The sequence below is a fragment of the Virgibacillus sp. 6R genome (assembly GCF_001895305.1).
Classification (GTDB): domain Bacteria; phylum Bacillota; class Bacilli; order Bacillales; family Amphibacillaceae; genus Virgibacillus; species Virgibacillus pantothenticus.
Genome location: NZ_CP017762.1, coordinates 4,555,317 through 4,612,987, shown reverse-complemented (window position 1 = coordinate 4,612,987; position 57,671 = coordinate 4,555,317). Strand labels below are relative to the sequence as shown.

Sequence of the window (57,671 nt, the reverse complement as noted above, 5' to 3'; positions counted from 1 at the left end):
ATACAAGCCGTTAATTTCCGACTGTTGGATTTGTGTTCGCACATTAAAATCCACGATCTATTCCTCCCTGTTGCTTCATTACATGTTGTTACGATATAATGAAGCTAATTAGTATATTGTTATTAGTCTGATGCGCCAACATCAGGCTTTTTTCTTTTTAAAACAAAACTAATATAATACCCAGCGCTACCAACAAAGCACCTAATAGATTGATAGTGAAATCTTTTGCTGTGTACAATCGTTCATCACCTACCTTTTAAATTGGAGTTACTTCTATTTTTCCAACAGAGCGAAATCCTGCATAAACATAGCCGCTACCATAATTGACCACGAAATGTATATCTGATGAAACTAGATGCGGAAGTACCATGCTTAAAAGGTTATTGAAATTCACTACCTCCATATCTTCAGTAACAGTCACTTTCTTTCTTCCTAAATCGGTTATTTTAACTTGGAACATTGCTTCACTCCCCTTCATAAATTAATTAAAATCAACCAATTACCAACTACGACAAGACCAAATGCAACAGGATAAAACACATCTGGTTCCAGTAGCTTATTCAAAACCAATTCCTCCTGGTTGCTTCCTGCTTTTCTATTTGTCTCAAGATCGTCCTAGCTTCATCAGTCGAACTCTTGCTGTTCTTCATACGCTGTAACTCTTCTAGCGCATGGGCTACATTGCGGTGATGTATAGCTGCTTTTTCAAATTCACCTTGCGCAACACAACGGGCAGCATGCATAAAGTTGTAATCATAAACAGCTAACTGCTTGTCTGCCTTCTCTTGATCCTTTTCTAGAAACATTGACAACTTACTAGGCATTTATCTCCCTCCCTCAAAGTCTCTTGCATAACTAACTTGCCTATAAAGCTTCATTACTTCTGGGTTGTTGAACGTATACGCTGCCGTATAAAGCAATGGAATGTTATACGTCCTTTCCATATCCTCCATCAAAGTAACTAACCGTTTGTTACGGATCCGCTTAGGTGCTTGCATGATGTTGTCAAAGCGTTGGTGAAACGATTGCAGTTTCTCTTGCATCATGTGGGTTTACCTCCTTTTCTTTTTGAAAGCTTGTCCTACGGAGCAATCCCTACTTAGGGATTACTTTTTTTCAACAAGCACATGTTCTTTACCAGTTGTCATAAATGCATAAGCTAATTTACATCGATCAGCCAGCTCCTTATGTTCGCAAGGATTGAATTCTTGTTTTACACCGTTAATAATTCTAAAATGCCTAACAGTGTAATTAATTTTTTTTCTCAATCTTTGCACCTCCCTCGATACATGCTATGCAAGCACAAATGTGGGACTAACCATGTTTTTCATGAACATTCAACTCCTTCCTTATTTTCTTTTTTCGCACATGGCGCGACATCAATATTAAAAAAAATTGAAGTTGCTTCCTCTTTTGTTAAATTCAATACGTAAACGATTCGATTAGCCTCTTTAATTGATAAAGTGTCACCTTTGTTGTTCAGTTTTCTGTAAAGAGTACTTCTATCTATACCAATCTTTTCGGCCAATTCTCTAATGTTCATTTCATTTTCTACAATTTTCCCTTTTAACTTGTTTACATTCACGCTATTCACACCCCCTCCACTTTGTCGCGTGTCGTGCGATTAATTACATCATAAAGGATTACTTTTCTAGTGTCAAGACAAAAATCGCATTTTGTAATAATTTGTCGCTAAAAACATTCATTTTTTGTTGCATATTTGCGACAAACTGTGTTATAATCTATTTGAAAGTGAGGTGATAACATTGAAAATAGGCGATAGAATACGAAAGAGAAGAAAAGAACTTAAACTATCTGTAGATCAACTAGCAGAAATGCTAGGTAAAAATAGAGCTACGGTATATAGATATGAAAGCAGTGAAATTGAAAACATGCCGATTGATATTATTCAACCGTTAGCAAAGGCATTGAAAGTCTCCCCAGCATATTTAATGGGATGGGAAGAATTCGACAAAGATAACAATATTATAAGAGAAGAAAGAGCTGCCTATAATTATAATTATTATCCTCAATCTATATCTGCTGGTTTACCATTGCGTGTAGATGGCATTACAGAAGCAGATGAAATCCAAGTCCCTGACTCAGTTATGGGTAAGTGGGCAGGAGATCGAGAAATATTTATGATGAAGGTGAACGGAGAGTCCATGAATAAAAAAATTCCTGATGGTTCGTTGATTGCTGTTAAACCTATCGAAGCCCATAATTTAAAACAAGGAGATATCGTAGTTTATTCAGATGGTGGTGATTATTCTGTAAAGCACTATTTTAGAGATGGCGACAGAATTATATTTAGACCTGACTCTCATGATCAACGTTTTTATGATTATATTACAAACATTGATAATGAAAATTTGATAATCCACGGTAAAGTAGTTGTTTATATCGTGGAACTTGATTAAATTACTTAGCGCTAATTAATTTAACTAAGGCAGGATAGCTACCTGCCTCTTTTTATAAGAGGTGATAATAATGAAAGTTGCTGCATATCTTCGAGTTAGCACAGATGAACAAGTAGAGTCTGGCCACTCCTTACTAGAACAACGAGAAAGACTTAAAGCTTATGCCAAAGTAATGGGATGGGATAAACCAACATTTTACATAGATGATGGTTACTCTGCAGGTAGCCTAAAACGACCACAATTGCAAAAGTTAATAAAAGATATTGAAAGTAGAAAAGTAAATATTTTAATGACAACTAAACTTGATCGTTTAAGTCGTAACTTGCTTGATCTACTGCAGGTAATAAAGTTTATGGAGACACATGATTGTAATTACGTATCTGCAACTGAAAGTTTCGACACATCTACAGCAGCTGGAAGAATGGTTTTACACTTGTTAGGTGTATTCGCAGAATTTGAACGTGGCCGAACTAGCGAACGTGTTAAAGATAATATGACATCACTTGCCCGGAATACAAACATGGCTTTATCTGGTCCTTGTTTTGGTTTTGATATTATTGATAAACAATACGTATTAAACAAAAAAGAAGCTAAGTATGGATTAAAAATGGTTGAGATGACCGAGGCTGGGCATGGAACAAGATCAATTGCACAATGGTTAAATAGCATGAACGTGAAAACAAAACGAGGAAAGCAATGGGATTCTACGGCTGTTCGTAGATTGTTGAGAACAGAGACTATTTGTGGAACTAGAATTATGAATAAGAGAAAAAAAGTGAATGGGAAAACGGTTATTCGTCCAAAAGAAGAATGGATTATTAAGGAGAATAATCATGAAGGTTTTATCTCCCCTGAGCGGTTTAAAAACCTACAAAACATTTTAGATTCAAGGAAAATAAATAAACAACATGAAAATGAAACCTATTTACTAACAGGGATATTAAAATGCGGTTATTGTGGAGGTACAATGAAAGGTAGTTCAGCTCGCGTATCAAGAGGAGATAAAAAATATGAGTATTATCGTTATATATGTTCCTCTTATGTAAAAGGAAGCGGCTGCAAGCACCATGCCGCACATCGTGAAGATATTGAAAATGCAGTAATTACACAAATAGAAAGTGTAACTAACTCTTCTGACAAAGAATTGCAATTGAAAGTAGTAGCTAGTAATGAAAATGAAGATGTAGTTGAATTAAAACGAGCTTTAGAATCATTGGATAAACAAATGATGCGACAAATTGAAGCTTACGGTAAAGGTTTGATCGAAGAAGAAGATTTAGAGAGGTCTAATAAGTACGTAAAAGAACAACGTCAATTGTTACGTAATCAGTTAGACTCACTGAAGCAAATTAATACACCTCAAGCATTAAAAGAAAAAGCAAAGACACTCTTACCTGACATTAAAAGTTTAGATCGAAAAAAAGCAAAAACTACTATTGCTCAACTCATTGACTCTTTGGTATTGACTGACGGGGAGCTAGATATAGTTTGGCGTATTTAATTTGTGGTCGTAAAGACAATCGGATCTCCTTTTGCCTGAATATAAGTAGCAGTAAATGGTACCCCCGCTGCATTATTGTAAAACAACGCTCTGTCGTGATCTACGAAGTGCTCTCCAATACCTGCTTGCTTTAATTGTTCAGGAGTTGCATCTTTTGTTAATTTATAAACCATCGTTGCAATCATTTCTAGATGTGCAAACTCCTCTGTCCCAATATCATTGAGCAGTCCTACTACTTTATCCGGAATCGTGTAACGTTGATTTAAATAACGAAGTGCCGCAGCGAGTTCACCATCTGCTCCTCCATATTGCTCAATAAGAAATTTCGCTAGCATTGGGTTACATGTGCTCACCTTTACAGGATATTGCAGCTTTTTTTCGTAATACCACATTTGATTTTCCCCCTAACCATTAGATATTGTTTTCTATTTACTACACTTGCCACGGCCAAGGTGTGTCTTTCCAATTCCATGGATAGTCGGAAAAACTTTTCCCAAAATGCATGAGTGGTCCAAACTGTTTTTCAAAATCCATTTTTAACTGCATCGTTTTTTTAGATAGTTCGTTATATTGTTGAATAGCTTCATAATCATTTGGATGGGTGTCTAAATAAAGGTTTAACTCAACCAGAACAAAATCGTTTGCTTGGATTTCCTCGAGTAGTTGATAGTATTCGGGAGGCATTTGCTTATTCACCTTGCTCGCCTCCTTTATGAGGGTTAGGATAGGGACTGTATAACTGAGGCCAAAGTGTACCATGACAGAGTGCTTCTTTTGGAGTGCTAAATTGTTTTAATCCATACGGTTGGAATCCCATATATAATTGGGGTGGCGTAGCATAACTTTTCACTTTAATGGGTTTACATGGGTCATACGGGCTTATATAAGGTTCCCAATATTTATACTGTGTGAACATAATATCCTCCTTCCTTGTCATCCATTAATCATAATATGACGGTAACTTGCGTTTATTCATAAATAAACAAAACTTAATGAACCCGTATTCATCAATCTATACTGCTTTTTTATACCTTTACAACTCATCAAACGCATCGTAACATTTTTCCATATGTCCATTTTTATATACATGTTAAAATGTTTAGATATAAGGGCTAGTGGATTCTACAATAAATGAGCGCCATAAGAATGTTAGTGTTGGGGCAATTGTGAATTGCGTATGACACTTCTAATGTTTCGTTGAAAAGCATTCTAGAAAATGATATTTTGCAAGGAACACAGAATTTTCTTCTTTGAATGAATCAAGTAATATTTGATGTAACTTCACGTGAGGATTAAAAATGTCTGTTCATCATATGTACATATGATTGCAATTGTCGATTTGTATCCTTCGTTACCTCTTTTTTTCCCTCAAAAATCATTTTAATTTAGAAAAACTTGGCTTGTCGCCAAGACTTTAGGTCGAGTAGGAGGGAACCTTTCCTTTGGGATTGTGTTCCGTCCCCTCCCCTCACAGATCCGTGCGGGCGCAATTAACGCACACGGCTCCTCAACCAACATCTTTCACAAAATATAGCTAATATGCTCCCTTAATTCGTAAATGTTAACCTTTATCTTTGGTTTCGGAAGTGGATATTTACGCAAATAACAACCGAAACTTCTCCCATGTGAACGACTTACGCTGACTTCTGCGGTTCATCCACTTGAAAAATTGTTTGATTATTTCATCTTGAAATTTCTCCACTGCTGGCAAATTGTCTGTGATACTATCATAGGGCGCATTTCTAAAGTTGCCTCGTTGCTGGGTGATGGAGCCGGACGTGGCTATTCGGTTATTTCTTTATCCCCAAGCACCTCATTTTATGCTTTCTTATCTTATGCTTATGAAAAAAACGAAGCACTATTTGTGCTCCGTCACCATACAACATTTCTAAGCTCCTTTTCATTCTCATAGTCCACCAATTCTTCGTATGATTGCGCTTTCAAAATAATGCTATTTACATTATCCAAATTAATGATCGTATTTTTGCTTTTGTACCACTTGGAATCATATCGTTTTAAACTAAAGAAAAAATCATTTTTGCTTTCCCGCTCTTCTTCTGTAACAATTTCAGTACCGTCCGTCATAATGAACGTGATTGTATATTTTTCCATCACTTACACCTCCCTTCTTTCTATGATACGATAAAATGAAAGGAATTTCCCGTTTTCGACATCATTGTTTTAAAAATTTAATGTAAAAAAATTGAAGCGGTTTTCATATATATATGCAGAGTTTAATCCCACCGTTTATCCGATACTTACCTTCTTTCCATACTTAACGATGAGGTGAGCGTATAGACGGAAAATTTAGTCATGGTGTATAAATAAAGTATTATGTTAGGCGGGCGGTTAAAAGTATTGATAAAAGCAATTCGAAGCTATCGCAGCAAAGGTAAGGAAATAGATAGACAGTGGCTATGAACTAAAAGTTTACCATATTTCCAGATAGCATCGGTAAAAATTATATTTATTATTGTTCTCTGAATATTACTCAAGTAAAATATTGCAGGAGTTAGGATAGATGTATGAGACAACAACATTAAATGTTCTGTTTTGCCAGTATACTAGCTGTAGCAATTAATATAAGAGCAGGAGTTAACCAAGATATGAAGTATTTTGGTTAGAAAAACTTTGTCGCCAAGTCTAATGGCGAAAGTCTTTTGTTTTTCTTATACTATAAACCAAAAAAATTTTATACTTTCCTATAGTGTAAAAAAGACTTTAAGAAAAGTTGACTTATATATGGATAAATTCAATATTCCAGTTTGGTAAAGGCTTAAAACAAACTTCATTACTCGTATAAAATAGATTACGAGGAGGTCATATACATAACGATATTGTAGTATACACTAGAAAAGATAGAGGAGATAGATGTTTATGCACTTAAAAAAAATCAGAGGTTGGAAAAGAAGAATAAAACAGCTTGAGGAATGGAAAAAAGATAGTAATTTGCTTGATATTAATTCTTTAAGAATGTACGGAGTTGAATATAGAAAAATATTTAACTTTGATGAGCGATATTTTATCCCCAATTGGTTTAAGCGTGAAATCGTATTAAGCTTCATTGATGTTTTTAAGCGTTGGGAAGCTCAGGCAAAAGATGAATTTGAAGAGTTTTATATGTGCTTACATATTAATGAAACTGATATTTTCGACTCTGAAATTATAATTATTATTGCAGAGGCAATAAATTTATATAAGAGTAAGTTTAAAAAAGTTAAAAATTATATACCAATGCCGGATTGGATTATTACGTTCGATAATAAAGAGTGGAGTCCATATTATCTCCATTCAGTCTGGTTGCAGGATGAAATTAATTCACTATCTGACGCAGATAAAAGAAAACTAATGAAACAGTTAGTGAGAGTGAATAAAAATAAAGTTAATTCTCGAGAACTACAAGAGTATATTATTCGAGATTCTATTTTTTGGTGTTTAGATATTGAATATACATAGCTTAAATAAATTTAGCATATGGAAAGAGTGTAACGATTAAGATCACCTTTTTCATTTGTTGATGGTAGTCTTGGCAGTAGCAAAATGAAGCGTTCATAGCTCATAAGCCTCATTTTCATCAACTTGGAAAGTTCACCGACAAATTGCCACCTTTGCTTTAAAATTTTGAAATTATTTTCTAATTTGCATCCTAAATTTTAGACTGGGAAAATTATCGTACCCTTCTGTATACAGCAGCAAATCATTCTTTTATATATTTTACTGCGTATCCAATGATGATACGAATTATTACAGAAAATCCAACCTTCCACTCAGGACAAACAAAACCCCTTAACGCCATTACTACCAAGGGTTTCTGCTTATTAATAAGTTCTCAAATACCGTTCGCTTTCCTAGGGTGGATTTGTGTTTTGATTATGCCCTTTACTTTATTACTTTTCATATGCTTTCAATAAATACGTTCTAATAGGGTTTTATACAGCTAGTCTTTCAGTATTTATCCTACTTTTTCATTCTTATGTGCGTGTTTTGTGACGTATCTGTGCGTGAATATTTTTAGTTTAGAGCTTGCTAAATAGCAGGCTCTTTTTATCGATTGATGTTTAATTTTTTAATGAACTAGCAACATTTTTTAAGTCGGGATAAAATTACTCGTTTACCATATATGCTACTGCAAAAAATAGTAGGCATTAAAACCTTTTCTTGATTTATCCTTTTAGTATCTCTTTTTTTGTGGAATTCTTCATCCGTGAAATCGCCTTGTTCTTTTAATTGGCTCCTCGCTATTTAATGTTGGTAGCATAGCCAAAAGATAGAATCGTAGTCGGTTTGACATGGAGCCTCGGCGGGCATGATTTATGAGCCAAGCAGCTAATATGAAAAGGATATTGGCTCACACATAGAAAATGATATCATGCCCGACACTCCACGTAAAACCTCCTATACTATCATCTGTTTCAATACTAAATAGCGAAGAGACTTTTAATTTCGCTATCTGCTCGAGTAAAGTGTATTTGTTTTCGGTCTGCTTTGTTACTGTAGCCGTTTACCTGGATTGTTAATTTTCTCATAAAGGATATTGAGAAATACAAGGAGACATAAAATATGGAATTTCAGTTAAATATTTAAAGAAATGATAAATTATGATATAATTCTTTGTTGAAAAAGGGGAGGGAAAAGTATGAAATGGTTTATAAAATGCTTGAAAAATTATGCTACATTTAGAGGACGTGCCAGAAGAAAAGAGTTTTGGATGTTTACATTGGTCTACATGTTAATTCTTTTTGCGTCCGTACTTTTGCTGTCACTCGTAAGCCCTGAGTTACTAAGTGATGATCAAACAGCCTATGGCACAAGCAGCACAGATGCTGACCTGGGGATCGGTGGAGGTATATTAACATTTTTACTAACAATATTCTATATATCTATGATTTTACCATCACTCGCTGTTACTGTGCGACGGTTGCATGATACAGGTAAATCAGGCTGGTGGTACTTTATTATATTCATTCCATTTGTTGGTTGGATTATTTTAACTATCTTTTTAATTTTGGATAGTGAACCAAATGAAAATAAGTATGGTCCAAATCCAAAGCTTGAATAACATCCCAAATTAATAATAATAGCCTATTCCTTTAACTAAAAAAGGGGTAGGCAATAACTGCATGAGGTTAATTAACATTAGTTAATCACCTATAATAAGAACACTTGTTCCTAAAATACGGCCTGATCACTCAAACAACTAGTTACAGAGGCTTTATAACTACGCAGTTGGTCAAAGCTGTATTTAAACATGACCAGAAATACTTCGACTATTTGCATGAACCTGATTTTCACTCAGTTTTTACAGACGAAGCCATAGACTTATTGAAAAAGATTTAGCTGCCACTATAAAAAAACTATCCAACCGGTAACCACTTGAATATTAAACGGATCGGTAAAACTACATACAAGCCGCAGCATAATAATAAATTTGGCTGGCACGCCAGTTCAATTGCGAGAAATGACTGCAAAAATATGTACTAGATATTTGTGCGTAAGGCTGTTGAGTTTGAGAACAATAGAGAACGAATTACATAAAGTTTGTGCCGCCTGATGTTGAATAAAACAAAAACAGCTTTTTTAAGAGGCTGATTATGCTTTAAAGTAATTTTCGATAATAAATAACATCATTTCATTCCCTTATTTGAGTATGGAATTATTTTTTATTTTTAAAATCAGTTTTAATGGTTATATATCCCAAAATACTCATAAGGATGTAGTAAACTCCGATTATTGGAATAATCCTAGACAAGCTACCATCAGCTCGAATATATGCAAAAATCACCCAAGTTATAGAAAATACAAACGGAATTCTGATGAAATAAGTTATAAATCCAAAGTGGTTAACTTCTCAAAGTCTCCCTCCTATAATCCAACTTCTATATTTTTTATTTGCTTTAGAATTACATACATCCCACATAGCTGTTGCCACAATTCCTGGAAATGTAGATAATTGCGAGTATAAACATCCACTTGAGAAATAAATTGTTATAATATCCAATTAATTTTGCCACAACATTTATTTAGATTAGAAACAGTTAAGAATATGGAAGTTGTATAACACCATTTGCTTCAAATCAAAGGATATGTTGTAATTTTTCAATTAAAATGTTAGATTGTTAATAATAAAATTAATTAGAGGAAAAATTAAGTTTTTATTGATATATGTTTTCACCACATATCTACGCTGATCAAGTTAGCCAGAAACAGAAAATGATTTTCTTTACGAAAGTTTAAAATCTGGTGAAACTGTGATGGATTTTTATTATGAACCAATTTCTGAGGAGGAATTAATTGACAAAAACGAAACACTATCAAAAGAGGTTTGAAAATGAGTCTAATAAAAATACAAATGTAACATCAACGAGCCGAAAGAATAAATGGTATCTCAAGGGAAAAGCTATGTTGGTCTAAGTTACAGGCCAAAGATACGCTGGGCTTCCATTATATAGAACGGAATTTATAGAGTTATAATTTTAATATATGCTGGGAGAAATTTATGAATAAAATAATGATAGGTTCTATTTTCCTTCTAATGTCTACAATCCTATATTGTACTCGATATATTAGTGCAGCTATTTCAGGAGCAAACGCTAACAGCTGGTCTAAAGATGACTTTATAGAACATTTATCATATGTACCAAATGATTTATTGATACTAAGTGGCATTGCTCTAATATTAGGATTGATTTACTTTATTTGGGGATCAATAGAGAGGAAAAAAAGTAAATAGTTATACATTTTTGCCTACATCACGTATGCTCCTCAACCAAGAGGAGCTTTTTAATTTTACTGATCGTCTTTTTTATACTTCAAGAACTTCACAATAAAACTAAAATTTGCAGGTAGGGAAATAAAAGAAATCCAAGAAAGATTAACTAGGATAAAAGAAAAAGGCATGAGTGACTTCGAAAATCATATGAGTAGTATTTTAGATGAATAATTTTTTATGCATATTTTTCTGGGTAATCTCTGGGCGTTCACCAAGAAACCATTAAATTATGACCCTGATTACAAAACCAAAAACCCTCGACACCAACAGTGCCAAGGGCTTCCGTAATTAATAAGTTCTCAAATATTGTTCTCTTTCCCAAGGGTGGACTTGTGTTTTGAACATCTCCCATTCGATTTCTTTTGCCTCAATAAAATGCTCGAATAGATGCTCACCTAACGAATTAACAATAACGTCGCTTTTCTTTAATTCTTCTAAAGCGCCAGCTAATGTGCTAGGAAGATCATGAACGCCGTTTTCTTCGCGTTCTTCTTTTGACATCACATAAATATTACGGTCGACAGCTGGTGGTGGTGTCATTTCCTTTTCAATCCCATCTAACCCAGCAGCCAGTAAAGTAGCAAGTGCTAAATACGGATTCGCTGAAGGGTCAACACTACGAGCTTCTACACGTGTGCTAATACCGCGGGAATTCGGAATACGCATGAGACAACTTCGGTTGGCGCCAGACCAAGCAATATAGCTTGGTGCTTCATAACCAGGCACTAGACGTTTATAGGAATTAACGGTTGGATTCGTAATTGCTGTAAAGCTACCGGCATGTTTAATAATCCCAGCGATAAATTGGAAAGCAGTTTTACTTAATCCCATATCGCCATCCTTATTGTAAAATGCATTTTCGCCATTTTTAAATAGCGACATGTTGACATGCATTCCAGACCCATTTACTCCAAATAGTGGTTTTGGCATAAACGTAGCATGTAGATTATGCTTGCGGGCAATCGTCTTAACCACAAGTTTAAATGTTTGAATATCATCAGCATGCTTTACGGCATCTGAATATTTAAAATCAATTTCATGTTGTCCAGGAGCGACTTCGTGATGGGAAGCTTCAATTTCAAAGCCCATTTCTTCTAATTCAAGAACGATGTCTCGACGACAATTCTCCCCTAAATCGGTTGGCGCAAGGTCAAAATAGCCACCATGGTCGTTTAGTTCCATAGAGGGTTCACCCTTTTCATCGAGCTTAAAGAGGAAAAATTCAGGTTCTGTACCAATATTAAAGGCATCAAATCCGAGCTCCTCCATTTTCTTTAAATTACGTTTTAAATTATAACGGGGATCTCCCTCAAAAGGCGTACCATCTGTTTTGTAAATATCACAAATGAAGCGAGCAACTTTCCCTTTTTCTGATGTCCATGGAAAAACAACGAATGTATCTAAATCAGGGTATAAATACATATCAGATTCCTCTATGCGAACAAAACCTTCAATGGAGGAGCCATCAAACATCATTTTATTATCTAACGCCTTATCCAATTGGCTAAGTGGGATTTCCACATTTTTGATGGTTCCCAGCATATCTGTAAACTGCAATCGAATAAAGCGGACGTTTTCCTCCTTAATGCGTCTTACTACATCTTCTCTCGTATAAGTTCTTCCCATACTTTGTCCTCCTATATAAATAATTATTTATTTGAATAGGAAAACAAATAGATAGTAATAGTGTGAATTTCAAAAATGGCAGAAAATGAACGCAACCGATTCTTTGTTGGTTTGTTTCAGGTGGTTCTGCTATTCATGTAAACCACCCAAAACTAGACAGGTATAGAATAGTTTGGTTCGTTTTATTCCCACTTTGGGCACGTACTAATATCCATTTGTTTCCCTAAACGAACCAAAATGTAAAGAGTACTTGATTATCAATTGCTGCCAGATAATTTTGATGCTTCTGGTGCTTCAAGCTCACAAGAAATTTAGGTTACATTTTGAACCGAGTTTAACGTGTGAAAAATCTAGAAAGATCACCTTGACGTAAGTTGGTTTTCCTATAAGTACCTGGTTCATTTAATTCCTGTCTTAAAATTCTCCTCAATTCCCTATCAGATATCTGGGATGATTCTGAATCTTTCACTTGTGATTCTTGCTTTGTTTTTCCTTCATTTAATAGCAACTTAATACCTGCGATATTTAGACCTTTATCTAAGTAATCCTTAATCTCGAGCAAACGATCAACGTCATTAAAAGAAAATAATCGTTGGTTGCCACTTGTTCTCTCAGGATGAATTAAACCGTGCTCTTCATAGTACCTTATTTGCCTAGCCGTTAATTCCGTAAGCTTCATTACGATGCCGATAGCAAATAAAGGCATGGAACGCCGATCCTTATCATTCAATTCATGACCCCCTAAATCATAATACTTTTTTATTATATGTCATGTAATCTAACATGTCAATTAGATGTCAGGTTATATGACATAAAAGTTGCTACTAACTCAATTAGTTATATTTTTTCAGATTTTTTAGAATATTAATTGCCAAGAGTAACGCTATATGCTACGCCCTAATTATAAATCTAAACATCACGTATTTTACTATTTATTTTCTGAAAGGGAAGGAAGGAATAAAATGAACAAAACTCCAAAAAAGGGTGCTTATCACTTTTCTGTCACTAGTACTAGCACTATCTTTCGGAGTCCCTGTTTTTGCAGATAGCGGTGGAATAGAATTAAAAGAAGATAGAGTTATTACTGTATTCGCAAGCAAAAAAGTAGGCGGCGGCACATGGGAATATGGTACAAAAACTAGCGGGATTCTAAAATGGAAAAGAAAAAAAGTATGGTCAAATTACTGGCATCCTAATAAAACTCACGGGTCTTCAGCTCAGCTAGGTGCAAAAACTCCAAATCGATCTTGTGTAAAAACAGATAAAACTTCATATGCCAGCCAAAAGAGTAAAAATACGAATCTAACAGGCTATGCGTATTGGAATACAAATTGTAAACTTTAATAAAATCGTGGAGCGTTCTAACGAAAATATAAAGTGCCATGAACGCTCCTTTTGAAACTACTCAATTCCACTCTGATGGGAGCCTTCCAATGAAAAGAATGGTATTTTTAGCACTTTTACTTTGTTTTTTGATAACTACCTATATTTCATATTGGCAAACTTTAAATCAAGAAATTAACTACATTGCGATGATAGAAAGAGAATTCGCTCAACCATTTTTTATGCCGGAACATAAAGCTTTAAAAAACCCGGATGATGTAAGTGAAATACTGGAAAAAGCAGCACTTGATACAAAAGTAAACTTGTTTCGCGGTGCCCAATATTACAGACCAGATGAGCAAATTGAATATATCAAATATATAATGATAACCAGCCCAAAGACGAAATTTTATCATCTCTTACAACCAATTCAAGGTGAAAAGATTTTATCGAATGAAGCCAGTAATTTATATATATCTTCTACTAAAACAAACAACAATAACCAGATCGGTCACATTCGCATATTTAACCCAAATATGCAGCTTACTATTAAATCATTGCAAACATCATTCGATTATCTACCTGTATATGGACGTTACTTTGTTGAAACAAAAGATGATAAGCAGCTAGATTATTTTCTAAATAGTCTTCTTAATGGGTTAAATACATATGTACAAAAACAAACGAAAACCGACAAGATCACATTTGAAATATCCGATTTACAGCCTTCGGAAGCTTTTATAAAACCAATAGAAGAGTTTTTTCCAAAAAAGGATTTATCCAATTTAAATACCAATAAGCAGTTTATGTTTATTTTGACCGCTTTTCTAATGATGTATTACATTCTAAAAATATCGAAGAAAATCGGGGTTATGAAACTACACGGAATATCTAATTTCAAGATTTGGTGGATTTTTATCGGGAAACTTTTAACTACAATGCTGTTAACGCTAACTTTAGTATCCTTAGTTTTTTCCGCTTTTTTAAGCCACCCTGTTTTTTTTATTAAAAACTCCATAACTCAGCTAGCTTTAGCTTATCTGATTCTCTCGGTTTTATCTTCTATATGTTATACATATGTTGCTGGAAGGCAATTAGATAAAATGATCAAAAATAAAAAGCAAACAAAAGTTGTATTCTTTTTAAATATCCTTAGCAAAATTATTATTGCTACATTTATTATTCTACTTAGTCTTGATGTGATCAGCCAGTATACTAAATTACAAGATGAACAGTACATGTTCAAACATTTGGATGAATGGAATAATATAGATGATTATGGTGTGATTGAGGCCTATACTGGATATACAACTGCTTATAGCCCAGAAGAGATGGAAAAGGATTTATCCAGAAGCGATCAGGCTTTTGCCGAATTATATAACATTTTAAACCGTCAAGGGGCTCTATATGTGGATGCTACAGAGTATGAAGAAGAGTTCTTGTGGCAAAATCGCGGTTATGCAGGGATTTTTTCCATGATAGTGAACCTGAATTTTTTAACGTACTCCCCTATTTATAATGCAGACGGAGAGCAGATACAGATAGACGAAACAGATAAAAATTGGATAATTTTGATTCCGGAACAATATAAACACGAAGAAAAAGAAATCCTAGATTATTTTAACGATTCAAGAGATTTTTATCTTGCATTGGATCAAGGGCAAGAGCTAAAGATCATCTGGATACAAAAGGACCAACGTGTATTTAGTATGAATCCGGAAGTGTCTTCCCAAAATAACAACTTAATTATAGATCCAGTGATACACATAAAAACTGAAAAAAATCATCTTTTTACTTATCGGGGTGGTATACTAGGAAAAGGGCTTGGAGATCCATTAAAAGTAAAATTAAAAAATAACGATGCCGTAGCAACATATAAGACGATCGAGTCAGAGTTGGAACGTCTAAAATTGGAGAGTAGTATTGACATACGGACAAATCAGGAATTCATAAATAAAAGACTGGAAAGCCTAGATCAAGATATTAAAAGTATATTATTGGTGATATTAGGAATGCTAGGCATTTATATCTTTTTAACGATACAAAATTTGCTCATATATTTTGATAAATACGCAAAACAATTTATAATTAAACGCTTGTTCGGTGTTCATTTTATAAACACATACAAATCCGCATTTTTGTTGTTATTGATTATATTCTTTTTGTCTGTATGTATTAGCGTATTTATTGACATTTCCCAGTTGTATTCATTTACTAGTCTCATTGTCCCTTACCTAAGGGAGTTTTTAATAATTGTAATGATCTTGCTTATGATGGAAGTAGTAATAACCGCAATCGCCATAATAATAATTGAAAAAAGAAATAGCTTACAAGTGATTCAAAGTGAATAAATAATGCAACCTTTTTCAGTAGCCATTATTAAACAATAATGGTTTTGCGAAACAGCCTATAAGATTCAATAAGCGAAAGATATTTACCAGATAATTTAGTTAATGGAGGGAGGAGAAATGTTGGGGGAAATTTGCAAACTACAAAACATTTGTAAAATCTATGGAAATAAAAATATATTACAAAATTTTTCATTAACTATTGATCAGGGTGACTTTCTGGCTATTACTGGAATAAGCGGCAGCGGTAAAGCAACATTATTGAACATTATCGGTTTATTGGAAAAGCCTGATAGCGGTAAATTCCACTTGTTCGGAACAGAAAACCCATTTCGTCATTCACGGCTAGTTACTGAAATATTACGTCATAAGCTAGCTTATTTGTTTCAAAACTATGCATTAATGGATAATGAAACAATTAGCAAAAACTTAGATGTGGCTTTGGTATATTCTAAAAAAACAAAGAAGGAAAAGGAAAAACTAAAAAAAGAAGTCCTCGCTCAAACTGGATTAGATTTAGAGCTAAATCAGAAAGTATATGAACTTTCAGGAGGAGAACAGCAGCGTTTAGCCATTTCTAGGATGTTATTAAAACCGTTTGAATTAGTTCTAGCAGACGAGCCTACGGGTTCGTTAGATGCTACGAATCGTGATGAAATTCTAAACATCTTAAAACAACTTCATCAGAACGGTAAAACAATTGTTATTGTTACCCATGACTTTACCGTTTCAAGTATATGTAACAGGCTAATTCAATTAGGCTAACTAAAGCTATTCTTATATCATAACTGTTTCGTGTAAAATGTAAGTAGCCACACTAACACATACACGGAGGTGCTGTTATGAGCGACAAACATCTTACCCGCATTTGACAAGCACGTATAGAACGCTATATGATCAAGAAATGTCTATTCGTGCGCTTCTCAAAACGTTAATAGGATTGTTGATATACCAACGTTTACAAGAGCCTTTTGGTCAAATCGATAAAAATATTACAAAGCACTTACTAGGCTTAAAGCATCGGCATCTTGCTGGAGCTTTTTTTCTGGCATTAATTCCAGATAATAATTTTGTGTCTTATGAATATATATCCCCTAATCTCTTTGAAGTAAATGCACCTAATCATGCCTTGAGCAAATCAAATGATGTATGTGTATCTCTTAAACCGTGAAAAGTAGTTTTTTAATGGCGAGTTTCTTCAATAACTCAGCTAACTGTTTTATTTAAAACCCCTGAAGCTAAAAATATTTACGGATACAAATTCGTGAATAATCCAATGAAATTTTATATTACTATTTGGAAACTAGATAGGTCTTTTCGTTCTTTCTGCATTTATCCAAACTATTGTTACTCATGTTTAAGCTAAACATAGCCACTCCAAATTCTATAAATAACAGAGCGGATAAAGTGAATCTTCAATCAGTAGGGCTTTCATTCATCTCCCACGGCTTGTTAGTGCCGTAATGGTATACCTAATAAAAGCCTTACGAAACAGGGCATTTAGGTGCTGTTACCAATTAGATTGTAGCAGTATAAATTATCCAACTCCTGAAGCGTCTTACAGCACCTCTTATACACAGGATAAATCGGTTTGTTCTAATTAAAACTTCATGGATCAAACATTGTAATAGTTTACGGAAAACTCTAACCCGATATCCTCCTTTAATACTCCTCAGGCTCCCAGCATTGGGAGTCTTATGTCTCTCCACATGTTGCTCGGTTCCATTTGAGCACTAGGCTTTCCATTTATAACTTGTTATTTCATCATCTTTGCTGTAACTTTCTCAGTGCTTCCGTAATAGCTATCTTCACATGTGCATACGTTAGACCTCCTTGGACAAAGGCGATATATGGAGGACGTAACGGTCCATCAGCAGATAACTCAATACTTGCGCCTTGAATAAATGTTCCTGCTGCCATAATCACTTCGTCTTCATATCCTGGCATTTCACTCGGATACGGTTTTACATAAGCGTTTACTGGTGAGTTCTCTTGTATTGCTTGGCAAAATGTAATCATTTCTTGCCTGTCCAAAAACGTGACAGATTGAATCAAATCTGTACGGTTTACCTCATAATGTGGCGATGTTGTATATCCAGCCAATTCCATAAGTCTTGAAGTAAATACCGCACCTTTAAGAGCCTCACCGACAATATGAGGAGCAAGGAAAAAGCCTTGAAACATTTCCTGTAAAACATGAAATGTTGCGCCTGTCTCTTTACCAAGTCCAGGCGCAGTTAAGCGATTGGCACATTGCTGGACTAAAGCTTCTGTTCCAACAATATAACCACCTGCTCGGACAATTCCACCGCCAGGATTTTTTATTAAGGAACCAGCGATTAAATCCGCACCTACATGTGGCGGTTCGAGTTCCTCGACAAATTCGCCATAGCAATTATCAACAAATACAATTACATCAGAATAAATGGATTTAACAAAGTTCACCATTTCTTTTATTTCTGCAATTGTAAACGATGGTCTATCGTCATATCCCTTGGAACGCTGAATGCCAATTACTTTAGTATTCTCATTCATCGCTTGCTTTACTGCTTGAAAATTGATCGCTCCATCCTCTAATAATTCTACATGCTGATAACTAATACGAAAATCACGTAAAGAACCTGCTGCTCTTCCTCGAATACCAATTACTTCCTTCAATGTATCGTAAGGCTTCCCGGTAATGTACAATAGTTCATCTCCAGGTCGTAAAATACCAAACAGCGACGTTGTAATCGCATGCGTACCAGAAACAATTTGCGGTCTAACTAATGCATCTTCCCCACCAAACACCGTAGCATAAACATTTTCCAGTACTTCGCGTCCCAAATCGTCATACCCATAACCACTTGTTGACTGAAAATGGCTGTCACTTACGCGGTGATTTTGAAATGCTTGCAATACACGCCTTTGGTTTTTCTCAACCACTGCATTAATCTTTGCATGTTGATGTTTACAATCCTCTTCTGCTTGTTTTGCTAGTTGGTCTATCATGTAGTTACTCCTCTAATAGTCGATTTAATGGGATATCTTTTCGCATATATCCTTTTATCTTGTATACTTGTTTTTCCTCAAGAAATAGCTTTGATTCGATAATGGTATCTTGCTCTAATTGCTGCAATAATTTCCCTTGGTCTGGCAAAAGGGACAAAGAATAAAATTGCCATTCCGCTTTTAACAGATTTTCTACTTTACGTAGTAGCTGCTGTATATCTGCTTCACGATGTGCAGTCATAAACATATATGGGTGATTCATTGGAATAACATCCTGTTCGAATAGATCCTTCTTATTATAGACAGTGAGCATTGGAATTGTATCAGCTTGAAGCTCTTTTAATAAACGTAAAACGGTATCCTGCTGCTGATTTAAATCCGGATGAGAGCCATCAACCATATGGATGAGAAAGTCAGCTTCTGTCACTTCTTCTAAGGTCGACTTAAAAGCAGCAATCAAAGATGTAGGCAAATCTTGCAGAAATCCGACTGTATCCGTAATTAATACTTTCATGCCAGAGGGTAATTGAATCTGCCTTGTCAGTGGATCAAGTGTCGCAAACAGTTGGTCTTCCTCTAATGAATCACTGTTGGTAAGTCGGTTAAACAGCGTTGATTTGCCTGCATTGGTGTAACCAACAATAGCAATTTGCACTACATCATTTGTCTTTCTTCGTTTACGGTATTGTTCCCGCTGTTTAACTACCGTTTGCAAACGCTGTTTTATGTCATGGATTCGTCTGCGGATATGGCGTTGATCTGTTTCCAACTTTGTTTCACCTGGTCCCCTCGTTCCAATTCCCCCTCCTAGTCTGGATAATTCCGTCCCTTGGCCCCGTAGCCTTGGCAGTAAATATTCCAGCTGAGCCAGTTCTACTTGTAATTTCCCCTCTTTCGTTCGAGCCCGCTGAGCGAAAATATCTAAGATCAATTGGCTGCGATCAATCATTCGGACTCCTAATGCTATGCTTAAATTGCGAAGTTGGATAGGTGAAAGCTCATCATTGGCAATTACTAAATCTACATCATTTTCCTGAACGGAAGTTATTATTTCTTCTATTTTTCCAGAACCAAGGTATGTAGCAGGGTTCATTTTTTCTCTGTTTTGAGTAAATATTTGAACGACATCTCCACCAGCAGTATTACTTAATGATTGTAATTCCGCAAGTGAAGATTCAAAATGAACGTTAGTCTGTTTTTGTTGCTTTACTGCTATTATTATTACTTTTTCGTTTGCCACAAACAGAACCTCTTTCTTTTCCTAATTGCGATCTTCCCCACCTATCATATCAAATCACTCAGCAAATGCCCAACAACAAAGTTTTTTCATAATGGAGCTTATTTTTTCGAACAATAATTCTATTTTAGGTAACAGTATCATTTTAAGGGAACTATTCAACATGAATGCCAGTAATCTATCTAATTACTACAAAGAGAGGAGGAAAGCTTCATAAATAAGGTTTTCCACCTATAAGCAGAGAGGGGCATTCACCAATGTGACAGCTCCCCTCTGTATCACATCCATACATAAAATTGTATAAGTATGCTAATTTGGTTTTAATTGCAAGTCTTTAATCGTTAAGTAAATAAGATCGTCTGCTGAAAAATGCTCCTTTTCCAGTAATCTCACTGCATGCATACGGATAGCGGCTTCAATAATATTACGAACATAGCGGGCATTGGAAAAATTTCGGTTGTACGCACGCGTTTTTTTAATTAAATGGGCTTTTAATTCCAGCTCCGCATCTCTAGTAAGCTGGTATTCACGGTCTGTAGCCATCCGTTTCGCAATCGATAGTAATTCGCCCGCTTCATAATCACGAAAATCCAAAATAAACGGAAATCTGGATTCTAACCCAGGGTTCAATGTCAAAAATCGTTCCATTTCGTAAGGATAGCCGGCTAGGATTAATACAAAATCGTGCTGATGATCTTCCATATGCTTTACTAATGTATCAATTGCTTCTTTGCCGAAATCTTTCTCACCGCCACGTGCTAATGAATAGGCTTCATCAATAAATAAAACGCCACCTTGTGCTTTTTGCACAATGGAACGTGTTTTTTGAGCTGTTTGGCCTATATATTCACCTACTAAGTCTGCCCGTTCCGCTTCAATAAAATGCCCTTTGGAGAGAAGATTCATATCATAGTATAGCTTAGCCAGCTTTCTTGCAACTGTTGTCTTACCTGTACCTGGATTCCCCTTAAACAGCATATGCAATACTTGCTGGTGATTCATAAGGCCAAGCTCTTTTCGCTTTTCATTGATTACAACCGTTGCATAAATTTCTTTAATTCGTTCTTTTAGTTGCTTCATACCTACAAACGAAGCAAATGCTTCATCAATATGATTAAATGGATTTTTCTTTTTCGATACTCGTTGGTCTGTATACGCCAAATGGGAGGTGCTTTTCTCCTTTAAAATAATATTTACTTGCCCGTTTCGATTGCTTATTAATTGTGTTTCCATATTATCACCCCTCAGTTACATTAGTATACGCTACAAATAAAAAGGTGTGACATTTGCCCATTTTAGACGAGAACAAAGGCGGGAAGCGCCCGTTTAGCAACGTAGCGAATGGAACGAATCAACTAAAGATTTAGGAATCATGCCACTAAAACAGGGGTATGCCGACGTCGGACGGCAAGCCCGGTTTTAGTCGACCTTCCTCTTTGCCGCGAACCGATGAGGCCTTATCGTAGGGCGCATTTCTAAAGTCGCATAGTTGCTGGGCGCTTGCGCCGGACGTGACTAGTCGGTTATTTCGTTATCCACAAGCACCTCATTTTATAGTTTCCTATACGATGAAAAAACGAGTGCACGCATGCACCCGCTTTTTATGTTTACTCCTTTTCCAGCTCGACGTTTTTGGCTGGTGAAAAGGTAGAAATTGCATGTTTAAAAATTAATTGCTGCTTGCCATCCGTCTCAATTAAAACCGTAAAATTATCAAATCCTCTAATAACCCCTCTTAACTGAAATCCATTTGTTAAAAAAACTGTTACAGAAATACGGTTTTTCCGAAGCTGATTCAAGTATTGGTCTTGAATATTCACAGATTGTGCCATTCTACTTCCTCCTCATTTCTATCTATATTATAATTAGTTCGACCTAGCTCTGAGTAAATCCTGCAAGATCAGCTAAAATATTTCTTAATTTTTCATCAATGGTTCCAGATGAAACATCATACCAAGCTACATCCATTTTATTGCGAAACCAAGTATATTGCCTTTTGGCATACCTTCTTGAATTTTGCTTTAATGTAGCAATCGCTTCATTTAATGATATTTCCCCGGTGAAATAGGGAATAAATTCTTTATATCCAATTGCTTGCATGGATTGTTCATTCGCATAACCACACTTATACAACCGATAAACCTCTTCCACAAGCCCTTTGTCTATCATAATATCTACACGCTGATTAATCCGTTCATAAAGTTCAGCTCGATTCATTTGTAATCCAATGATTTTCAAATGATATGGTGACTGTTTATTTTGCTGTTGCTCGTAGTCTGACATTCGTTTTCCTGTTGTTTCATAGATTTCTAATGCTCGTACTACACGACGATGATTGTTCGGATGGATTTTTTTAGCCTGTAGCGGATCCAATGCTTGTAACCGTTTATACAAAGGTTCTATGCCGTTTGTCTCTATTTCTTTATTAAGTTTTGCAACCACTTCGTCATTGCGCTGATACGTTGAAAAGTTATAGTTGTAAAGGGCAGCCTGTACGTATAGACCACTTCCGCCAACTAATATCGGGAGCTTATGTTTGGCTGAAATCGTTTCTATGTAATGTGCAACATACTGCTTAAAATCTGCAACCGAAAACGATTCATCCGGATGTTTCAAATCAATCATATAATGGGGGACCCCCTGCATTTCATCAGAAGTGACCTTCGCAGTACCAATATCCATACCTTTGTATATCTGCATGGAATCCCCGCTAATAATCTCACCATCATAATGTTTCGCTATCTCAATACTTAACTTTGTTTTGCCTACCGCAGTTGGTCCAACAATAGCAATGACTTTATTTTTCATTCATATTCCCCTAATTTGACTACGTTACTTTTTTAAATATGCTTTTAGCATCCAAATATATTTTTCAAGCTTACCTTGTAAGCCGATAAGCAAATCTTCCGTAGGACTGTCTTCCAGTTTCACGGCTTTTGGTAACCCTTCCTTTTGAATTTCCGTTGTCATTTGTTGTAAGTCATGAAGCAGCTGCTGGATAATTTCCTGTTCTTCATCATCGGCACTTGCTTCTTCCAGTGTTGCTTCTTTCAAATATTTTACCATTGTAGCTAAAGGTTTACCATTAATCATTAAAATACGCTCGGCTATTTCATCGATATCGTCAGCTACCTCCACATACATATTTTCAAACTGCTCATGAAGAGAAAAGAAATTTCTTCCTTGAATAAACCAATGATATCGATGTAACTTCACATATAGCACAAATTGATTGGAAAGCAATTGATTTAGAAAATTAATGAGTTGTTGATTCTCCACTGTACACGCACCTCTTCCATTTTTCCATAGTATGGCAAAATGGAAGCTGTTTTATACATATTACATAACCCGTTTAAACATTTTCTCCAATTCATAGGTTGAAAAATGAACTATAATCGGTCTTCCATGTGGACAAGTAAACGGATCTGTCGTTTGCCTCAAATGTTCCAATAGCTGCGTCATTTCATCGTGATTCAAATAATGATTTGCTTTAATGGATCGTTTACAAGACATTAAAATCGCAGCTTCTTCACGAATTTTTTCTACATCAATTTTCTCATCTTTCATAACCTGTTCGACCATTTCACGGATAATAGCTTCTTCTTGACCAGCAGGGAACCAACTCGGGTGTGAGCGAACAACATACGTTTGCTGACCGAACGCTTCAAAGAATAGTCCTGCAGCTTGTAACGTTTCTTTATATGCTTCAACCCAGATTGCCTCTTCCTTGGAAAATTCAAACGTTAGCGGAATGAATAGCTGCTGTAAATCATTCATCGGCTGACCTAGCTTTCGCTTGAAAAATTCATACTTTACACGCTCTTGTGCAGCGTGCTGGTCAATCATATACAACCCATTTTCATTCTGCGCTAATATATAAGTACCTTGTAATTGCCCAATTGGATACATTATGGGAACGCGTGGGGCAGCTTGTTCTGTTTTCACTTGTTCCGCTGTTTGTTCATTTGTATTTGTTCGCTCATCTGTATCTGTTTGTTCGTGCATTTGCTGCATTTCTGTACGCTGCACGGAGTAAGGTTCTATCTCTTCGTCGCCGGTGGTCTCATAAACATTTTCCTGCTTCAAGAGATCTTTATTCAGGTCTGCCGCAGATTTATTTGCAACACCGGGCTCGCGAACGCCAGCAGGATAGTTCCACTGCTTATTAGACGGTTCTGCGTTTAATGGTGTAAAATCAAAGCTATTTTGATACGACTTCGGTTTAGGTGTAGGCTTTCGTTCTATTTCAGGAATTAAGGTTTCTGCTCGAAACGTATCCTTAATAGTTTGTTCAATCGCTTGAAATAACTCCTTATCTTTGCTGAAGCGCACTTCCAATTTTGTTGGATGCACATTGACATCAACTAAAATTGGATCCATTTGAATAGCAAGAACAACAATAGGAGAACGCCCAATTGGCAACAGAGTATGATACCCTTGGGTAATCGCTTTGTTTAAAGCAATACTTTTTATATATCTTCCGTTAATAATCGTCGACATATAATTTCTAGAAGCTCGGGTTACTTCCGGTTTGGCAATGTAACCAGTTATGGAAAAGTCAAGCGTTTCATGGTTCACCGGCAGCATTTGCTTCGCTACGTTCATTCCATATACTTGGGAAATGACTTGTAATAAATCTCCTGTTCCTGCTGTTTTAAAGATTCCCTTTCCATTATGTGTCACTTCAAACCTTACTTCTGGATGGGATAACGCTAGGCGATTTAACAAATCTGTAATATGCCCTAATTCCGTATGAATGGTTTTCATGTACTTTAAACGTGCAGGCGTATTATAAAACAACTCGCTCACAGTTATTTCGGTCCCTTTTCTCGCTGCTGATTTCTGTTTTTGGATCAGTTTACCACCTTCTAAGCTTAAACTAGTACCTGCATGCTCTCCAGTAGATGTTTGGACAGTTAGTTTGCTAACAGAAGCTATACTGGCAAGCGCCTCGCCACGGAAACCAAGTGTACGAACATGAAATAAATCTGTCTCATTTTTTATTTTACTTGTCGCGTGGCGTAAGAATGCCGTTTCGCAATCTTCTTCTAACATGCCGTCTCCATTGTCTGTCACTTTAATCTCCTGTAATCCCGCTTCTTTTATATCGATTTTAACCCATGTGCTGTTTGCATCGATGCTATTTTCTACCAACTCTTTTACAACCGATGCTGGCCGCTCCACAACTTCTCCAGCTGCAATTTTATTAGCGAGTGCATCCGGCATTTGCATAATACGCATGCAAACAACTCCTTTACTGCAAAATTTCGGTTCAACGTCGTCTGTTTTATTTACGGATTGGAAATACTACCACCATACATCATGATGTCACGCTAAGGATAAAGCAATTCAACTATTTACGAGCCTTTTTCTGTAATTGATACAAAACGTTCATCGCATCCAACGGGGTCAAAGTAAATAAATCTAAGTCTTTTAGTTCTTGTATTACTTTATCGTCATGATTATTTGATTTTGACACTGGTTGATGTTGCTGTTTTTCCTCCGTAAAGAAAGATAGCTGCCCAGTTTGTTCGGTAGATGCTGCTTGCTCTGCCTTCGTTTCAGCTTCAGATTGACTAGTGCCTTCGAGTTCCATTAATATTTTACTAGCACGAGTGATTAAGCTTGACGGTAAATTAGCAAGCTTCGCTACATGAATACCATAGCTTTGATCAGCAGGTCCATCTTTAATTTGATGAAGAAATACAACATTTCCCTCGTGTTCTTCCGCCCTAACATGAATATTTTTTAAATTAGGCAATGTGTTAGCTAGATCCGTTAATTCATGATAGTGCGTCGAGAACAACGTCTTTGCTTGAATATGATTATGAATATACTCAATAATCGCTTGCGCCAACGCCATTCCATCGTATGTGCTCGTCCCCCGCCCGATCTCGTCAAATAATATCAAACTCTGCTCGGTCGCATTGGCTATCGCATGATTCGCTTCTAACATTTCCACCATAAATGTACTTTGACCAGCAACTAAATCATCTGCCGCCCCAATTCGTGTAAATATTTGATCGAAAATGAGAAGCTGTGCAGATTCACATGGCACAAAACAGCCTATTTGCCCCATAATGACAGTCAACGCTAATTGGCGCATGTACGTGCTTTTCCCTGACATATTAGGTCCTGTAATTAATAAAATATGACTGTGCTCATCTAATGCAATATCATTAGGTACAAACGTTCCGTCATCCATGACTTGCTCAATAACCGGATGCCTGCTCTGTTTAATGCGCAATTTCTTGCGATCAAATGTAGGGCGAACATAATTATTGGACTCACTAACGGTTGCAAACCCTTGTAGCACATCCACATAGCTCACCACTTCTGCTAACCGTTGTAACTCAGGAATATACGTCTTCATCTGCTCACGAATTTCAATGAATAATTGATATTCTAATTCAACACTTTTTTCTTCCGCTTCTAAAATTAGCTGTTCCTTTTCCTTTAGCTCTGGTGTAATATACCTTTCAGCATTCGTTAACGTTTGTTTTCTTTCGTAGCGTCCTTCAGGAAGCAAATGCAAGTTGGCTTTTGTTACTTCGATATAATAACCGAATACACGATTATAACCAATTTTTAATGATTTAATATTTGTTGCTTGCTTTTCTTTTTGTTCGAGCTCAGCAATCCACTGCTTACCATTTCTAGAAGCATCTCGATACGTATCTAGTTGCTCGTTATATCCATCTTTAATAATTCCGCCTTCTTTTATCGAGATCGGCGGGTCCTCTACAATACTTGTTTGAAGTATATCTACAATCTTTGGATCGATATAAATTTGCTTAGCTAATTGCCGCATTTCTGGCTGGGAAAATTGTAGTAAAAGCTGTTTTAAGGCTGGAATCTTTTGTAGAGAGCTTTTAAGTTGTTGCAGATCACGTGCATTTACATTACCAAATGCAATTCTTCCAGCAAGCCTTTCTAAGTCATAAACCGATTTTAACGTTTCTCTTAATTCATCCCGTTCCATAAACTGACTATAAAACCCTTCCACAATATTAAGTCGCTTCTCAATTTCGCGAGCATTTAAAAGTGGCCGTTCTAGCCATTTTTTTAACATTCTCGACCCCATTGCCGTAACTGTCTTATCAAGCACCCATAGTAAACTGCCATACTTTTCCTTTTTTATTAATGTTTCTGTAAGCTCTAAATTACGCTTGGAATACATATCTAAGGATAAATGATGCTGAAGTGCTATCACTTTTGCTTGCTGCATATGATCGAGCGAGCGCTTTTGGGTATGCTGTATATAATTTAATAATCTGCTAAATGCCGTTAATAGTTTTTCATCATGGAGATTTTCGCATAAATTCCGATATTCCGCATTGAACGTAACCTCGTCCTGATACGAAAGAGTAACATGCAGCCTCGATTTCAACTGTTTTTGTAAGTCCTCAGGCAATTGAGACGAGACAACAATTTCTTTAATAGGTTGATTGTATAATTCGTGAATCACGCCGTCCCAACCATCTTCAATAACTACCAGCTGATTTTCTCCCGTAGACAAATCACTATAGACAAGAACATAGCTCGTATCAAAATGAGACAAACTAGCAATATAGTTATTCTCTTTTTCGTTTAGCATCGTCTTTTCCATCACTGTACCAGGTGTAATTAATTGAATCACTTCCCGCTTTACTACACCTTTGGCTGTTTTCGGGTCTTCCACTTGTTCACAAATAGCTACTTTATAGCCTTTTTCTATTAAGGTTTTTATGTAATTTTCAGCAGAATGATATGGAACACCGCACATAGGGATAGGGTTCGGACTACCTGAATCCCGTTTTGTTAGTGTAATCTCCAGCTCCCTTGCAGCTTGAACCGCATCATCAAAAAACAGTTCATAAAAATCGCCTAAGCGAAAAAATAGGAATGCATCCTTATATGCTTCTTTTATGCTAAGATATTGTTTCATCATTGGTGTTTGCTTTGCCATGTTTTGTCCTCCAAAAAAACCGTAAAATATTCTTCTGCTATTATAGCACACATTCAGCTTTACTTTCGATTAATCCAATAGTATGTCTATCCCATGAATTCTTTTTGAAGCGCTTGTTGCTTCAAAATTTAGTATGATGATTGTAAACAAAATTGGGAAAAAGCGAAAGCACTTGATAAATGACGTATAAACTTGTAGGTCTAACGAGATTAGGTGAAATTTTCATCCCTTTAAAAGATAGTCAAATGAATTGGAAATTTAGAAGCCGTTTTTCGCATCATGTTTCAGTACTATAAGCAGTTTTTTGAAGAATATCTCACTCGCCCCTGCAACAGATGTGCGACATTATGCAGCGAGCCCATTTTTAGTCGACCTTCCTTTAGATTTGAGCTGCTGTAGATTATCGTAGGAAGAAATTCGAAACATTTGAATCCGCACTAGAAAGAAAAAGATTACGAGGAAGCCTCTCCTCGTAATCTGGTTAATCTTTATTTAAAAAGTCTGGCTCTACTTCTTCCAGCTCATCATCCGTCAGCTCTACATCCCAAACTTCATCATCGTCATCATCTACATGTTCCCGCTTTGGATCTACACGAACTGCAATTTTCGTATCACCAATAATTTGGACAATAAACTCTCTTTCAATCTCTACCGCTATCTTATGCCCTTTGTTCTCAATTGTACAATTCAAGCAATTGGGCTGTTGAATAACTTTGGCAATAACATCAAAATCATCGTTCAGGCAATTTTCGTCTTTGACTGACAATGGTACTTTGTCACTGTATGTTACTCGCTCCGTGATAGCTTCTGTTTTTGTATTGTCATTATACGAATACCAAATATTAATTTCATAGCTGCCATTTATTTCTACGGTATCTTTTGATTTTATCTTTGCGTTATACAGATGATTAATTACCCAACAACCTAGTATACTTGAAGGTCTATGTGATGGTGTGACGGAATGGGTTGCTTGTGAGAACTTACGACCTTTACCACAAACCGCTTTCGTTATGATCTCTCTATATTCTTTTTCTAAAAAAGACATAATTACTTTTACCTCCTCTTTTTTCATAGTCATTTTATGCAAGACAAATACCTAAAGTGCATAGTGGGTCAGGAAAAATAGAAAAGGAATAGGTAAAAGCATATAAGATGAAGCTTCCATCCGTGGGGGTTTCTTCATCCCCTACTGATTGTTAGAGGAACGAATCGGGCATTTAGCTGCTGCTATTTCTCACTTAGACTTGCTGCAGTACAGATATCCAACTCTTGAAGCGGGAGTCTTACAGCACCTTATATATGGGATAAACGGATGGCAATTGGCTTCGTTCAAATGTAGAGAAGGACAGGGATTATAACATCCACTGTCCTTCTCATTAATGGCTACAGCCTGATTTCGTTCTTACTTTCGACCCTGTTTCTCCGGATAATAAATCGCCGCCTGTAGATTCGATCACTTGGTTCGTAACTTCTCTTGCAATCGTAGCTGTAATTAACTGCAAGACATCATTGACAACGACTTGGGTCTCTTTAAATTCCTGTACTACAGGAATAGCGTCAATTTCTTCTTGAAAGATATCCAGTTGTTCCTCTACTTTTTTTAAAGCTTCATGCTTTTCATAAGCCTGTAGATTAACAGCTTGTTTCTGTAAAGCTTTAATTTTAGTAATTAATCGCTGGACCTTTTTATTTTCATTTATTTTCGCTTCGACTTGCTTAAAGCGCTCAATTTCTTCTGTATTTGCTAGCATATTGGCAAGTCTTTTTGCTTCATCGAGCACTTGTTTACGTGTATATTCTGCCATCATTATTCCACCCCTATTGTATTTTCGACCATTACACCATCTAAAGACCAAGTTTTTGCTTCTGTTATTTTTACATCTACAATCTGCCCAATTGCAGACTTTGGTCCTCTAAAATTAACAAGTTTATTTCTTTCTGTATACCCTGCTAATACATCTGGGTCTTTTTTACTTTCTCCCTCTACAAGTACTTTTACGACCTGGTCTTGATACTTCTTCATAGACGCCGCAGATTGTTTGTTAACAAGCTCATTTAAGCGATAGAGTCGTTGCTTTTTCACTTCTTCTGGCACATTATCTTTTTTACGAGCTGCTGGCGTGCCTTCACGTGGCGAATAAATAAATGTATAGGCAGCTTCAAAGCCTACTTCCTCCATTAAAGTCATCGTTTCTTCAAACTGCTCTTCCGTTTCATTAGGAAAGCCTACAATAATATCTGTCGTTAACGTCGCATTCGGCATTGCAGCACGAATCTTTCTTACGAGTTCTAAATAGGATTCTCGGGTATATTTCCGATTCATTTTCTTCAGAATTTCACTGCTACCTGATTGAACCGGTAAATGGATATGATCTAACAGATTGCCACCCTTAGCTAAAACTTCGATTAAACGATCATCAAAGTCTCTTGGGTGTGAGGTCGTAAAGCGAATTCTTGGAATATCGATTTTGCGAAGCTCATCCATTAAGTCTCCTAAACCGTAAGTCATGCCTTCTAAATCTTTTCCGTAGGCATTTACGTTTTGACCTAATAATGTTACCTCTTTATAACCTTGAGCAGCTAAGTGGCGAACCTCTTGGATGATATCTTCTGGAAGACGGCTTCGTTCTTTTCCGCGCGTCATCGGAACAATACAATATGTACAGAACTTATCACAGCCGTACATAATGTTAACCCAAGCTTTTATTTTTCCTTTACGTGCTTTTGGAAGGTTTTCAATCACATCGCCTTCTTTAGACCATACTTCAACAATCTTTTCTTTACCAAACATTGCTTCTTTCACAAGATGAGGCAATCGATGTATATTATGGGTGCCAAAAATCAAATCCACATGCTGGTGCTTTTTCAATATGCGATTCACTACAGATTCTTCTTGGGACATACAGCCACAAACACCGAGTATTAAATCCGGTTTTTCTCGTTTCAAAGCTTTTAAATGACCAATTTCACCAAACACCTTATTTTCAGCATTTTCTCTGATTGCACACGTATTCAACAAGATAATATCAGCTTCATTTGTTTCTGAAGTGGACGCATAGCCCATTTCTGTAAGGATGCCAGCCATTACCTCGGTATCGTGCTCATTCATTTGGCAGCCGTACGTACGAATTAAAAACTTCTTTCCTTGTCCAATATTTTCCATATCTTCTGGAATAGCAAAGTCGTAATGCACATTTACTTTATCTCGTCCGCGTTTGCGTGCTTTATTCAAATTTGGTGGTTCATATGTTGTCTTAAAATATTTAGAAATTAAATCTTCACTTGACGTATTTTTTATACGTTCCATATTATCCATACCGGATTTTACGTCCGTTGGATTTGCCTGTTTAATTTGCGCTTGTTGTTTACGTTGTTGCTCGTTCATTGATAAACTCCTTTCTTTTCCTGCAAAACAAAGTAACCATTTACTGGCTATACGCTTCATTAGAATCAATGATTAGTGTTCTGTTAAATACCATGTTTACACTCATTAATTTATTATAAATGCTATATTGAAATTAAACAATAGATGGCTATGCAATAAAGTATGAACAGATAGGAAGACGATTGATTGAGGAAAGGAAAGGTATAGTTCTACTACTTCTTTCTTTACATAATAAGCATTCATGCTTCATTGATACGAGACATCCAGACTAACCTCTACAATATGATAAAGTACAGTGCGTTTCTCTAAAATTGTCTACTATATGGCAAACCCGACTGGATGAGCAACTCGTCTGCATTGGTGAGCGATATAAAAATAGTGCTGCGCAAATGCGCAACACATAGTAAACATTTTTCATAATAGCGATTATCTAGGCTCTACAATTAATTTAATTGCCGTACGTTCTTCTTCATCAATTATAATATCTGTAAAAGCCGGAATACAAATAAGGTCTACGCCACTAGGTGCAACAAATCCTCTAGCAATTGCTACTGCCTTTACAGCCTGGTTTAATGCACCAGCTCCAATAGCCTGAATTTCTGCTGAGCCACGTTCTCTTAGCACATTCGCAAGTGCACCCGCTACTGAATTTGGATTTGATTTTGCTGACACTTTTAATACTTCCACCACTAGTACCTCCTTCATTAAACTATTCTAGTTATACTTATACTATATTCTTGGAGATGTTAGCTTATTACCCCTATTATGCATTAATAATTCTTAACATTCAAATAATCTATCCTCAACATTTTGACTATATTTTGTTTTTAGTACCATTTGGTCATTCATTTTACCTTACAGAAAGTGTTAAATGAAACTTCCTCCAGGAGGAGATTTCCTCCCTACTACAATGTTAGCTAAAGAGAATCGTCCTCTTCGCTGAATCCCTCTTTGATCCTCCTCCGTTTCACGTAGTAACACGTAAAAGGCAGATGTTACCGGTCGTAACAAGGTTTACAAAAATGGATGGTCTTCATTAATAAGAATGCGTTCGATCTTCGTTGCTTTTCCTGATTGATCATCAATCGTAATGAAACAACCATTCAATTGTGTTCTTCCTTGTTTTGGGACTTCAAATCGAACTGGCATCGATGTCAGAAAGCGCTGAATTACTGCTTCTCTATCTACGCCAAGAATGCCGTCATACGGCCCTGTCATACCCGCATCAGACAAATAGGCTGTGCCTCCTGGCAAAATACGCTCATCAGCCGTTTGAGTATGTGTGTGTGTGCCAATAACAGCGCTTACTCTGCCGTCTACGTACCAGCCAAATGCTTGTTTCTCACTTGTTGCTTCTCCGTGGAAGTCAACAAAAATTATATTTGTCCGTTGTTGTGCTTCCTTGATTAATATATCAGCTTTTGAAAACGGATCATCACTTGGCGGCAGAAAGGTTCTCCCTTGCAAACTAATTACAGCTACTTCAACGCCATTGATATTGACATAGGCAATCCCTTTCCCAGGGTTGTTATCTGGAAAGTTTGCGGGACGGATCATTTTATTCGCTTCATCGATAAAATCATAGATTTCCTTTTTATCCCATGTGTGATTCCCCATCGTTACTACTTGTGCGCCCCATCCTAATAGCTGCTTATATATTTTTTCGGTTATTCCTTTTCCTGAAGCAGCATTTTCTCCGTTTACGATGGTAAGGTTGGGTCGATACTTCTCTTTCAACTTTGGCAAATAGGTTTGTACCATTTCTCTACCAGGAGAACCCACTACATCTCCAATAAATAATATTCTCATGTTTGTCTCATCCTAACTATTAACGTATTCTCAGTTTTTCATATTAAGGAAAGAATGTCAAAATAAAAAGCGGTCCTTAGACCACTTTTTATTTTGCATATTCAACTGCTCGTGTTTCTCGAATCACAGTAACTTTAATATGTCCAGGATAATCCAGTTCGCCTTCAATCTTCTTACGTATATCTCGAGCAATTCGAACGGATTCTACATCGTCAATTTCATCTGGCTTTACCATAATTCGGATCTCTCTACCAGCTTGAATTGCAAATGATTTTTCTACACCAACAAACGACTCAGAAATCTCTTCCAGCTTTTCTAAACGTTTAATATAATTTTCTAGTGTCTCGCTTCTTGCACCAGGTCTAGCTGCAGATAGCGCATCAGCAGCAGCTACGAGTACAGAGATTATGGAAGTAGGTTCTTCATCGCCATGGTGAGAAGCAATGGAATTGATAACAACTTCATGCTCTTTGTACTTCATTGCAAGTTCTTTACCAATTTCCACGTGACTACCTTCTACCTCATGATCGATTGCTTTACCTATATCATGAAGCAGTCCAGCTCTTCTTGCTAACATTTCGTCTTCACCAAGTTCAGCAGCAAGCAAACCGGCTAGATAAGCTACTTCTGTAGAATGCTTTAGCACATTCTGACCATAGCTTGTACGATATTTTAAACGACCAAGAATCTTAATTAAATCTGGATGTAAGCCATGCACTCCTACTTCAAACGTTGTTTCTTCACCAATCTCCCGGATATGATCATCCACATCACGTCTTGCTTTATCAACCATCTCTTCAATACGCGCAGGGTGGATACGGCCATCCTGTACGAGTTTTTCTAATGCCAGACGGGCGGTTTCTCTTCGAATTGGATCAAATCCTGATAATATAACTGCTTCTGGAGTATCATCGATAATTAAGTCAATTCCAGTTAACGTCTCTAACGTTCTTATGTTTCGTCCTTCACGTCCAATGATACGTCCTTTCATTTCATCATTTGGAAGGTTAACAACGGATACCGTTGTTTCAGCAACGTGGTCAGCAGCACAACGCTGTAATGCTAACGAAAGAATGCTTTTAGCTTTTTTATCTGCTTCTTCTTTGGCGCGATTTTCTGCCTCTTTGATAATTAAAGCAGATTCATGTGCAACTTCTTGTTCTATTCGTTCTAAAATAATCTGTCTAGCCTGATCTGTTGTATATCCCGAAATGCGTTCAAGCTCCGTTTGCTGCTCTTTTATCATAGCTTCCACTTTGCTTTCCATTTCTTCAATTTGTTGTTGTTTGTCTGCTAACGACTGTTCCCTCTTTTCTAAATTAAGCTCTCGCTGATCTAACGATTCACTTTTCTTGTCCAAATTTTCTTCTTTATGCATCAGACGATTTTCTTGTTTTTGAACTTCGTTACGTCGTTCCCGAAGTTCATCCTCTGTCTGCTGTCGAAGTTTATGATTTTCATCCTTCGCTTCAAGAAGGGCCTCTTTCTTAGAAGCTTCCGCATTTCGATGTGCTTCATCAACAATTTGTTTAGCCAATGTTTCAGCACTTGAAATTTTTGCTTCAGCAATAGATTTACGAATCAGATAACCAACAACAATACCGACGATTAGGATTACAAGCAAAATGGAGATGAGCATTAGACTGTCCATGATTTCACCTCCTCTTGCTATAAAGTTGTACATCAATTATTGTCGGCATGTAAAAGTTTCAATGCGTTAAATAACCATACAATATATCATACAAATGATAAAGTTATACAAATTTAATTTTAATTGTGTAGCCGAAGAATGTCAAGGAAACGTCACAACTTCATGCAAGATACTGGTAAAAAGATAAAGTTATCATTCTTAAATTGACGAAAGACTTAAAATGAAAGTTCACTTCCTTGCAGTTATCTTAGTAAAATAAAAACGCAATTAGAATGTTTTAGATTCCAGAGAATCAATCTTTTGCGTTGAATAGTTTTAAAAATATTCCATTTTCATATAGCGCTATATCGGATAATCGTGATAAATCTCGAATAGTAACTAAAAATTCAAATAGGCACAGGGCGCTACGAGCAAAATAAGGTTACACTTTAAAAACAACTTAAACCGTTTGTTAGTTGAATAAGAAAACTCTCTTCAACTAAAAGATAGATGAATGAAATATGGTTGAAAATGGTATTGTTCCGTTAATAGCCCCTTCTGTAGTCAACGCTTTAAAGTAAGCATTTTGTTTTAAATTGATTTATACTACTATAAAATGTTAGAATTAATACTAAGTACTAATATCTGATAATAAATCATTTAGAGGTGATCCTTATATGTTAGGAGCAAGAATAACATCCATTGGGACGTATGTTCCCAAAAAAAATTAACAAATATTGATCTTGAACGAATGGTCGAAACGAACAATGAATGGATCATACAAAGAACAGGAATTCACGAGCGTAGAATAGCTTGTACGGATGAATTTACCAGTGATTTATGTGTATTAGCCGTAAAAGATATGATGCAAAGATATAATAAAACCGTCGAAGATGTAGATATGATTATTGTGGCAACAAGTACACCAGATTTTCCATTTCCCTCGGTTGCCAGCATCATACAGAATCGATTAAATATCCCAAATACTGGTGCCATAGATGTAAGTGCAGCGTGTGCAGGATTTATTTATGCATTACATACAGCAAACAACTATATTGCATCTGGCTTCCACAAAAAGATACTTGTTATTGGAGCAGATACAATATCAAAAATTACCGATTATACGGACAGAAGTACATGTGTTTTATTTGGTGATGGAGCTGGCGCGGTATTGGTTGAAAGGGATGAACTATCAAACAGTTTCATTGGATTCCATCTAGGTAGTGATGGAAGAGGAGCCCACCATGTATATCGTGTGGGACTGTCAAAAAAAGTAAATGATATTGAATTAATCGATAGTCAATATCTTGTACAAAATGGCAGGGAAGTTTTTCGTTGGGTAGTAAGGAATGTCCCTAATAGTATTGGACAAATATTAGAAAAAACGCAAACAAGTTTAACAGATTAATTGGTTTATACCTCATAGTGCTAGCAAAAAATTAGCATACCCTATAGAAAAAAACCTTTATAGCTTAGAGGATTTTGGAAATACTTCTGCTGCTACCATTCCTTTAGCTCTAGACCTCGGAATTCGTGAGGGAAAAGTCAACAATGGAGATCGCGTTCTTATGTACGGTTTTGGAAGTGGTTTGGTTCATGCAGGACAACTTTTAGAAATTAATTTGGACAAGCTTGTGAAGGATCCAACCCCATTGTGATGAAAATTTCTTAAGTAATGTTCCAAAAATGGATTTGATTATATAAATAGGGTTACTAAAGCATTTTTAATGACTAGGGTTCCTGGACTTGAAGCACTAGCAGATTTTAGAACTCCAAAATGACGTGGTATTGGTGAAATATATTTACTCAGAAATTATCGTTGTGTCTTTACAGATGTTTTAAAACAGGGAGGTAATTGACCATTTATGAATATGTCATAAATTATCAATTACCATCTGTAACTCCAAGAATATGAATATATCTTTGGTGCTTGACTTTACAACATTGACCAAGGGAACCTGAGGAGGCTTTGTAATCCTATTTCCACACTATTTTAAATATCCCATTTTCATTTCACTTCCTTTTCTTGGTCCATAACGGTACTACAACAGTAGTAAAAAACACCCCTTGCACTTACTGCAAAAGGTGTTGATCGATTATACGTCCAGACTTTCCTGACTGAATGCTTCGGCTTCTTCTTCATTCGGCTCGTCATCTAAATTATAATGCTGTCTGATTGCCGCATGAATTTCAGCCATCATATCGGTATTCTCTTTTAAAAATTGCTTCGCGTTTTCACGTCCTTGACCAAGCCTTTCTTCATTATATGAATACCAGGCACCGCTTTTTTGCACGATATCTAAATCAGAGCCAATATCCAAAATTTCGCCTTCTTTGGATATGCCTTCCCCGTACATAATATCTACTTCTGCTTGCTTAAATGGTGGAGCAACCTTATTTTTAACGACTTTAATTCTCGCTTTGTTCCCGACCATATCATTCCCTTGTTTTAATGATTCAGCACGACGCACTTCAAGCCGCACAGATGAGTAGAATTTCAGTGCACGACCGCCGGGAGTAATTTCCGGGTTACCAAACATAACACCGACTTTTTCACGGATTTGGTTAATAAAGATTGCGGTTGTCTTTGACTTATTAATAGCTCCGGATAATTTACGCAATGCTTGGGACATTAGACGAGCCTGAAGCCCCACATGGGAATCGCCCATCTCGCCCTCAATTTCTGCTTTTGGAACAAGTGCTGCAACAGAATCCACTACAATAATGTCAACTGCTCCGCTGCGGACAAGAGCTTCTGCGATTTCAAGTGCCTGTTCGCCTGTATCAGGCTGTGAGAGTAATAGTTCTTCAATGTCCACTCCTAAAGCGCGTGCATATGTTGGGTCAAGCGCATGCTCCGCATCAATAAAGGCCGCTTGTCCACCCTGTTGCTGTGCTTCTGCAATTGCATGTAAAGCTACCGTTGTTTTACCGGACGATTCCGGACCATATATTTCAACAACTCGACCTTTTGGATATCCACCGATTCCAAGTGCTACATCTAATGCTAGTGAACCACTAGGTATAGTTGCTATTTTTTGTTCAGCTTGTTCTCCCAGTTTCATGATGGAACCTTTTCCAAACTGCTTCTCTATTTGTTTTAACGCCATATCTAAAGCTTGTTTTTTATCACTCAAAACTTCGCCCTCCTTTAATCATCTAGTACCATCATACATGCTTTTCTTTTATTTGCCAAGCAAAAAATCGAATAAACGTTCCCATTTTTCAATTAGAAAATATGTGCAAAAATGAAAGTTAACAAACTATGAGGCATTGATAATAAAATTTCTCGGAAACAATAGTGCGAAATTATCTCATTTAAGCGTCCGATAGAGTAATTCAAGACCTTTCAGAACGGTTCTCCGGCGAATAGAATTTCGGTCACCTTGAAACAAAAATTTTTCCACAAGCGACACGCCAGTCGGATTGTAAATGGCAATATAAACGGTACCAACTTTCTTCCCTTCCATTTCCATTGGTCCAGCGACCCCAGTAAAGGCTATCCCAATAGAGGAAGACAGTTTATTAGCCACTTGCATTGCCATTTCTTCAGCACATTCCTTACTTACTGCCCCTTTTGTTTCCAATACCTTCTTGGGAACACCTAACACATGCTCCTTCACCCTATTCGTATAACTAACGATACCTCCTTGTAAGACACTGGAAGCACCAGAAACAGTCGATATTTTCTCTGAGAAAGCTCCGCCAGTCAAACTTTCAGCAGTCGCTAATGTATGTTCTTGTTCGGTTAGTAACCCTACGACTTTTCCTTCTAATGTCTCATGATCTTCACCATAAGCGTAGTTACCTACTCTTGAAAATATCTTAGCTTTTGTAGCTTCTAATAGTTGATCTGCCTGCTGAAGCGTATCACTTTTTGCTGTTAGACGAATAACAATTCCCTCTTCTTGAGCAAGTGGTGCAATCGTCGGGTTCGTTTGTTCATGAATAATATCTTGTAGCTCATGCTCTAGTTTTGATTCACCAATTCCAGTGAATTTTAAAACAATCGATTTAATCATTTCTTTTTTACCAAGTAATTGTTGCAATGCAGGTATCATATATTCCCTTACTAAAGCTTTCATCTCTCTTGGAACACCTGGCAGGAAAATCCACGTGCAATTGTCATATGTAAGCTTCATCCCTGGAGCCATACCTACTGGATTAAGCCAAACCGTTGCGCCTTCAAATACTCTCGCCTGTTTCGGATTGTTTGGCGTCATCACCGCTTGCTGTTTTTCGAAATATGCTTGTATCTTATCCATTGATGGCCGATGTTGTACTAACGGAATATGGCTCAATTGCTGAAACGCTTCTCTTGTCAAGTCATCTTCTGTTGGCCCAAGCCCCCCTGTAACAATAACAATATCAGAGCGCTCATGGGCTTGCTTAAATGCTTCCTGCACACGCTGCAAGTTGTCGCCTACAGTAGTATGGCGATAAACATTGACCCCTTGATTAGCCAATTGCTGGGAAAGCCACTGTGCATTTGTATTGGCAATTTGACCAAGTAAAAGTTCGGTACCAACGGCAACAATTTCAGCCTGTAAATCCTTTGTCATTTCGAATCCCTCATCACATGCCAATTTTTAATAAAGTAATCTGCCCCAGATAATACTGTAAAGAATAAACTAATATATAACATGATTTCACCGAACGGAAATCCTAGATACGAAAATGGAAAATTATGTAGTAATAATACCGCAATAGCAACCATTTGTGTCGCTGTTTTCAATTTACCCATACTGCCTGCAGCTAGCACAATTCCTTCTCCAGCAGCAACAAGACGAAGTCCTGTAACAGCAAATTCACGGCTAATAATAAGAATGACAACCCACGCTGGCGCTACCCCCATCTCTACCAGCATAATCAATGCAGCAGAAACAAGCAGCTTGTCCGCTAGTGGATCAAGGAATTTTCCTAAATTAGTAACCAAATTATATTTTCGAGCATAGTGACCATCTACCCAATCTGTTGCAGCTGCAACAATAAACAGTACAGCAGAAACAAAGTGAGTTACCGGTAATTCTGCTTCTCCTATCTGCCAGCTTCCCCATGAAAATGGAACACTCATTAAAATGATGAAAATAGGAATTAAACAAATACGAGATAATGTTAATTTATTTGGTAAATTCATGATTTTTCCTCCTTGAAAATGGATAGACCCTTCCAAACAGTTGAAAGGAAGGGTCCATAACAATTATTCAGCTTCTTGTTTTAATTCTATCCATATATTTTGCCTTACATTGTTTGGATCAACTGGATATTCCATTTCTACCCCATTTATGGTGATGGTTAATACAGATGCATTACCAATTTTAAAGAATACGCGCTCTTTACCAGTAAGGTCTAATTCGAGTGGTGATTTTTCCGCATTAAACATACTCTCTTCAAAGAGAGCTTCTCCGTCATCAGCATTTACACCAAGCCATGTATCTCCTGTAGCTTCTAATGTAGCCTTTACTTCATCGCCTGTATAAGAAAATGCAACCGTCGATTCAGGTGTACTGCCTACTCCTTCTTCCACTACAGTAAACTTAGGCTCTTTTGTATCTTCTTTTGTTGCTTTTTTATCCTGATCATTTCCTTGTTCATCTTCGTTGTCCTGATTCTCTTCATTGGCCTTATCTTGATTTGCTTGATTCTTACCTTTATCGTCTTTGATAACAATATCATTGTTACCATCTTGTTCTACCGGATCTTTGCTTTCTGTCCCAGACATATTTTGGGCGATAAAGAAAATGGCTACTGCAATAATACCGATTATGAGCAGACCAACGATAATCGTAGGGAACAATGAAAAATTAGAAGTGCTCTTTTCCTGATTTTTTCGAGAGCGTTGTATACGCGAATACTGTTCTTCTGTCGGCTCTTCCGTTTTTGGCACTTCTTCTTTATACTCTTCCATTAATTCATTCGGATCTAACCCGACAGCATTCGCGTATTCTTTCATAAATGCTCGGGCATAAAATTTCCCAGGAAGAATCTGCAAATTCCCTTCTTCAATCGCAATCAAATACCGTTTCTGGATTTTTGTCATCTCTTGTAATTCTTCTAAAGAGAGGTTTTGTGCCTCCCTTGCTTCTTTTAGCCTTGCACCAATTTGCATTTCCAACACCATCCATTTTAGAAATCAAACATTGAAAATCCGTTTTCTTGACTGAACTGCTGAGATTCGACAGGCTCATATGTGATCTCTTCCTCTTCATGACTCCTTAGTTCAATAATGTAGTCGAAATCCTCTATGTTATATTCTGTCATTTGTACAAATACATCTGGATGTTCCACTACTTTGATAGAAGGAAGTTGCATAACTTCTCTAATGAGCTGCCAATGTTGTTCATTTGCACGACGAGTGGAGACAATACCATCAATAATATAGACATTATTGGGATTGTATTCACCTTCAATGAGTTTACTACGTACCGTTTGCTTTAAAAGTGTACTGGAAACAAATAACCAGCGCTTATTCGCACACACACTAGCTGCTACTACGGATTCTGTTTTTCCTACTCTCGGCATTCCACGAATTCCAATTAATTTGTGTCCATCTTTTTTATACAATTCCGCCATAAAGTCAACGAGCAGACCTAAGTCATCACGAATAAAACGAATCGTTTTACGATCATCGACATCTCGGTGTATGTATCTACCGTGACGTACAGCCATTTTATCTCGAAGCTTTGGTTGTCTCAGCTTTGTTACTTTAATGGTATCCATCGTTTGCAGAATTGATTTTAATCGTGTTATATTTTCATCATCTTTGGATAAAAGTAGCATTCCTCGCTTAGCATCTTCCACCCCATTAATCATAATGATATTGATCCTCAGCATACCGAGTAAGGACGATATGTCTCCAAGCAAACCCGGCCGATTAATTTGAATTTCGTATTCAAGGTACCACTCTGTTTTCGTCATAAAATGCTCCTTTGAATAGAGTTATGAGGTACACAGCTGTTCTATTCTAGTTGAACCTGCGAGCAATTCATTATACTACATAGTCATGTAATTATATAATAAAGTATTTTCTTGTAAGTGAAAAGTGATTAGAAAAAAATCAGTTCAAATAGCGATGAGGACTAATCATGAACTTTTCATAAGTACGTGTTTAACCCGAATGTAAGCTACATACGCTCCCCTTCAAGAGTTGAGGTCATACTAAAAACTTCTAAGGAGAATCGCGGTACTTAAATCCCAATTCGTTCGAGGAACTCTTAGGTTCCCCCCTTCCGGTACTAATAATCAGTGGTGATCAAAGAACCTCCCACTGATTGTTGGTTCACTTTATGAGCGTTTTTATTATCCATTTACTATGTAACTATAACCGTTTCTCTTTATCACTATTTTTTAAAGTTGCTAGTTTTATAATTCCCATTTATTCAAAAATCCTCCATTTTTAGATCAAGAAAATGACAGACGATATTAAACTATTTCAACATATAAGCGGTAAATTTAACATACAACAAAACAATTAACTCTAATCTTAAAATATTTAATTGTTATTCATTAAAAAGCTATACCGTCTAAAGTTTTTCCATCAAACATCCAAAAAAATAGCTAGCTCAACATCAGGCACTATATTCTTCGCTATGGTTATGGTTAAACGTAGACTATATTATAGGGTATGTGAAAAAATCCTCTACACTTTATCTCTCCACTCAGAATCTCACTATTCTAGATTCTATGTTTATGGCACTTTATTATTTTCACACTCCTTTATAATACTTATATTAACAGAACCATGAGGGGTTGACAAAATGATTTAATAAATTGTTGGAAAACAGTATCGTTTCCACCGCATGATAATATATATTAACCATTATATTCCCATTCCAAACTTTCAACTATACGACTTTTGCCTTACTTTTAATAATTACTGCCACGCTCTTAAATCAGAACGTGGCAGATAAGCTGAATCTATTCAGTAAGATTACACCTCTAATGAATGTTAGGTGCCTTTATCTCCCACCAGCTGGCCTTCAGCTCTAATAGTGAGAGTTACAGCACCTTACATTCGGAAAAAAGTTGATGTTTCCGTTTATGATTGATTTCCTTGATTTTGTACATATTTAATCATTGTATTTGCTAATGCTTGCTGTTCCTCATCAGAGGCTGCATTCCATAAATCACGTAACACGGCTTCTTCTTTGTTTTTTGCGTCAACATGCTGGGCCAAATAATCGCCTATTTCATGAGCCACATTTTGAATGGTGTCATTGCTCATCCCTTGTTGCTGCGCTTGCGTAAGCTTATTTGCCAAAAAGCTTCTCCATGAGTCAAAATTATCAAGAACGGACATTTTTATTTCCTCCTTCCAATTTATACATGCATAGTATTTGAGGTATTTGCAAGTTTATACATGTTGGAAGGAAGAAAAATTACCAGCCGCCCGTCACATCCAAAATCGCCCCTTGTATATAGCTGCTTTCTCCAGACAATAAAAAAGACACGATAGCAGCGACTTCTTCAGGTTTCCCGGCTCGGTTCATTGGAATATCAGCAATTGTCGCTTCTTTGTCAGCTGTACATAGATTGTGATTCATTTTTGTTTCGATAAAACCGGGGCTAATGGCATTGACAGCAATTCCAGAAGGCGCGACTTCCTTTGCAAGTGCTTTGACAAAACTATTTTGTGCCCCTTTTACTGCTGAGTAAACAACTTCATTACTAGCTCCCTGTTCTCCCCAAATGGAGGTAATAAATATAATCGCACCTTCCTGTTTCGTAATCATACTAGGGAGGAGATGCTTAGTAATGAGCCACGGTGATTTCACATGTAACTGCAGCATATCATCCATTGTCTGTTCTGGTGTGTTTTGAAACAATCCATAATGAGCTCTACCACTAGCAAAAATAACGCCATCAATAGCAAACGACAGAGCTTCCATGAACTGCTCACAAGATGTGTTTTTACTTAAATCTGTTTGGTAAGTCGCTAAAATGGACTCCGGATATGCCCGACAGAGTTCATCAATAGCTTGTTTGTTTGTATGAAAATGAAGCAATAATTGGTAGCCTTGGTTCAATAATTTCCGCGCAATTGCTGCCCCAATATCTCCGCTTGCCCCAACAAGAAGAATTGTTTTCTTCATGATGATTTACTCCGCAGCTATTGTACATACAGATAATCTTTCTTCATCTATCCAAGAACGCATAAATTGTTTGGCATCATCCAATGTAAGCTCACGAACAGCTGGTAGTAATGTAAAGAAGTCGATTCCTAATAAATGATAATGCGTATAAGAGTTAGCTATGTTCTCTAATCGATTCATCATGCGCAATAACTGACCTATTTTTTTCTTTTTGAGGCGCTGAAATGTTTCCTCATCTAAATCTCCTTGTTGAATACGCAACAACATGGATTTTAACCGCTCTGCAAATGGATGCGGTTCATTCGTATTGCTACCAATTAAAACATAGCCAAAGTCACGGTCGATATTTGCTTCAAAGAAAAAGCTGTCATCGATCAGATTTTCATTATAAAGCTTTTCATAATATGGACCACCTTTGGAAAAATAATAGTCCAATAGCATATCCTGGAGCAGGTCTTGGGTTAGAAGTTCCGCTGGTGGGAGCTGATGGTTCATCCGTTTTATCCCTATTGTACATTTGGGTATCGAAACGGGCATCGTTATTTGTTTTTCCTTCATCGCCACCGCTTCAGGCTCCTCAGGGAACTTTCTTTTCAGCTTCTCCATCTTAGCAAACTGTTTTTTACTTTGATTTTCTTTTATCAAACGCCCCATTTGTTCAGGATCAAAATTGCCAGCAATGAACAAAATCATATTTTCCGGATGATAAAACGTTCGGTAGCATGTATATAGATCTTCTTTCGTAATTTGATAAATGGATTCTACTGTTCCAGCAATGTCTACATTAATTGGATGTTCTTGAAACATTGCTTTAATTGTTCCCATAAAAGCTTGCCACTCTGGCTGATCATCATACATCTTAATTTCCTGAGCAATGATTCCCTTTTCCTTCTCCACCGATTCATCCGTAAAATAAGGATCTTGCACAAAATCAATCAGTGTCTCTACATTCTTTTCGATGTGATCGGTTGCTGTAAACAAGTAAGCTGTTTTCGTAAAAGAAGTATACGCATTGGCGGAAGCGCCTTGTTTCGAAAAATCCTGAAATACATCTCCAGTCTCACTTTCAAACAGCTTATGCTCTAAAAAATGAGCCACCCCTTCTGGTACAGTAACCACTTTATCCTTGCCAATTGGGGTGAAATGTAAATCAATGGAACCATAATTAGTCGTAAATAAAGCGTGAGTTTTTGCCATTTCCGGTTTTGGTAATAAAAAGACAGTTAGTCCATTAGCTAGTTTTTCTGTATACAATGTTTCATCAATATCACGATACGTATGCTTATTCATTGGAAACCCCTTTCTCTGCCGTTAGCAAATACGTCGTATCCTCTTGTAATTCGTTTGCAACAGCAATAATTTCTTCCTTTGTCACCTTATTTACTTGTTCTATAAATTGAGCAGGTGTCATTTTCACTCTAGCCAATACCTGCTGATATAAAAATTCAATTGTCCCTTGCGAGTGGTCGAATGTCTCCAATAGCTGATTGGTAATCAGCGCTTTTGCCTCGTCTATATCTTGCGTTGAAAAATCGCCTTGCTTCATCGCTTCCATTTGTTGTTTGATAATGTCCCGTGCCTTTTCAAAATCTTCAGGTGCAATACCACTAAATACGAATAACAGTCCTTTGTGACTCTCGATTCGAGAAGCAGCATAATAAGCAAGACTGTTCTTTTCTCTGACATTAATAAACAATTTTGAACTAGGAAAGCCACCAAAAATTCCATTCAGTACATGAAGCGCATAATATCCTGGATCGCCAAATGTCACATTCGTACGATAACCGATATGTAGTTTTGCCTGCTGAATTTGATCCGTTTCCACAACCTGCTTTGGAGTGATATTTCTTTTAGTCGGATTTACCACCTTTTGCTCGCTTTCTGTTTGATATTCATTTTTTTCTATTTGTTGAAATACTTTTGCTATCGTTTCTTCCATCTCTTGCTCCGACAGATCGCCTTGGATGTAAACATCAATCTGGTCATTCATTACGATTTGTTGGTAATAAGCATAAAGACTTTCACGAGTCATCTCTTCCAGATCATCTAAATAACCATGCACATGAAGCTGGTAAGGTTCACCTTCACACATTTCATCAATCAAACGAAGATTCGCATAACTCATTTTGTCATCTTTTAAGGTAAGTATTTTTTGTTTTAGCGTTTCTTTTTCCCGTGCAAATATAGTTTTAGCAAACCCTTTTTCATCTGCATTTGGGTTGAATAATACATCATAAAGCAATTTTAAGCCTTCCTGCAATATCGAAGACTTGCCCTCTAAAAATTTTTGATTGGCAATATCCAGGCGCAAGCTTATAATATGCTTTTCTCCTTTTTTAGCTCCATCCATCGACAAGGAAGCACCGTAAAGTTCATCTAGTTTAATTTGCAGCTGTTGGTTAGATGGATATTGTTTCGTTCCTTGTTTTAACACATACGGTAGCAACGCTCGTTTCGTTATCGTTTCCTTTTCTAAAGGTGCTTGCAGCTTCAGAACAACGGTCACTGTTTTATACTTTTTATTCGGAATGAAATGAACGTTAAAACCATTTATAACTTTTACTATTTCCGTTATTTCTTGCATGATAATCCTCCCTTAACCAGACTTTTTCCTTATTCTTCTCCTATTTTTCATTCGTCATCCATTATAAAGCAAAAAAAACCCGCTTGCGACTATTATACGCAAACAGAGTTTTTTCTTGCTTATCGGTTTCCTTTTATATATGGTACACCATTAGCTTTTGGTGCTTCTGCACGACCAATGAAACCAGCTAACGCTAAAATGGTTAATACGTATGGAGCAATAAGTAAAAATACTTGTGGTACATCTGCTAGTAATGGAATACCGCCGCCAATGACACTTAAGCTTTGAGCGAAACCAAAAAATAGTGCTGCTCCCATTGCGCCTAGAGGATGCCATTTTCCAAATATAACTGCTGCTAAAGCCATAAACCCTTGTCCGACAATGGTTGCATGAGAGAAGTTTAAGGCAATCGTTAGCGCAAAAACAGCGCCTCCTAATCCTCCCATCGCTCCAGAGATAATAACAGCGATGTAACGCATTTTATAAACATTAATACCATTCGTATCAGCTGCCATTGGATGTTCACCTACAGCACGTAACCGTAATCCAAAAGGTGTTTTGTATAAAACATACCACGCTACGAAAGCGAATAAGATAGCGACATAAGAGGTCGTATAAATTCCTTGGAAAAAAATTGGTCCAAGGAATGGGATATCTTCAAGGATTGGGATATCTGTCGTATAAAAAGGTTGTGAAACCATATCAGTTTGTCCTTTATCATACCATTGCTTTGTTAAGAAAATGCCGATGCCTAATGCCAAAAAGTTAATCGCAACACCACTTACTACTTGATCTGCATAGAATGTAATCGAAGCTACAGCGTGAATGATGGCAAAAATAGCGCCGACAATCATAGCAGCAAGAATTGAAATCCACGGCGTCCAAGAACCGAATACGTCACTAAAGGTGAGGTTAAATACAATACCAACGAATGCTCCCATTACCATTAAGCCTTCTAAACCAATATTTACTACTCCTGAGCGCTCACTGAACACGCCGCCTAAAGCAGTGAAAATTAGCGGAGCTGAATAAAAAAGCGCAGTTGGGATCACCGCTTGCAATAATTCCATAAAACTCATTTATTTCCCCTCCCTTTTAAACCGGAGTATGATCCAACGAATGAGGTAGCTTGAGGCAACAAAGAATATAATCAGCGCAATAATAATATCCACTAGCTCATTTGGAACACCTGCTTGTGTTGGCATATTTAAAGCCCCTACTTTTAATGCACCAAATAAAAATGCTGCAAGGACAACACCAAACGCATTATTTGCTCCTAAAAGTGCAACAGCAATTCCGTCAAACCCAATATTGGAAAAACCAGAGCTAACAGTCATATTTCCATATGTTCCTAAACCTTCCATCGAACCTGCTAAGCCTGCAAATAAACCTGAAATAACCATGGCAAGAATAATATTTCGTTTAACACTCATACCTGCATATTTGGAGGCATGCTTATTATAGCCTACTGATTTCAGCTCAAAACCAAGTTTTGTCCGTTCAATCATAAACCACATCACCACAGCTGCAAACAAGGCAATAAAAATCCCATAATGCATTCTTGAAAAATAAGTGAGATTTTCTAACCACTCAGAAGCCAAGGAAGCGGTCGGTGCGATCATGTCTGTTTTATCTGCGTTTTCCGTCAAGACATTACGAATAATAGCATTGGAACTATATAACGCGACGTAATTCAGCATAATTGTCACAATGACTTCATGTACACCAAGCCCTGCTTTTAATAATCCAGGAATAAATCCCCATAATGCGCCAGCGATTGCTGCAGCGAGTAAAGCTAACGGCAAATGAATGTAAATAGGAGCATCAACCGTTGACCCTATCCAAACAGCTGCCAGCCAACCAACAATAACTTGACCTTCTGCACCAATGTTAAATAGACCAGCTCGGAATGCAAAAGCAATGGCTAACCCCGCAAGTATATAAGGCGTTGTCTGGCGAATCGTTTCGCCAAAAAAATATAAATCTCCAAACGCTCCTTTAAATAAAGCCATGTAACCTTGAATTGGATTATAGCCAAAGGAAAGCATGATCAACGCTCCAGCTAAAAGGCCGATGAAAACAGAGATAACTGGTACGAGGATGTTAAACCACTTATTTTCCATCATGACTCTTCACCCACCTTTTCGCTTCCAGCCATCAATAAGCCTAATTCTTGTTCGTTTGTTTCTTCTGGTTTTAAATCAGCTACGATTTTTCCATCGTAAATAACCGCTATTCGGTCACTAACATCAAGAATTTCATCTAGTTCAAAAGAAACTAATAAAATTGCCTTGCCTTTATCTCTTTCCTCGATCAATTTTTTATGAATGAACTCGATAGCCCCAACATCCAGACCTCGCGTAGGCTGTGCTGCAATTAATAAATCAGGTGATCGATCGACTTCTCTGGCAATAATTGCTTTTTGTTGATTTCCACCAGATAAAGCACGTGCCTTTGTGTGTATGCTCGGTGTTCGTACATCATATTCGTTGATTAACTGTTCTGCTTTTTGAAAAATTTGTTGATAATTTAACACTTTGTACCTCGAATAAGGACGCTTATAATAGGTTTGCAAAACGAGATTTTCGCCAATAGAGTAATCAAGCACAAGTCCAAATTTATGCCTATCTTGGGGGATATGCCCTATCCCACTCTCGGTTACTTTACGAGGAGATAAATTTGTAATCGATTTCTCATTTAATAAAATGTTGCCGGCATTTGCTTTTCGTAAACCAGTGATGGCTTCAATTAACTCACTTTGACCGTTTCCGTCTATTCCAGCAATACCTACTATTTCACCGGCCCGGACGGTTAAATTTAACCCTTTAACCATGTCTACTTTTCTGCTGTCTTTCACAAATAAGTTATGAATCTCAAGAATCGTTTGCTTCGGGTTGGCTGGTTGTTTATTCGTTTGAAAAGAAATATCTCTTCCAACCATTAGTGAAGCCAGCTCTGTGGTTGTTGTATCTGCCACATTAACAGTGCCAATCCCTTTACCTTTACGTATTACCGTACAACGGTCACATATTTCCATAATTTCTTTTAGTTTATGAGTGATTAGAATGATAGATTTTCCCTCAGCGATTAACGTTTTAAATATTTCCATTAACTCGGAAATTTCTTGTGGCGTTAAAACTGCTGTTGGCTCGTCAAATATGAGGACTTCAGCTCCACGATAAAGTGTTTTTAATATTTCTGCGCGTTGCTGCATACCTACGGAAATATCACTAATCTTAGCTGTTGCGTCCACCCGAAGTCCGTAACGGTCTGATAATTCCTGTACTTCTTGTTCCGCTTGCTTTAAATTAATTCTTCCTTTACTAGTAGGTTCGCTGCCAAGAATAATATTTTGTGTAACCGTAAATGGTTCTACTAGCATAAAATGCTGATGCACCATCCCAATCCCTAAATCATTAGCAATATTCGGGTCAGTAATGGATACTTTTTTCCCCTTCACCCGAATTTCTCCTTGTTCAGGCTGATATAGACCGAACAGCACATTCATCAATGTGGATTTACCTGCTCCGTTTTCGCCTAATAATGCATGAATTTCACCATGCTTTAACTGTATGGTTACATCATCATTGGCCACTACTCCCGGAAATTCTTTTCGTATATGCAACATTTCAATTACATAATTCATTAATGCCATCACTCCTTACCTATGGAAGCAACTTTTTTAGCGGAAAGCATACAGTTCATTACGTTTGGGTTTTAGGATAACAAAGAGGCTGGCTGCTCCAGCCTCTTTGTTACAATGACTCTTCAAATTTCTTTAATTCTTTTCTTGTTTGTGGTACGTCTACGTCACCACTAGTAATCTTTTCTTTCCACTCATCTACTGCTGATTTGATCTCTTCCGTGAAAGCTTCTTCGTTTGTATCTGCTAGGTATACGCCATCATCTTTTAATGAGAATTCTAAAATTTCACCGCCTGGGAATTCCCCATTCATTCCAAGATTGCTCACTTCATGCACAGATAAGTCCACACGCTTTACCATGGATGTAAATGTTACATTTTTATCGCCAATTTTACCTTCTTCATGCTGATCGCGGTCAACCCCGATGACCCAAATTTCTTTTTTAGGATCTTTCTTCTTCATATCTTTCGCCTGGTTAAACACACCATTTCCAGCTGCTCCAGCAGCATGATAAATAATATCTACGCCATCATTATACATACGGGTAGCAATTAGCTTTGCATCGTCAGCTGAACTAAAGTCACCGACATATTGAATGTCCACTTCAATATCAGGATTGACAGATTTTGCCCCTGCAACAAACCCAACTTCAAATTTGTTAATTAAATCGGAATCCATTCCCCCGACAAAGCCCAGCTTATCTGTTTTTGTCTGTTCAGCAGCAGCAACCCCTGCTAAAAATGATCCTTCATGCTCTGCAAATGTAATACTCGCAACATTCGGTGCTTCAACAACAGTATCAACTATTGCAAAATTCGTATCTGAATTTTGTTCGGCTACTTTCGTCACTGCATCTTGAAGTAAATAACCAACGGCAAAAATTAAGTCATAATCATCTCTTGCTAACCGTGTTAGATTTGGCAAATAATCCGATTCATCATTGGACTGTGCGTAGTCAAAACCTTTTCCTTTCGATAATCCGTGTTCTTCGCCCCAAGCTTGTAATCCTTCCCATGAAGACTGGTTAAATGATTTATCATCCACTCCTCCTTCATCTGTTACCATGGCCGCGGAATAATCCTCAGATGTACCAGTCTCTCCTGACTTTCCTTCATTATCGCCACCATTGGATTCCTTTTTATCACCCGAACCGCCACATGCGGCTAAAACTAATCCAAAACTAATAAAAATGGTTAATAATAAGATTAACTTTTTATTTTTCAACAGAATTGCCCCCTTAAATAATTTTCCATTGGCTTCCGACCAGTCAGCGTGTTATACATTTTTTGAACCGCCTCACCCCCTATTTGTAAGCGTTTTCTAAATTTGGAATTTTTGTTTTACGTACGTTTACGTAAAACATGGAAGCTAAACATATCTGAGCGAAAATAGTTTGCCGAATATAGAACTGCTTCATCTTCAGCGGTATAGTGCATTTGCTTAAGCAACAGCAGCGTTTGATCCGGATGGCAGTTTAGAATCTCATAAATACGTTCATGATATCCAATTGGCTCAATGTAGGTAACCGCATAGGCCACTCGTTTATTTGCGTAATCTTCCATTAACTTAAAAAAAGAATCCGCTTGATGTACACGTTCTACTGGAATTACATCCTCAGGAATCTTATCCACACAAAAAACGACCGGTTCCCCATTAGCAGTACGAACACGTTCAATTTCAACTAATTGTTCCACTTTTTTAGGAGCAAATCGACTTTTCTCCTTATCAGTTGCGTCTCGTATATCCGTAAATAAATATTCCGTTCCTGCCTTTTTTCCCGACTGCTCAATCATGTATGTTACACTTGTAAGCTGTTCAATTCCAGATGAAAATACGGGCTTCGGATTCACAAATGTGCCAACACCATGTCTTCTAGTCACAATATTATCTTCTTCTAATATGCGTAGTGCTTCCCGTAAAGTCGCGCGAGATACCCCTAACAATTTGGATAATTGAAATTCAGATGGGAGTTTCTCATTTTCCTTATACTCGCCGCTCTCAATATCTTTTTTAATTTGATCTATGACTTGTAAATATAAATGCCTTGAATCACTCTTAATAGACAAATTTCTTCACCTCAAACCATATTTCCATTCTCTAGATATCTGACCTCTGACGTATAACTAGTTTATGTATTTTTATCATAGCATGAATGTAATAGGAAGCAAATACTTTTTCTACAAAATTCAACAAATGGTTCAATTAATTTCACAATTATTTTAAAATCAGTAACTTACATAATTATCAACATCTTTTTCATCCCGCATATAAGGCGCTGTGAATCTTCCACTTCAAGAGTTGGATAATCTGTACTGCAACAAGTCTAGGTGGGAGATAACCGCATCTAAATGCCCGATTTAGTAAGCGGCCTTTAGGTCATAACATTACAGTACTACCAATCAGTAGGCGATAAATAAAACTCCCCATTGATGGAAGATTCACTTTATTCATGACTCAGTTAAAATTAATTGTGTGGAGCAACCTAATTCCTGATATACTTCTTTTTTAAAAATTTAATAGTAATTCGCTGGCTGCATATTTTTTGCTTAAATAAGGTCAGTAGTAGAAGCCGAGTCAAGCCGCACCTTGCTTTTTCGCTAGAGAAACAATGTTGTTCATCCTAAAAAGCAAGCAATGTTTTCTCTTAACTATATTCCCACAGTAAAAAAGCTTACAGAAAACCTTAGGAGGCTCTCTGTAAGCTGTATCGGATTATACTGCTTAGTTTAATGAGTAGAAGAATGTTCTTCTGGTGTTTGACTAATAAGCACAGTACGTGGCTTACTTCCCTCATATGGACCAACAATTCCTCGCTGTTCCATGGCATCAATAAGTCTCGCTGCACGAGTATAACCGATTCGAAAGCGTCGTTGTAACATGGATACGCTGGCACTTTGCATTTCCGTTATTAATTGCACCGCATCATCGTATAGCTCATCATCCACTTCTTCTACAATTTCATTGACCTCTTCTGGGATCATTTCTTCTTGGTACGACGCTTTTTGTTGTTCAATACAATGATCTACAACACGTTCAACCTCTTCATCAGAAAGAAAAGCACCTTGCACACGAGTAGGTTTAGAAGTGCCTACAGGAATAAATAACATATCTCCTCTACCTAATAACTTTTCTGCACCTCCACTATCGAGAATCGTTCTTGAATCTGTTGCTGAGGATACACTAAAAGCGATTCTGGAAGGGATATTTGCTTTAATCACTCCCGTAATAACATCTACAGAAGGTCGTTGAGTCGCAATGATTAAATGAATTCCAGCAGCTCGTGCCATTTGTGCCAAGCGAGTGATCGCATCCTCTACATCACTAGAAGCGACCATCATTAAATCCGCTAATTCATCAACGAGAACAACAATATATGGAAGGTTAGGCTCTGGATCTTCAGCATACTGATTATGTTTGCGGATATATTCATTGTAACCCTCTATATTACGTGTACCTGTATCAGAAAAAAGCTCATAGCGCCTTTCCATTTCTGCAACTACCTTTTGTAGAGCTCTGGAAGCTTTTTTCGGGTCGGTTACAACCGGAGCAAGTAAATGAGGGATACCATTATAGACGTTTAATTCCACTTTTTTCGGGTCAATCATCATCATTTTCACTTCATGCGGCTTTGCGCGCATTAAAATAGTTGTAATAATCCCATTGACGCAGACACTCTTTCCACTTCCCGTTGCACCGGCTATTAGTAAATGCGGCATTTTATTTAATTCGGCTACGATCGCCTCGCCTGAAATATCTCTACCAAGGGCAAATAGTAGCTTGGAAGATTGTTTCGGAGCAATGCTCTCTAAAACCTCGCGTAATGATACCGTGGCAACTTCCTGGTTGGGTACTTCGATTCCGACTGCTGACTTTCCTGGAATAGGTGCTTCAATTCGCAAGTCTTTTGCAGCGAGAGCTAACGCCAGATCATCATGCAAGCTCACAATTTTACTTACCTTCACACCAGCTTCTGGATATATTTCATACTTTGTTACAGCTGGACCTACATGTACTTTGGTAACACGTGCCTTTACTCCAAAACTGGTGAACGTATTTTCTAGCTTTCGTACCGTCGCCTGGATCTGCGACTTTTCTTGTTGTTGTGAATTATTTGCTGGTTCTGCCAACAATTGCATCGAAGGGAGAATATATTCGTAGTTTTCCACTTCTGTCATTGGCATGTTTTCTATGCTGTCATCCATTTTTTCCTGGGTTTGCTCAGTCTTTGTAATATCAGTTTCTGTTTCATCTTGCTGATTCGTCATCGTATGGTCGGTAAAGTCTTGAATAACCGGCTCCGAGATAACTTGTTCTGCAAGGTTTTCCCCATTTTGTTCGATTTTAGGTTCATTCTCTTGCATGGAACGTTTTGTGGTTCGTTTTTGTTTCCATGCAGCTTGCGATCCTTTTATGTTACTTACCACCCATTTCCAAAATTTAGCGAAAACATCACCAATCGATAGCTCCGTCATAAAGATAATACCAATGAGGATCGAAAAAACAGCGACAATTTTAGCCCCAGTAAGAGAAAATAAATAGTAGGAGAACGTAAGCAACAATGCTCCAGCCATCCCTCCACCTAAATACTCTGCGGATAGTTGATTATCAATGTAGCTGGAATAGTTTTCCCATGTTGAACCAATAATTGATATTTGCTGGTTGGCAGCGATAACTTCATCAAACATTTGTGTGTGGGTGAGCAGCAGTACCCCACCAAATACAATATAAAAGCCGACCATCCTTTTCGTCACAAAGTTAGGTAATTTTCGCTTTACTACCAACTTGATACCTGTTATTAATAAAAAAACCGACGCAACAAAATACCAAATTCCTAGAAAGAAGCGAAACAAATGTTCCAGCCCTCCTGGTATAGCACCGTCGCTAATCGCACTGGCGCCACTTCCAAATATCCCTAAAAAAATAAATAAAAGTCCAAGTAATTCTAGCTTCAATTGTTTTTTTAACTTGCTGCTGCGTCTCTTTTTCTTTCTTGCCATATTTTCACCTCAATCATTTTGGCAATCTAGTTTGAAAATGAAATTCATTTAGTAGTCCGTTTTCCCTCAATCCTACTGACAGAAATAGAGCAAAGATTAAAATCAAGTTTCCTTAAAAAGGAGACAACGTCTTTTCTGCGCGATGCGTTGTTGAGGTAGTTTTCTGGATGCTTGAAAAAAAAGCACACTTTGTCTACGTATCTCGTCTTCTACGATCGCTAACATACAGGTTTAACAAATCGAAAGTTTCGTCATCTCGCGCTTAGAAACCCTGCTTTGTGTTCGTGTCCTACAACTCGTCACCTGATATTCGGATAATGACTAACCTTTCCAGAAAATGCTTTTTCCTCATTGAACTTTTGTAAGCAAAAAGGCTGTCCAAAATATGTTCTGACTATGGTAAAACTATTGTAATCTATGTATTGGAGATATAGTCAACTTTCATATTCTACCTTATCTAGAGCGTTTTTCAAAGTATAACCTCTTCTATCTAGTATATCATACTGTCAATTGGAAGACGTTTGAAATACAGCTCATTTCCTAAACACAAAAACTGCTTTCATTAGAGGTTCAAAAGCAGTTTTTGTTAAGTTTTGTATCGATTTGTTAAGCGTTTGTTTGGGAAATAATCGTTCCTGGGGACAATTGATGATTTAAAAAGTCCTGTGGGTCTGTAGACAGCAGTTGAACAATTTCAAATGATCCGTCCGCTTTCTTTTCACAATACAATGATTTACCATTGTATGAAATCATTTGTCTTTCAGCATTGTTATTGGCGTTATAAAAAACATCTTCCATGGATAGCGGTGTATAAATAATCATTGCATCACCTGCTGTTCTTGAGTTCCATTCTCCTTGATCAATTCATTCACTTTTTGCATAGCTTCCTTAACGCCACCAACACCATCGATTAATCCATATTCTACCGCTCTTTTTCCAACAACATTCGTACCAATATCTCGTGTTAAGTTACCTTTAGCAAACATTAAATCTTTAAATTTTTCCTCGGTTATATTGGAATGGTTCACTACAAAATCGACGACACGATTTTGCATTTCGTCAAGGTATTCAAACGTTTGTGGTACGCCAATAACTAAACCGGTTAAGCGAATAGGATGAATGGTCATCGTTGCTGTTGGAGCAATGAACGAATAATCCGTAGCAACGGCAATGGGTACACCGATTGAGTGCCCGCCTCCAAGCACAATGGAGACGGTTGGTTTAGATATAGAAGTTATCATTTCTGACAGAGCCAACCCTGCTTCAACATCGCCTCCAACTGTATTTAACAAAACAACTAACCCCTCTATTTTGGGATTCTGCTCAATCGCAACTAATTGAGGTAATAAATGCTCATACTTCGTAGTTTTATTTTGTGGCGGAAGCTGTACATGTCCCTCTACTTGTCCGATAATTGATAAAACATGAATATTTGAATCTGGAGCTTGTGGTACATTAGATTGCCCTAATTGTTGTATCTTTTGTACTAAAGAGGAGGAATTGTTATCTGGTGTTTGATCCTCTTTTTTTTCTGGCTCATTATTCATTTACGTACACTCTCCTCACTAACAGGTTATTCCTTTATTAGTATGAACATAACATCTATGGATCATGCAGAAAGAGGAATTTCTTTTAAGGATTTGTTGCCTTGTTAAAAACTGAATAGTTCGTTTATTAACACGGATGATGTAGAACACGATACGTTGCAGTCGTAAATACTTGATATAATGCAATTACACGAAAAGAAAGAGGCTGGGACATAAGCAAATACTATATAGCAAAAGCCGAACAATCCATTTATAATTGTTCGGCTTATTTGCATTAAAAATTTTTATCACCGCTATGTCAAAACACTTCGCTTTCCGCAGGTCTCTTCAGCTTCCTCAGAAAGCAAAAACCGCTTTCCTGTGGGATCTTCTGCTCGCGCTGTTCTCGCAGGAGTCTACCTATTTTGACTACGCTAAAACTTGCGTATACACAATTGGCGATTTATGGTTCGTTTTTTAATCAGCCGCTTTAGTTATGTCCCAGCCTCTTTCTAAAATAGCCGCTAATTCATTTTTTTCCTGCTGAGATAATTCCACAAGTGGCAAGCGCAGACCGCCAACTTCTATACCTTTCATACGTAATGCAGCTTTTACTGGAGATGGTGAAGGGGCCATAAATAGTCCTTTCATTACAGGAAGTAAACAACGATGCAGCTCTGCTGCCTTTTGCGTTTTTCCTTCATGGAACAACTGAACCATTTGCTGCATTTCCTTTCCAATCACATGCGAAGCTACCGAAATTACACCAGACCCTCCAACCGATAAGATCGGTAACGTTAAGCTATCATCCCCACTATACACTGTAAAATCATCATCTGTT

General features: G+C 37.1%; 53 protein-coding genes and 2 pseudogenes (2 of these 55 cut by a window edge). 11 read left to right on the top strand and 44 right to left on the bottom strand.

Annotation, left to right across the window (positions count from 1 at the left end):
* The 6 genes from BKP57_RS20850 to BKP57_RS20830 form a co-directional block, all read right to left on the bottom strand.
* Nucleotides 1-54 carry the start of a hypothetical protein gene (locus tag BKP57_RS20850; protein ID WP_072742283.1) on the bottom strand. The gene continues 363 nt to the left of window position 1, outside the view, so the window shows 54 of its 417 coding nt (coding positions 1-54); it begins with the start codon at nucleotides 52-54; its stop codon lies beyond the left edge, outside the window.
* A 202-nt stretch (nucleotides 55-256) separates the two neighbouring features.
* Nucleotides 257-460, bottom strand: coding sequence for a hypothetical protein (locus BKP57_RS20845; protein ID WP_072742282.1), 204 nt, complete (start codon nucleotides 458-460; stop codon nucleotides 257-259).
* A gap of 100 nt (nucleotides 461-560) precedes the next feature.
* Nucleotides 561-824, bottom strand: a complete 264-nt coding sequence (locus BKP57_RS20840) for a hypothetical protein (protein ID WP_072742281.1) — start codon at nucleotides 822-824, stop codon at nucleotides 561-563.
* Nucleotides 825-1,046: a hypothetical protein gene (locus BKP57_RS20835; protein ID WP_072742280.1), complete on the bottom strand. Its 222-nt coding sequence runs from the start codon at nucleotides 1,044-1,046 to the stop codon at nucleotides 825-827.
* Nucleotides 1,047-1,106: 60 nt separating this feature from the next.
* Entirely contained in the window at nucleotides 1,107-1,268 is a 162-nt protein-coding gene (locus BKP57_RS22590) for a hypothetical protein (protein WP_198035013.1), read from the bottom strand.
* 59 nt (nucleotides 1,269-1,327) lie between these two features.
* Nucleotides 1,328-1,585 carry a helix-turn-helix domain-containing protein gene (locus BKP57_RS20830; RefSeq protein WP_072742279.1) on the bottom strand — a complete coding sequence of 86 codons (258 nt, stop codon included), beginning with the start codon at nucleotides 1,583-1,585 and terminating at the stop codon, nucleotides 1,328-1,330.
* A gap of 181 nt (nucleotides 1,586-1,766) precedes the next feature.
* Here BKP57_RS20830 and BKP57_RS20825 point away from each other — a divergent pair, with 181 nt between their 5' ends.
* On the top strand, nucleotides 1,767-2,420 hold the full coding sequence (locus BKP57_RS20825; RefSeq protein WP_072742278.1) for a LexA family protein: 654 nt from the start codon (nucleotides 1,767-1,769) through the stop codon (nucleotides 2,418-2,420).
* Nucleotides 2,421-2,490: 70 nt separating this feature from the next.
* A complete protein-coding gene (locus tag BKP57_RS20820) occupies nucleotides 2,491-3,921 on the top strand; it encodes a recombinase family protein (RefSeq protein ID WP_072742277.1) in 1,431 nt (476 codons plus the stop codon).
* Nucleotides 3,922-3,938: 17 nt separating this feature from the next.
* Here the strand turns inward: BKP57_RS20820 and BKP57_RS20815 are convergent.
* The 4 genes and pseudogenes from BKP57_RS20815 to BKP57_RS20800 form a co-directional block, all read right to left on the bottom strand.
* A pseudogene (locus BKP57_RS20815) lies at nucleotides 3,939-4,313 on the bottom strand (manganese catalase family protein); the annotation flags it as partial.
* A gap of 40 nt (nucleotides 4,314-4,353) precedes the next feature.
* On the bottom strand, nucleotides 4,354-4,605 hold the full coding sequence (locus BKP57_RS20810) for a spore coat protein CotJB (protein WP_050353537.1): 252 nt from the start codon (nucleotides 4,603-4,605) through the stop codon (nucleotides 4,354-4,356).
* A gap of 4 nt (nucleotides 4,606-4,609) precedes the next feature.
* On the bottom strand, nucleotides 4,610-4,837 hold the full coding sequence (locus tag BKP57_RS20805) for a spore coat associated protein CotJA (protein WP_050352833.1): 228 nt from the start codon (nucleotides 4,835-4,837) through the stop codon (nucleotides 4,610-4,612).
* Nucleotides 4,838-5,793: 956 nt separating this feature from the next.
* Nucleotides 5,794-6,033, bottom strand: coding sequence for a hypothetical protein (locus BKP57_RS20800; protein ID WP_072742275.1), 240 nt, complete (start codon nucleotides 6,031-6,033; stop codon nucleotides 5,794-5,796).
* A 765-nt stretch (nucleotides 6,034-6,798) separates the two neighbouring features.
* Here BKP57_RS20800 and BKP57_RS20795 point away from each other — a divergent pair.
* From BKP57_RS20795 to BKP57_RS20785, 3 genes are all read left to right on the top strand, one after another.
* Entirely contained in the window at nucleotides 6,799-7,377 is a 579-nt protein-coding gene (locus BKP57_RS20795; protein ID WP_072742274.1) for a hypothetical protein, read from the top strand.
* Between the two features lie 1,180 nt (nucleotides 7,378-8,557).
* Nucleotides 8,558-8,980 (top strand): DUF805 domain-containing protein, encoded by a 423-nt coding sequence (locus tag BKP57_RS20790; RefSeq protein WP_050352830.1) that lies wholly within the window; start codon nucleotides 8,558-8,560, stop codon nucleotides 8,978-8,980.
* Nucleotides 8,981-10,417: 1,437 nt separating this feature from the next.
* Nucleotides 10,418-10,651: a hypothetical protein gene (locus BKP57_RS20785; RefSeq protein ID WP_072742273.1), complete on the top strand. Its 234-nt coding sequence runs from the start codon at nucleotides 10,418-10,420 to the stop codon at nucleotides 10,649-10,651.
* Nucleotides 10,652-10,978: 327 nt separating this feature from the next.
* On the opposite strand, the gene glnA is transcribed toward BKP57_RS20785, so the two are convergent.
* On the bottom strand, nucleotides 10,979-12,316 hold the full coding sequence (glnA, locus tag BKP57_RS20780; protein WP_050352828.1) for a type I glutamate--ammonia ligase: 1,338 nt from the start codon (nucleotides 12,314-12,316) through the stop codon (nucleotides 10,979-10,981).
* Between the two features lie 334 nt (nucleotides 12,317-12,650).
* A complete protein-coding gene (locus BKP57_RS20775; protein WP_050353536.1) occupies nucleotides 12,651-13,022 on the bottom strand; it encodes a MerR family transcriptional regulator in 372 nt (123 codons plus the stop codon).
* A 278-nt stretch (nucleotides 13,023-13,300) separates the two neighbouring features.
* On the opposite strand from BKP57_RS20775, the gene BKP57_RS20770 reads away from it, so the two are divergent.
* From BKP57_RS20770 to BKP57_RS20755, 4 genes are all read left to right on the top strand, one after another.
* Complete coding sequence (locus BKP57_RS20770) at nucleotides 13,301-13,660, top strand: lactococcin 972 family bacteriocin (RefSeq protein ID WP_072742272.1); 360 nt, start codon at nucleotides 13,301-13,303, stop codon at nucleotides 13,658-13,660.
* Nucleotides 13,661-13,749: 89 nt separating this feature from the next.
* On the top strand, nucleotides 13,750-15,990 hold the full coding sequence (locus BKP57_RS20765) for a DUF1430 domain-containing protein (protein WP_072742271.1): 2,241 nt from the start codon (nucleotides 13,750-13,752) through the stop codon (nucleotides 15,988-15,990).
* A gap of 117 nt (nucleotides 15,991-16,107) precedes the next feature.
* Nucleotides 16,108-16,752 carry an ABC transporter ATP-binding protein gene (locus BKP57_RS20760; RefSeq protein WP_175609399.1) on the top strand — a complete coding sequence of 215 codons (645 nt, stop codon included), beginning with the start codon at nucleotides 16,108-16,110 and terminating at the stop codon, nucleotides 16,750-16,752.
* A gap of 139 nt (nucleotides 16,753-16,891) precedes the next feature.
* Nucleotides 16,892-17,158, top strand: coding sequence for a hypothetical protein (locus BKP57_RS20755; protein WP_156875388.1), 267 nt, complete (start codon nucleotides 16,892-16,894; stop codon nucleotides 17,156-17,158).
* Between the two features lie 593 nt (nucleotides 17,159-17,751).
* On the opposite strand, the gene BKP57_RS20750 is transcribed toward BKP57_RS20755, so the two are convergent.
* The 14 genes from BKP57_RS20750 to rny form a co-directional block, all read right to left on the bottom strand.
* Nucleotides 17,752-18,978, bottom strand: coding sequence for a methionine gamma-lyase family protein (locus BKP57_RS20750; RefSeq protein ID WP_072742270.1), 1,227 nt, complete (start codon nucleotides 18,976-18,978; stop codon nucleotides 17,752-17,754).
* Nucleotides 18,979-18,982: 4 nt separating this feature from the next.
* On the bottom strand, nucleotides 18,983-20,218 hold the full coding sequence (hflX, locus tag BKP57_RS20745) for a GTPase HflX (RefSeq protein ID WP_050352822.1): 1,236 nt from the start codon (nucleotides 20,216-20,218) through the stop codon (nucleotides 18,983-18,985).
* 306 nt (nucleotides 20,219-20,524) lie between these two features.
* Nucleotides 20,525-21,448, bottom strand: coding sequence for an AAA family ATPase (locus BKP57_RS20740; protein ID WP_050352821.1), 924 nt, complete (start codon nucleotides 21,446-21,448; stop codon nucleotides 20,525-20,527).
* Nucleotides 21,449-21,822: 374 nt separating this feature from the next.
* On the bottom strand, nucleotides 21,823-22,047 hold the full coding sequence (hfq, locus tag BKP57_RS20735; RefSeq protein WP_050352820.1) for an RNA chaperone Hfq: 225 nt from the start codon (nucleotides 22,045-22,047) through the stop codon (nucleotides 21,823-21,825).
* 43 nt (nucleotides 22,048-22,090) lie between these two features.
* A complete protein-coding gene (gene miaA / locus BKP57_RS20730) occupies nucleotides 22,091-23,023 on the bottom strand; it encodes a tRNA (adenosine(37)-N6)-dimethylallyltransferase MiaA (RefSeq protein ID WP_072742269.1) in 933 nt (310 codons plus the stop codon).
* Nucleotides 23,024-23,047: 24 nt separating this feature from the next.
* Nucleotides 23,048-23,494: a Dps family protein gene (locus tag BKP57_RS20725; protein ID WP_072742268.1), complete on the bottom strand. Its 447-nt coding sequence runs from the start codon at nucleotides 23,492-23,494 to the stop codon at nucleotides 23,048-23,050.
* Nucleotides 23,495-23,554: 60 nt separating this feature from the next.
* Nucleotides 23,555-25,456 (bottom strand): DNA mismatch repair endonuclease MutL, encoded by a 1,902-nt coding sequence (gene mutL / locus BKP57_RS20720; protein WP_050352817.1) that lies wholly within the window; start codon nucleotides 25,454-25,456, stop codon nucleotides 23,555-23,557.
* Between the two features lie 112 nt (nucleotides 25,457-25,568).
* The gene (gene mutS / locus BKP57_RS20715; RefSeq protein ID WP_072742267.1) at nucleotides 25,569-28,163 is read right to left on the bottom strand and encodes a DNA mismatch repair protein MutS; all 2,595 of its coding nucleotides are present in this window, start codon (nucleotides 28,161-28,163) and stop codon (nucleotides 25,569-25,571) included.
* Between the two features lie 481 nt (nucleotides 28,164-28,644).
* Complete coding sequence (gene cotE / locus BKP57_RS20710) at nucleotides 28,645-29,208, bottom strand: outer spore coat protein CotE (RefSeq protein ID WP_050352815.1); 564 nt, start codon at nucleotides 29,206-29,208, stop codon at nucleotides 28,645-28,647.
* A gap of 331 nt (nucleotides 29,209-29,539) precedes the next feature.
* Nucleotides 29,540-29,968, bottom strand: coding sequence for a YlbF/YmcA family competence regulator (locus tag BKP57_RS20705; protein WP_050352814.1), 429 nt, complete (start codon nucleotides 29,966-29,968; stop codon nucleotides 29,540-29,542).
* Between the two features lie 2 nt (nucleotides 29,969-29,970).
* Nucleotides 29,971-31,548: a tRNA (N6-isopentenyl adenosine(37)-C2)-methylthiotransferase MiaB gene (miaB, locus tag BKP57_RS20700; protein WP_072742266.1), complete on the bottom strand. Its 1,578-nt coding sequence runs from the start codon at nucleotides 31,546-31,548 to the stop codon at nucleotides 29,971-29,973.
* 426 nt (nucleotides 31,549-31,974) lie between these two features.
* Entirely contained in the window at nucleotides 31,975-32,235 is a 261-nt protein-coding gene (locus BKP57_RS20695) for a stage V sporulation protein S (RefSeq protein WP_050352812.1), read from the bottom strand.
* A gap of 327 nt (nucleotides 32,236-32,562) precedes the next feature.
* Entirely contained in the window at nucleotides 32,563-33,357 is a 795-nt protein-coding gene (locus BKP57_RS20690) for a TIGR00282 family metallophosphoesterase (RefSeq protein WP_050352811.1), read from the bottom strand.
* 88 nt (nucleotides 33,358-33,445) lie between these two features.
* Nucleotides 33,446-35,008 carry a ribonuclease Y gene (gene rny, locus BKP57_RS20685; RefSeq protein WP_050352810.1) on the bottom strand — a complete coding sequence of 521 codons (1,563 nt, stop codon included), beginning with the start codon at nucleotides 35,006-35,008 and terminating at the stop codon, nucleotides 33,446-33,448.
* Nucleotides 35,009-35,664: 656 nt separating this feature from the next.
* Between rny and BKP57_RS20680 the strand changes: the two are divergent.
* Both BKP57_RS20680 and BKP57_RS23480 read left to right on the top strand, forming a co-directional pair.
* A pseudogene (locus tag BKP57_RS20680) lies at nucleotides 35,665-36,645 on the top strand (ketoacyl-ACP synthase III).
* Between the two features lie 368 nt (nucleotides 36,646-37,013).
* A complete protein-coding gene (locus tag BKP57_RS23480) occupies nucleotides 37,014-37,079 on the top strand; it encodes a YgiT-type zinc finger protein (RefSeq protein ID WP_399479065.1) in 66 nt (21 codons plus the stop codon).
* Between the two features lie 4 nt (nucleotides 37,080-37,083).
* Here BKP57_RS23480 and recA read toward each other — a convergent pair whose 3' ends face one another.
* The 18 genes from recA to dapA form a co-directional block, all read right to left on the bottom strand.
* Nucleotides 37,084-38,124 (bottom strand): recombinase RecA, encoded by a 1,041-nt coding sequence (recA, locus tag BKP57_RS20675; protein WP_050352809.1) that lies wholly within the window; start codon nucleotides 38,122-38,124, stop codon nucleotides 37,084-37,086.
* Nucleotides 38,125-38,301: 177 nt separating this feature from the next.
* Nucleotides 38,302-39,549, bottom strand: coding sequence for a competence/damage-inducible protein A (locus tag BKP57_RS20670; protein ID WP_072742265.1), 1,248 nt, complete (start codon nucleotides 39,547-39,549; stop codon nucleotides 38,302-38,304).
* Entirely contained in the window at nucleotides 39,546-40,124 is a 579-nt protein-coding gene (pgsA, locus tag BKP57_RS20665; protein ID WP_072742264.1) for a CDP-diacylglycerol--glycerol-3-phosphate 3-phosphatidyltransferase, read from the bottom strand. Before pgsA ends, BKP57_RS20670 begins: the two co-directional genes overlap by 4 nt.
* Nucleotides 40,125-40,187: 63 nt before the next feature.
* Nucleotides 40,188-41,096 (bottom strand): helix-turn-helix domain-containing protein, encoded by a 909-nt coding sequence (locus BKP57_RS20660; RefSeq protein ID WP_072742263.1) that lies wholly within the window; start codon nucleotides 41,094-41,096, stop codon nucleotides 40,188-40,190.
* Between the two features lie 17 nt (nucleotides 41,097-41,113).
* Entirely contained in the window at nucleotides 41,114-41,905 is a 792-nt protein-coding gene (locus BKP57_RS20655; RefSeq protein WP_050352805.1) for a YmfK family protein, read from the bottom strand.
* Between the two features lie 1,120 nt (nucleotides 41,906-43,025).
* Nucleotides 43,026-43,286 carry a DUF3243 domain-containing protein gene (locus BKP57_RS20650; protein WP_050352804.1) on the bottom strand — a complete coding sequence of 87 codons (261 nt, stop codon included), beginning with the start codon at nucleotides 43,284-43,286 and terminating at the stop codon, nucleotides 43,026-43,028.
* 79 nt (nucleotides 43,287-43,365) lie between these two features.
* The gene (ymfI, locus tag BKP57_RS20645) at nucleotides 43,366-44,079 is read right to left on the bottom strand and encodes an elongation factor P 5-aminopentanone reductase (protein WP_050352803.1); all 714 of its coding nucleotides are present in this window, start codon (nucleotides 44,077-44,079) and stop codon (nucleotides 43,366-43,368) included.
* A gap of 6 nt (nucleotides 44,080-44,085) precedes the next feature.
* Nucleotides 44,086-45,369, bottom strand: a complete 1,284-nt coding sequence (yfmH, locus tag BKP57_RS20640; RefSeq protein WP_072742262.1) for an EF-P 5-aminopentanol modification-associated protein YfmH — start codon at nucleotides 45,367-45,369, stop codon at nucleotides 44,086-44,088.
* Nucleotides 45,362-46,663: an EF-P 5-aminopentanol modification-associated protein YfmF gene (yfmF, locus tag BKP57_RS20635; protein WP_072742261.1), complete on the bottom strand. Its 1,302-nt coding sequence runs from the start codon at nucleotides 46,661-46,663 to the stop codon at nucleotides 45,362-45,364. The genes yfmH and yfmF overlap by 8 nt, the downstream gene beginning before the upstream one ends.
* Before the next feature lie 119 nt (nucleotides 46,664-46,782).
* Nucleotides 46,783-47,742, bottom strand: coding sequence for an ABC transporter permease (locus BKP57_RS20630; RefSeq protein ID WP_072742260.1), 960 nt, complete (start codon nucleotides 47,740-47,742; stop codon nucleotides 46,783-46,785).
* A complete protein-coding gene (locus BKP57_RS20625; RefSeq protein WP_050352799.1) occupies nucleotides 47,743-48,789 on the bottom strand; it encodes an ABC transporter permease in 1,047 nt (348 codons plus the stop codon). It lies immediately after the preceding gene.
* Nucleotides 48,786-50,309 carry an ABC transporter ATP-binding protein gene (locus BKP57_RS20620; protein WP_050352798.1) on the bottom strand — a complete coding sequence of 508 codons (1,524 nt, stop codon included), beginning with the start codon at nucleotides 50,307-50,309 and terminating at the stop codon, nucleotides 48,786-48,788. Before BKP57_RS20620 ends, BKP57_RS20625 begins: the two co-directional genes overlap by 4 nt.
* 109 nt (nucleotides 50,310-50,418) lie before the next feature.
* Complete coding sequence (locus tag BKP57_RS20615) at nucleotides 50,419-51,531, bottom strand: BMP family lipoprotein (RefSeq protein ID WP_050352797.1); 1,113 nt, start codon at nucleotides 51,529-51,531, stop codon at nucleotides 50,419-50,421.
* Between the two features lie 116 nt (nucleotides 51,532-51,647).
* A complete protein-coding gene (locus BKP57_RS20610) occupies nucleotides 51,648-52,373 on the bottom strand; it encodes a GntR family transcriptional regulator (RefSeq protein ID WP_050352796.1) in 726 nt (241 codons plus the stop codon).
* Nucleotides 52,374-53,033: 660 nt separating this feature from the next.
* The gene (locus tag BKP57_RS20605; RefSeq protein ID WP_050352795.1) at nucleotides 53,034-55,304 is read right to left on the bottom strand and encodes an FtsK/SpoIIIE family DNA translocase; all 2,271 of its coding nucleotides are present in this window, start codon (nucleotides 55,302-55,304) and stop codon (nucleotides 53,034-53,036) included.
* Nucleotides 55,305-55,910: 606 nt separating this feature from the next.
* Entirely contained in the window at nucleotides 55,911-56,126 is a 216-nt protein-coding gene (locus BKP57_RS20600; RefSeq protein ID WP_050352794.1) for a YlzJ-like family protein, read from the bottom strand.
* Entirely contained in the window at nucleotides 56,123-56,851 is a 729-nt protein-coding gene (locus tag BKP57_RS20595) for a ClpP family protease (protein ID WP_072742259.1), read from the bottom strand. Before BKP57_RS20595 ends, BKP57_RS20600 begins: the two co-directional genes overlap by 4 nt.
* A gap of 456 nt (nucleotides 56,852-57,307) precedes the next feature.
* A protein-coding gene (dapA, locus tag BKP57_RS20590) for a 4-hydroxy-tetrahydrodipicolinate synthase (protein WP_050352792.1) crosses the window boundary here: on the bottom strand, nucleotides 57,308-57,671 show its end. 530 nt of this gene lie beyond the right edge of the window; only the last 364 of its 894 coding nucleotides appear in the window; its start codon lies off the right edge, out of view; the stop codon is at nucleotides 57,308-57,310.

Bases quoted from the DNA above. Each gene is read 5' to 3' on its own strand.
- BKP57_RS20845 (WP_072742282.1), bottom strand. From the start codon at position 460: ATGTTCCAAGTTAAAATAACCGATTTAGGAAGAAAGAAAGTGACTGTT.
- BKP57_RS20840 (WP_072742281.1), bottom strand. From the start codon at position 824: ATGCCTAGTAAGTTGTCAATGTTTCTAGAAAAGGATCAAGAGAAGGCA.
- BKP57_RS20835 (WP_072742280.1), bottom strand. From the start codon at position 1,046: ATGATGCAAGAGAAACTGCAATCGTTTCACCAACGCTTTGACAACATC.
- BKP57_RS20820 (WP_072742277.1), top strand. From the start codon at position 2,491: ATGAAAGTTGCTGCATATCTTCGAGTTAGCACAGATGAACAAGTAGAG.
- BKP57_RS20810 (WP_050353537.1), bottom strand. From the start codon at position 4,605: ATGCCTCCCGAATACTATCAACTACTCGAGGAAATCCAAGCAAACGAT.
- BKP57_RS20805 (WP_050352833.1), bottom strand. From the start codon at position 4,837: ATGTTCACACAGTATAAATATTGGGAACCTTATATAAGCCCGTATGAC.
- BKP57_RS20800 (WP_072742275.1), bottom strand. From the start codon at position 6,033: ATGGAAAAATATACAATCACGTTCATTATGACGGACGGTACTGAAATT.
- BKP57_RS20795 (WP_072742274.1), top strand. From the start codon at position 6,799: ATGCACTTAAAAAAAATCAGAGGTTGGAAAAGAAGAATAAAACAGCTT.
- BKP57_RS20790 (WP_050352830.1), top strand. From the start codon at position 8,558: ATGAAATGGTTTATAAAATGCTTGAAAAATTATGCTACATTTAGAGGA.
- BKP57_RS20785 (WP_072742273.1), top strand. From the start codon at position 10,418: ATGAATAAAATAATGATAGGTTCTATTTTCCTTCTAATGTCTACAATC.
- glnA (WP_050352828.1), bottom strand. From the start codon at position 12,316: ATGGGAAGAACTTATACGAGAGAAGATGTAGTAAGACGCATTAAGGAG.
- BKP57_RS20775 (WP_050353536.1), bottom strand. From the start codon at position 13,022: ATGCCTTTATTTGCTATCGGCATCGTAATGAAGCTTACGGAATTAACG.
- BKP57_RS20765 (WP_072742271.1), top strand. From the start codon at position 13,750: ATGAAAAGAATGGTATTTTTAGCACTTTTACTTTGTTTTTTGATAACT.
- BKP57_RS20760 (WP_175609399.1), top strand. From the start codon at position 16,108: ATGTTGGGGGAAATTTGCAAACTACAAAACATTTGTAAAATCTATGGA.
- BKP57_RS20755 (WP_156875388.1), top strand. From the start codon at position 16,892: ATGTCTATTCGTGCGCTTCTCAAAACGTTAATAGGATTGTTGATATAC.
- BKP57_RS20750 (WP_072742270.1), bottom strand. From the start codon at position 18,978: ATGATAGACCAACTAGCAAAACAAGCAGAAGAGGATTGTAAACATCAA.
- BKP57_RS20740 (WP_050352821.1), bottom strand. From the start codon at position 21,448: ATGGAAACACAATTAATAAGCAATCGAAACGGGCAAGTAAATATTATT.
- hfq (WP_050352820.1), bottom strand. From the start codon at position 22,047: ATGGCACAATCTGTGAATATTCAAGACCAATACTTGAATCAGCTTCGG.
- miaA (WP_072742269.1), bottom strand. From the start codon at position 23,023: ATGAAAAATAAAGTCATTGCTATTGTTGGACCAACTGCGGTAGGCAAA.
- mutL (WP_050352817.1), bottom strand. From the start codon at position 25,456: ATGCGTATTATGCAAATGCCGGATGCACTCGCTAATAAAATTGCAGCT.
- mutS (WP_072742267.1), bottom strand. From the start codon at position 28,163: ATGGCAAAGCAAACACCAATGATGAAACAATATCTTAGCATAAAAGAA.
- cotE (WP_050352815.1), bottom strand. From the start codon at position 29,208: ATGTCTTTTTTAGAAAAAGAATATAGAGAGATCATAACGAAAGCGGTT.
- BKP57_RS20705 (WP_050352814.1), bottom strand. From the start codon at position 29,968: ATGGCAGAATATACACGTAAACAAGTGCTCGATGAAGCAAAAAGACTT.
- miaB (WP_072742266.1), bottom strand. From the start codon at position 31,548: ATGAACGAGCAACAACGTAAACAACAAGCGCAAATTAAACAGGCAAAT.
- BKP57_RS20690 (WP_050352811.1), bottom strand. From the start codon at position 33,357: ATGAGAATATTATTTATTGGAGATGTAGTGGGTTCTCCTGGTAGAGAA.
- rny (WP_050352810.1), bottom strand. From the start codon at position 35,008: ATGGACAGTCTAATGCTCATCTCCATTTTGCTTGTAATCCTAATCGTC.
- BKP57_RS20670 (WP_072742265.1), bottom strand. From the start codon at position 39,549: ATGACAAAGGATTTACAGGCTGAAATTGTTGCCGTTGGTACCGAACTT.
- pgsA (WP_072742264.1), bottom strand. From the start codon at position 40,124: ATGAATTTACCAAATAAATTAACATTATCTCGTATTTGTTTAATTCCT.
- BKP57_RS20660 (WP_072742263.1), bottom strand. From the start codon at position 41,096: ATGCAAATTGGTGCAAGGCTAAAAGAAGCAAGGGAGGCACAAAACCTC.
- BKP57_RS20655 (WP_050352805.1), bottom strand. From the start codon at position 41,905: ATGACGAAAACAGAGTGGTACCTTGAATACGAAATTCAAATTAATCGG.
- BKP57_RS20650 (WP_050352804.1), bottom strand. From the start codon at position 43,286: ATGTCCGTTCTTGATAATTTTGACTCATGGAGAAGCTTTTTGGCAAAT.
- ymfI (WP_050352803.1), bottom strand. From the start codon at position 44,079: ATGAAGAAAACAATTCTTCTTGTTGGGGCAAGCGGAGATATTGGGGCA.
- yfmH (WP_072742262.1), bottom strand. From the start codon at position 45,369: ATGAATAAGCATACGTATCGTGATATTGATGAAACATTGTATACAGAA.
- yfmF (WP_072742261.1), bottom strand. From the start codon at position 46,663: ATGCAAGAAATAACGGAAATAGTAAAAGTTATAAATGGTTTTAACGTT.
- BKP57_RS20630 (WP_072742260.1), bottom strand. From the start codon at position 47,742: ATGAGTTTTATGGAATTATTGCAAGCGGTGATCCCAACTGCGCTTTTT.
- BKP57_RS20625 (WP_050352799.1), bottom strand. From the start codon at position 48,789: ATGATGGAAAATAAGTGGTTTAACATCCTCGTACCAGTTATCTCTGTT.
- BKP57_RS20620 (WP_050352798.1), bottom strand. From the start codon at position 50,309: ATGAATTATGTAATTGAAATGTTGCATATACGAAAAGAATTTCCGGGA.
- BKP57_RS20605 (WP_050352795.1), bottom strand. From the start codon at position 55,304: ATGGCAAGAAAGAAAAAGAGACGCAGCAGCAAGTTAAAAAAACAATTG.
- BKP57_RS20600 (WP_050352794.1), bottom strand. From the start codon at position 56,126: ATGATTATTTATACACCGCTATCCATGGAAGATGTTTTTTATAACGCC.
- BKP57_RS20595 (WP_072742259.1), bottom strand. From the start codon at position 56,851: ATGAATAATGAGCCAGAAAAAAAAGAGGATCAAACACCAGATAACAAT.